This window comes from Staphylococcus sp. acrmy (assembly GCF_022690565.1).
GTDB classification, from domain to species: Bacteria; Bacillota; Bacilli; order Staphylococcales; family Staphylococcaceae; genus Staphylococcus; species Staphylococcus caledonicus.
The window spans coordinates 230,685-288,355 of sequence record NZ_JALCVE010000003.1; the positions used below are offsets into that span (position 1 = coordinate 230,685).

Annotated in this window: 48 protein-coding genes, 1 pseudogene, 1 riboswitch and 1 other annotated feature; of the genes and pseudogenes, 5 read left to right on the forward strand and 44 right to left on the reverse strand. The window is 32.7% G+C overall.

All coding sequences use genetic code 11. The features are described from left to right. Window positions 1–254 precede the first annotated feature (254 nt). Complete coding sequence (locus FH144_RS04650; RefSeq protein ID WP_242314005.1) at window positions 255–398, reverse strand: hypothetical protein; 144 nt, start codon at window positions 396–398, stop codon at window positions 255–257. Between the two features lie 91 nt (window positions 399–489). Beyond that, window positions 490–963 (reverse strand): DUF4930 family protein, encoded by a 474-nt coding sequence (locus FH144_RS04655; RefSeq protein ID WP_242314007.1) that lies wholly within the window; start codon window positions 961–963, stop codon window positions 490–492. Window positions 964–1,131: 168 nt separating this feature from the next. Between FH144_RS04655 and FH144_RS04660 the strand changes: the two genes are divergently transcribed. Continuing rightward, window positions 1,132–1,311: a hypothetical protein gene (locus tag FH144_RS04660; RefSeq protein WP_107508063.1), complete on the forward strand. Its 180-nt coding sequence runs from the start codon at window positions 1,132–1,134 to the stop codon at window positions 1,309–1,311. 61 nt (window positions 1,312–1,372) lie between these two features. On the opposite strand, the gene FH144_RS04665 is transcribed toward FH144_RS04660, so the two are convergent. The 5 genes and pseudogenes from FH144_RS04665 to FH144_RS04680 form a co-directional block, all read right to left on the reverse strand. After that, the gene (locus FH144_RS04665) at window positions 1,373–1,654 is read right to left on the reverse strand and encodes a hypothetical protein (RefSeq protein WP_107508064.1); all 282 of its coding nucleotides are present in this window, start codon (window positions 1,652–1,654) and stop codon (window positions 1,373–1,375) included. A 79-nt stretch (window positions 1,655–1,733) separates the two neighbouring features. Continuing rightward, a pseudogene (radC, locus tag FH144_RS04670) lies at window positions 1,734–2,413 on the reverse strand (RadC family protein). 14 nt (window positions 2,414–2,427) lie between these two features. Next, window positions 2,428–3,117 (reverse strand): prepilin peptidase, encoded by a 690-nt coding sequence (locus tag FH144_RS12100; RefSeq protein ID WP_198611538.1) that lies wholly within the window; start codon window positions 3,115–3,117, stop codon window positions 2,428–2,430. 203 nt (window positions 3,118–3,320) lie between these two features. Continuing rightward, a complete protein-coding gene (locus tag FH144_RS04675; protein WP_242314009.1) occupies window positions 3,321–4,583 on the reverse strand; it encodes a bifunctional folylpolyglutamate synthase/dihydrofolate synthase in 1,263 nt (420 codons plus the stop codon). 11 nt (window positions 4,584–4,594) lie between these two features. Continuing rightward, a complete protein-coding gene (locus FH144_RS04680; RefSeq protein WP_242314011.1) occupies window positions 4,595–7,225 on the reverse strand; it encodes a valine--tRNA ligase in 2,631 nt (876 codons plus the stop codon). Between the two features lie 516 nt (window positions 7,226–7,741). Between FH144_RS04680 and FH144_RS04685 the strand changes: the two genes are divergently transcribed. Continuing rightward, on the forward strand, window positions 7,742–8,299 hold the full coding sequence (locus tag FH144_RS04685) for a DNA-3-methyladenine glycosylase I (protein WP_242314013.1): 558 nt from the start codon (window positions 7,742–7,744) through the stop codon (window positions 8,297–8,299). Window positions 8,300–8,311: 12 nt separating this feature from the next. Here FH144_RS04685 and FH144_RS04690 read toward each other — a convergent pair whose 3' ends face one another. The 28 genes from FH144_RS04690 to FH144_RS04825 form a co-directional block, all read right to left on the reverse strand. Continuing rightward, window positions 8,312–9,385 (reverse strand): AbrB family transcriptional regulator, encoded by a 1,074-nt coding sequence (locus FH144_RS04690; protein WP_242314015.1) that lies wholly within the window; start codon window positions 9,383–9,385, stop codon window positions 8,312–8,314. Window positions 9,386–9,848: 463 nt separating this feature from the next. Then, the gene (gene hemL / locus FH144_RS04695) at window positions 9,849–11,132 is read right to left on the reverse strand and encodes a glutamate-1-semialdehyde 2,1-aminomutase (protein WP_242314017.1); all 1,284 of its coding nucleotides are present in this window, start codon (window positions 11,130–11,132) and stop codon (window positions 9,849–9,851) included. Between the two features lie 27 nt (window positions 11,133–11,159). Next, window positions 11,160–12,134, reverse strand: coding sequence for a porphobilinogen synthase (hemB, locus tag FH144_RS04700; protein ID WP_107508072.1), 975 nt, complete (start codon window positions 12,132–12,134; stop codon window positions 11,160–11,162). After that, window positions 12,134–12,805: a uroporphyrinogen-III synthase gene (locus tag FH144_RS04705; protein WP_242314019.1), complete on the reverse strand. Its 672-nt coding sequence runs from the start codon at window positions 12,803–12,805 to the stop codon at window positions 12,134–12,136. The genes hemB and FH144_RS04705 overlap by 1 nt, the downstream gene beginning before the upstream one ends. 28 nt (window positions 12,806–12,833) lie before the next feature. Then, window positions 12,834–13,766: a hydroxymethylbilane synthase gene (gene hemC, locus FH144_RS04710; protein ID WP_242314022.1), complete on the reverse strand. Its 933-nt coding sequence runs from the start codon at window positions 13,764–13,766 to the stop codon at window positions 12,834–12,836. Between the two features lie 30 nt (window positions 13,767–13,796). Next, the gene (locus FH144_RS04715; protein ID WP_242314024.1) at window positions 13,797–14,609 is read right to left on the reverse strand and encodes a cytochrome C assembly family protein; all 813 of its coding nucleotides are present in this window, start codon (window positions 14,607–14,609) and stop codon (window positions 13,797–13,799) included. A 21-nt stretch (window positions 14,610–14,630) separates the two neighbouring features. Then, window positions 14,631–15,977, reverse strand: coding sequence for a glutamyl-tRNA reductase (hemA, locus tag FH144_RS04720; protein ID WP_242314026.1), 1,347 nt, complete (start codon window positions 15,975–15,977; stop codon window positions 14,631–14,633). A gap of 170 nt (window positions 15,978–16,147) precedes the next feature. Beyond that, window positions 16,148–16,735 carry a ribosome biogenesis GTP-binding protein YihA/YsxC gene (gene yihA / locus FH144_RS04725; protein ID WP_242314029.1) on the reverse strand — a complete coding sequence of 196 codons (588 nt, stop codon included), beginning with the start codon at window positions 16,733–16,735 and terminating at the stop codon, window positions 16,148–16,150. 166 nt (window positions 16,736–16,901) lie between these two features. Further along, the gene (clpX, locus tag FH144_RS04730) at window positions 16,902–18,164 is read right to left on the reverse strand and encodes an ATP-dependent Clp protease ATP-binding subunit ClpX (RefSeq protein WP_242314031.1); all 1,263 of its coding nucleotides are present in this window, start codon (window positions 18,162–18,164) and stop codon (window positions 16,902–16,904) included. 154 nt (window positions 18,165–18,318) lie between these two features. Then, on the reverse strand, window positions 18,319–19,623 hold the full coding sequence (gene tig / locus FH144_RS04735) for a trigger factor (protein ID WP_242314034.1): 1,305 nt from the start codon (window positions 19,621–19,623) through the stop codon (window positions 18,319–18,321). A gap of 163 nt (window positions 19,624–19,786) precedes the next feature. Continuing rightward, the gene (locus FH144_RS04740; RefSeq protein WP_242314036.1) at window positions 19,787–20,710 is read right to left on the reverse strand and encodes a hypothetical protein; all 924 of its coding nucleotides are present in this window, start codon (window positions 20,708–20,710) and stop codon (window positions 19,787–19,789) included. A gap of 15 nt (window positions 20,711–20,725) precedes the next feature. Continuing rightward, on the reverse strand, window positions 20,726–21,334 hold the full coding sequence (locus FH144_RS04745) for an NUDIX domain-containing protein (protein WP_107508081.1): 609 nt from the start codon (window positions 21,332–21,334) through the stop codon (window positions 20,726–20,728). A 156-nt stretch (window positions 21,335–21,490) separates the two neighbouring features. Next, the gene (rplT, locus tag FH144_RS04750; RefSeq protein ID WP_242314038.1) at window positions 21,491–21,847 is read right to left on the reverse strand and encodes a 50S ribosomal protein L20; all 357 of its coding nucleotides are present in this window, start codon (window positions 21,845–21,847) and stop codon (window positions 21,491–21,493) included. Between the two features lie 55 nt (window positions 21,848–21,902). Next, window positions 21,903–22,103, reverse strand: a complete 201-nt coding sequence (gene rpmI / locus FH144_RS04755; RefSeq protein WP_002448990.1) for a 50S ribosomal protein L35 — start codon at window positions 22,101–22,103, stop codon at window positions 21,903–21,905. A 27-nt stretch (window positions 22,104–22,130) separates the two neighbouring features. Beyond that, a complete protein-coding gene (infC, locus tag FH144_RS04760; protein WP_107508095.1) occupies window positions 22,131–22,658 on the reverse strand; it encodes a translation initiation factor IF-3 in 528 nt (175 codons plus the stop codon). Window positions 22,659–22,681: 23 nt separating this feature from the next. Then, window positions 22,682–22,808, reverse strand: a sequence feature (ribosomal protein L20 leader region). Between the two features lie 63 nt (window positions 22,809–22,871). Continuing rightward, complete coding sequence (locus FH144_RS04765; protein WP_242314040.1) at window positions 22,872–24,365, reverse strand: amino acid permease; 1,494 nt, start codon at window positions 24,363–24,365, stop codon at window positions 22,872–22,874. Window positions 24,366–24,517: 152 nt separating this feature from the next. Then, window positions 24,518–24,692: riboswitch (Lysine riboswitch) on the reverse strand. 54 nt (window positions 24,693–24,746) lie between these two features. Then, window positions 24,747–26,684: a threonine--tRNA ligase gene (gene thrS, locus FH144_RS04770; protein ID WP_242314042.1), complete on the reverse strand. Its 1,938-nt coding sequence runs from the start codon at window positions 26,682–26,684 to the stop codon at window positions 24,747–24,749. Window positions 26,685–26,988: 304 nt separating this feature from the next. Further along, window positions 26,989–27,909 (reverse strand): primosomal protein DnaI, encoded by a 921-nt coding sequence (dnaI, locus tag FH144_RS04775; RefSeq protein WP_242314044.1) that lies wholly within the window; start codon window positions 27,907–27,909, stop codon window positions 26,989–26,991. After that, entirely contained in the window at window positions 27,910–29,298 is a 1,389-nt protein-coding gene (locus tag FH144_RS04780) for a replicative helicase loading/DNA remodeling protein DnaB (protein ID WP_242314046.1), read from the reverse strand. Then, complete coding sequence (gene nrdR, locus FH144_RS04785) at window positions 29,299–29,769, reverse strand: transcriptional regulator NrdR (protein WP_242314049.1); 471 nt, start codon at window positions 29,767–29,769, stop codon at window positions 29,299–29,301. Window positions 29,770–30,080: 311 nt separating this feature from the next. Then, the gene (gap, locus tag FH144_RS04790) at window positions 30,081–31,106 is read right to left on the reverse strand and encodes a type I glyceraldehyde-3-phosphate dehydrogenase (RefSeq protein WP_242314051.1); all 1,026 of its coding nucleotides are present in this window, start codon (window positions 31,104–31,106) and stop codon (window positions 30,081–30,083) included. A 220-nt stretch (window positions 31,107–31,326) separates the two neighbouring features. Beyond that, a complete protein-coding gene (gene coaE / locus FH144_RS04795; protein ID WP_242314053.1) occupies window positions 31,327–31,932 on the reverse strand; it encodes a dephospho-CoA kinase in 606 nt (201 codons plus the stop codon). 18 nt (window positions 31,933–31,950) lie between these two features. Beyond that, entirely contained in the window at window positions 31,951–32,823 is an 873-nt protein-coding gene (mutM, locus tag FH144_RS04800; RefSeq protein ID WP_242314055.1) for a bifunctional DNA-formamidopyrimidine glycosylase/DNA-(apurinic or apyrimidinic site) lyase, read from the reverse strand. Between the two features lie 15 nt (window positions 32,824–32,838). Beyond that, a complete protein-coding gene (polA, locus tag FH144_RS04805; RefSeq protein WP_242314057.1) occupies window positions 32,839–35,472 on the reverse strand; it encodes a DNA polymerase I in 2,634 nt (877 codons plus the stop codon). Between the two features lie 307 nt (window positions 35,473–35,779). Then, window positions 35,780–37,477, reverse strand: a complete 1,698-nt coding sequence (gene pnpS, locus FH144_RS04810) for a two-component system histidine kinase PnpS (RefSeq protein WP_242314059.1) — start codon at window positions 37,475–37,477, stop codon at window positions 35,780–35,782. Beyond that, a complete protein-coding gene (locus FH144_RS04815) occupies window positions 37,477–38,187 on the reverse strand; it encodes a response regulator transcription factor (protein WP_242314061.1) in 711 nt (236 codons plus the stop codon). Before FH144_RS04815 ends, pnpS begins: the two co-directional genes overlap by 1 nt. Before the next feature lie 452 nt (window positions 38,188–38,639). Then, entirely contained in the window at window positions 38,640–39,908 is a 1,269-nt protein-coding gene (icd, locus tag FH144_RS04820) for an NADP-dependent isocitrate dehydrogenase (RefSeq protein WP_242314062.1), read from the reverse strand. Window positions 39,909–39,961: 53 nt separating this feature from the next. Further along, entirely contained in the window at window positions 39,962–41,080 is a 1,119-nt protein-coding gene (locus FH144_RS04825) for a citrate synthase (RefSeq protein WP_242314064.1), read from the reverse strand. Window positions 41,081–41,430: 350 nt separating this feature from the next. Between FH144_RS04825 and FH144_RS04830 the strand changes: the two genes are divergently transcribed. Further along, window positions 41,431–42,792, forward strand: coding sequence for an amino acid permease (locus FH144_RS04830; RefSeq protein WP_242314066.1), 1,362 nt, complete (start codon window positions 41,431–41,433; stop codon window positions 42,790–42,792). 290 nt (window positions 42,793–43,082) lie between these two features. Here FH144_RS04830 and pyk read toward each other — a convergent pair whose 3' ends face one another. From pyk to FH144_RS04870, 8 genes are all read right to left on the reverse strand, one after another. After that, on the reverse strand, window positions 43,083–44,843 hold the full coding sequence (gene pyk, locus FH144_RS04835) for a pyruvate kinase (RefSeq protein ID WP_242314068.1): 1,761 nt from the start codon (window positions 44,841–44,843) through the stop codon (window positions 43,083–43,085). Between the two features lie 18 nt (window positions 44,844–44,861). Further along, window positions 44,862–45,830 carry a 6-phosphofructokinase gene (gene pfkA / locus FH144_RS04840; RefSeq protein ID WP_242314070.1) on the reverse strand — a complete coding sequence of 323 codons (969 nt, stop codon included), beginning with the start codon at window positions 45,828–45,830 and terminating at the stop codon, window positions 44,862–44,864. Window positions 45,831–46,001: 171 nt separating this feature from the next. Next, window positions 46,002–46,949 carry an acetyl-CoA carboxylase carboxyltransferase subunit alpha gene (locus tag FH144_RS04845; RefSeq protein WP_242314072.1) on the reverse strand — a complete coding sequence of 316 codons (948 nt, stop codon included), beginning with the start codon at window positions 46,947–46,949 and terminating at the stop codon, window positions 46,002–46,004. After that, on the reverse strand, window positions 46,942–47,808 hold the full coding sequence (gene accD / locus FH144_RS04850) for an acetyl-CoA carboxylase, carboxyltransferase subunit beta (protein ID WP_242314075.1): 867 nt from the start codon (window positions 47,806–47,808) through the stop codon (window positions 46,942–46,944). Before accD ends, FH144_RS04845 begins: the two co-directional genes overlap by 8 nt. Before the next feature lie 270 nt (window positions 47,809–48,078). Further along, window positions 48,079–49,308, reverse strand: coding sequence for an NADP-dependent malic enzyme (gene ystJ, locus FH144_RS04855; RefSeq protein ID WP_242314077.1), 1,230 nt, complete (start codon window positions 49,306–49,308; stop codon window positions 48,079–48,081). Between the two features lie 156 nt (window positions 49,309–49,464). Beyond that, window positions 49,465–52,665 carry a DNA polymerase III subunit alpha gene (locus tag FH144_RS04860; RefSeq protein WP_242314078.1) on the reverse strand — a complete coding sequence of 1,067 codons (3,201 nt, stop codon included), beginning with the start codon at window positions 52,663–52,665 and terminating at the stop codon, window positions 49,465–49,467. Between the two features lie 19 nt (window positions 52,666–52,684). Then, window positions 52,685–53,623, reverse strand: coding sequence for a DHH family phosphoesterase (locus FH144_RS04865; protein WP_242314079.1), 939 nt, complete (start codon window positions 53,621–53,623; stop codon window positions 52,685–52,687). 59 nt (window positions 53,624–53,682) lie between these two features. Next, the gene (locus FH144_RS04870) at window positions 53,683–54,981 is read right to left on the reverse strand and encodes a DRTGG domain-containing protein (RefSeq protein WP_198611565.1); all 1,299 of its coding nucleotides are present in this window, start codon (window positions 54,979–54,981) and stop codon (window positions 53,683–53,685) included. 229 nt (window positions 54,982–55,210) lie between these two features. Between FH144_RS04870 and FH144_RS04875 the strand changes: the two genes are divergently transcribed. After that, complete coding sequence (locus tag FH144_RS04875; protein ID WP_242314081.1) at window positions 55,211–55,624, forward strand: universal stress protein; 414 nt, start codon at window positions 55,211–55,213, stop codon at window positions 55,622–55,624. A 134-nt stretch (window positions 55,625–55,758) separates the two neighbouring features. On the opposite strand, the gene FH144_RS04880 is transcribed toward FH144_RS04875, so the two are convergent. Beyond that, window positions 55,759–56,451, reverse strand: coding sequence for a metal-dependent hydrolase (locus FH144_RS04880; RefSeq protein ID WP_242314131.1), 693 nt, complete (start codon window positions 56,449–56,451; stop codon window positions 55,759–55,761). A gap of 156 nt (window positions 56,452–56,607) precedes the next feature. Here FH144_RS04880 and FH144_RS04885 point away from each other — a divergent pair, with 156 nt between their 5' ends. After that, window positions 56,608–57,663: a M24 family metallopeptidase gene (locus FH144_RS04885; protein ID WP_242314082.1), complete on the forward strand. Its 1,056-nt coding sequence runs from the start codon at window positions 56,608–56,610 to the stop codon at window positions 57,661–57,663. Window positions 57,664–57,671: the final 8 nt, after the last annotated feature.

Here is a 57,671-nt window from a genome sequence, read left to right on the forward strand (position 1 = left end):
TAAATTGTCCTTTTCTATTTTATATTACTCTTCCGGTTAAATAAAGCACTAAGTTTGAAGCATGAACAAAAGCTTTAAGTACTAGTTACATAAACGAAGCGGTATACGAATAAAGTCAATCGTTCGCTTTGGCATAACATACCTATTTTTAATATTTTGGTCTCTATCACAAAAAAAGAGATTAGGTTCTAAGTTCATTATCACTTTAAATTACAAGTGTAAATAAACTTTATTACCTAATCTCTTTAACAATTCTATTCTTCATTTTTATTGTTATTATCTTGTTTGTTCTTTTTTTCATCTTCGCTATATAGCGTTTCTTTTTTACGCCATTTGGCAAATAAGTTTGTAGCTTTAGCTTGCTCATTGGCTTGTTTTTCTTTAGATTGTTCAGACATTATTCACACCAACCTTTGAATTATTATCATATCTAAAACTCTAACGTAAAAACTAGTTCTTTTCAAATACTACAATTTAAATAATAGTATTCTAATATGAGCCTTGTGGTTTAAGTTCAATACTTTGGCCTAGCGCATTTAAATCTTGCTCCATTTCAATTTCGGTACTATATACTCTCATGGAATCACTTCCAAATTTATAGATGATAAATTCGTCATCCCGCTGACCGGCTATGTAGTTTTCATTGTAGCCCATTCTACCCAATCCAGAAACTGCCATAAATTCATTTTTATCAAGGAGCTTAAATACATTTTTCACCTGACTATGAGGAATATTTTGGATAATATCATTTTCCTCTAACATATAATGTTTACCATTCGTTGGAACTTGTTCATTATTCATCATATTTTGAGGCGCACCTACTTGCGTACTATTAGGCGTATGATTCACTGGGTTCCATTCTTGTTCTCTCAAAAAGGGAGCATATTTTAATGCAAAATATACAACACATATAATAGCCATTACTGCAATGATATTTTTAAAGATACTGAGAATAAATCGCATTAGCTCTCCTCCTATTTCAATCTTGGCTATTATAAAGTAAATGTTATTATTTTTCATCAGTCCAAAGTACGATGTAACTAGATAACTAAAGTATGATACCCAATTTTGAAAAAATGATTTACAATATTACTATACTATATTTATTAGAGTTCACGAGGAGTGTATAAAATGAGTATATTAAGTATCATTTTAATAGCATTACTTGTGATTTTACTATTCAGAGTGGGCCTTGCTATTTTAAGATTTATAATTTCAGCAGCTATAGTGTTGTTAGGATTATATTTAGCTTATCAAGGTATACTATGGATTTTTGAAAATTATCAAGTAATTACCGCTTATTTACCATAAAATTTAAAATGCTAGTTAGGCTATTACATATTAATTCGTAAAATAGCCTAACTAGCAATTTTTATTTTCTAAATGTATGAGATAAATAGTTATAAAGTTTGTAAACTCCTGCTAATAATAATCCCCAAATTATTCCAACTACTATAGACGCAACAATTAACGATAGTATATTGACTTGTTGATGGCTTACTAATACACCTAATAATGAAAATATCGTGATTCCTACTACCGATAGACCTATAGTAATGAGCGTTTCTTTAATTCTAATAGTGTGTTGTTTTATATTTAATCTCAACACATAGATAATAGGTATCAAAATACCCACAATTAAAAAAATTGTCATAAAGCACCTCGAACATTAATTTAAGTTTTATTATACAAGAAGTTAACTTTATAAACTATGGTAAATATTATAGACATGCTTATTCAAAATACCCTTCTTCGACTAAACTTGTAAATTTTTGATCCCCAATAATAATGTGATCTAACAAATCAATCCCTAGAATATGACCACATTCTTTTAGCCTCTAATTGTCGTAGCGATATCCTCATTCGAAGGGGTAACGTCCCCTGAAGGATGATTATGAACGACGATTATAGAATTGCTAGAAGCCCTAATGGCTGCATTAAACACCTCACGAGGATGAATTACAGATGAATTCAACGTCCCTTTATATATAGTTTCTTCTTTAATCACTACATTTTTAGAGTTTAAAAATAATGCTACAAAGTGTTCTTGAGTTAAATCTTTCATTTTTGACATCATCATGTCTGCAACATCTTGTGGAGATTTAATTTTAACTTTTTCTAAAGTACATCTAGCATTCATTCTTTCACCTAATTCGAATGCTGCTTTCAATGTTACAGCTTTATATACGCCAATACCCTTAATCTTAATTAAATCATCTATTGATAAATGTTTTAATTCTTTTAAACTACCATATTGATTCATAATATCGTTAGCTATATCGATACTAGAATATCCTTGTCTTCCTGTATTTATTAAGATAGCTAATAATTCACTATTAGATAAACTCTTTTCCCCTTGTTGTATCAAACGCTCTCTTGGCAACTCACTTGTAGCCATATCTTTAATGTTCAAAGAAATCTTCCTTCCTATAAATAAATGATAATATCGTGGTAAAAATAGCTGGTAATAACGTAGCTTACTAATATAAATGGAATAAGTGGAATATAATGTTGATGTTTAATTAATAACATTATGCTTGAAAAGATTAATGCAATTGTAAATGTAATAGTTAAAAAGATTGTAAAAAAGTTATATGGATAAAAGAGCGATAAAACAGTTAGAAGAAGAATATCTCCGTAGCCAATTTGATGGGGTTTAAATAAAAAGCATAGGTGGATTAAAGGGGCGAATAATAAAAATGTTTGAAAATGAAGCGGTGCTATAAAAATACATATTATTAAAAGTATAATGACTAAATTTAAATTAAGTGTCAAAGTTTGTATATCATATAAAGCCATTGTGAGTAAAAATAAAAAAGTAGTTAAAAATAATGGTGCGTACACATCGAAGTGATTAAATGAGATGAGTGGAATGATTACAAAAGCAAGAATTTCTCCGAGAATATAATTGAGGTTTAACTTCTTATGACAACATAAGGTTCGCCCTTTCAAATAGATAAAGTTTATGATTGGGAAGAGCTCTAACCAGCTCAATCGTCGACTACAATAATCACATTTAGAATGCATTATGAAGTACTTAAGATTCAATTGATCAACCGTAGTTAAATGATATAAGTAACTAAAGATTACACTACATGCATAAGCTAATAAAAACATATAACAACTCCTTAGAGTTATTATACCTAATTCGATTTAAAAGTAAATTATATTTTGATGCGTTATATAATTTAGTTATCTATTTTCAAAATTATCTTAGTATTTTAATTTAGATTTTAAAGATTTGTTTGTTTTATGTATATTTAAAAATAAAGAGGCTAAGCCATTTTTATATCAATGGCTTAGCCTCTCCATAATTTAGTTTAAAATTGTGTTTTGGCTTTTACTTCACTAATGAAATATAAACTTCCAGTGATTAATAATCCATCACCTTCATAACGGTTTATAAAATCAAGATAGTCATCTATAAATTCAATGTTTTCCACGTTTACGTCCTCAGCTAATTCTTCTTTAGTTAAGGCTTTAGGAAAATCAAATTCAGTGAAATAAATTTTATTTGCGATTTCAGATAGTCTATTCAACATACCAGAAATCGGTTTACCTTTAATGGCAGAAAACAAGATATCCATTTTACTATTGTCATAATAATTTTTAATAGTATCAGTCAAAGCTTCTACACTCTCATTATTATGAGCCCCATCGATAATCATCAAAGGGTTCTCTTTAACTTGTTCGATTCTCCCTGTCCAGGTAACGCTTTCGATTGCATCAATCATTTTATTAAAATCTAAATCAATCACATCTACTTCATTTAGTTCAATAAGCGCTGTAATTGCTAATGAAGCATTCTCTTTTTGATGCTCACCAAGCATGTTTAAAATGATTGTTTCTAATTCATAATCTTTGTAACGATACGTAAACTCATCATCTTGAGACACTACTACGATTTCACGATCAAGTTCGATTGGCTTAGCGTCATTACTTTCTGCTAAATCACGAATATATTTTAATGCTTCTTCATTTTTTACTGCATAAATAACTGGTGTGTTTGGCTTAATAATCGCGCCTTTATCTTTAGCAATGTCTAAATACGTATTTCCTAAAATGTCAGTGTGATCTAAACCAATACTCGTCAAGATAGAGATAATTGGCTTAAAGACGTTTGTAGAGTCGTTTTTAATGCCTAGTCCCGCTTCAACTATAACGAAATCAACTGGATGGATTTCTCCGAAGTATAAAAACATCATTGTTGTTATAATTTCAAACTCAGTGGCAATGCCTAATTCAGTTTCTTGTTCTAGTGCTTCACTAACCGGCTTAACTCTCTCTACTAATTCTACTATTTCATCATTCGTAATAGGATAACCATTTAAACTAATTCTTTCATTAAAAGTTTCGATAAACGGTGAAGTAAAAGTACCTACTTCATATCCATTGTCAACTAAAGCGGCTCTTAAATAGGCTACCGTAGAGCCTTTACCATTTGTACCACCAACATGAATACCTCTAATATTTAATTGAGGGTTATTCAAACGATCTAGCATCCATTCCATTCTTTTTACACCAGGCTTGATACCAAATTTAGTTCGTTCATGTATCCAATACAAGCTATCTAGGTAATTCATCGGCGATTCTCCTATGCTTTTAATTGTTCGATTCTGTTTTTAACACCATCATATTTTTCTTGATAACGTTGTTGCTTATCTTTTTCTTCATCAATGACCTTTTTAGGTGCTTTATTTACAAAGTTATCATTAGATAGTTTTTTATCTACACGGTCTAGTTCATTTTGTAGTTTAGCTAATTCTTTTTCTAAACGTGCAATCTCTTTGTCCATATCAATTAATCCTTCTAATGGTAGGACTACTTTGCCGGCTACCACTACAGCTGTCATAGCTTTTTCAGGAATATCAATATTGGTATCAATTGTTAATTCACTTGGATTACAGAATTTATGAATGTAATCGGCATTTTCATTTAAAGTTGTTTTAATATCTTCGTCTTTAGCTTGAATGAAAATTGGTATCTCTTTTGAAAGTGGCGTATTTACTTCCACACGTGATTGTCGCACTGATTTAATAATTTCCACAAGTTGTTGCATTGTTTGTTTACTTTCTTCAAATACAAGTTCCTCTTTCACTGTTGGCCAAGACGCTTTAACAATTGTCTCGCCTTTATGTGGAAGACTTTGCCAAATTTTTTCTGTGACAAATGGCATAAATGGATGTAACATGCGCATGATTTGGTCGAGTGTATAACTTAATACTGAACGCGTAACTTGTTTTTGTGCTTCATCTTCACCGTTCATTGGTATTTTACTCATTTCAATATACCAATCACAGAATTCATCCCAAATGAAGTTATATAGTGCTCGTCCAACTTCACCAAACTCATATTTATCACTTAAGTTTGTTACGGTTTCAATTGTTTCATTTAAGCGTGTTAATATCCATTTATCTGCTAATGATAAATCACCAGTTAAATCAATATCTTCATACTTAAAGTCGTCTCCAATGTTCATTAAGCTGAAACGTGCACCGTTCCAGATTTTATTGATGAAGTTCCATACTGATTCTACTTTTTCAGTAGAATAACGTAAATCATGACCTGGAGATGAACCTGTAGCTAAGAAATATCTTAAGCTGTCTGCACCGTACTGTTCAATTACATCCATTGGGTCAACACCATTACCTAATGATTTACTCATTTTACGTCCATCTTCAGCACGTACTAAACCATGAAGTAGTACATCATTGAATGGACGACGATCAGTAAATTCTAATCCTTGGAAGATCATTCTCGCTACCCAGAAGAAGACGATGTCATAGCCAGTCACTAAGGCATTTGTAGGATAATAACGTTTGAAATCTTCAGCTGCCTCATTAGGCCAACCTAAAGTTGAAAATGGCCATAAAGCACTTGAGAACCAAGTATCTAAAACGTCTTCATCTTGTTCCCAATTTTCAATATCTTGAGGAGCTTCCTCACCAACGTATATTTCACCAGTTTCTTTATGATACCAAGCTGGAATTTGATGACCCCACCATAATTGACGTGAAATTGTCCAGTCTCTGATTTCTTCCATCCAACGGTTAAATGTATTTTCAAAACGTGGTGGATAAAAATCAATGCGATCATCCGTATTTTGGTTATCTAATGCACGTTGTGCTAAAGGTTTCATTTTCACAAACCATTGTGTAGATAAGTACGGTTCAACTACTGCACCTGTGCGTTCTGAATGACCAACTGAATGAACATGTTCTTCAATTTTGATGACCATATCTTGTTCTTTTAAATCTTCAACTAGTTGTTTACGGCACTCGAAGCGGTCTAAACCGGCATATTTATCGGCTTTATCATTCATTTTACCGTTCTCATCCATCACGATGATATTTTCTAAGTCGTGACGTTGACCAATTTCAAAGTCGTTAGGGTCATGTGCTGGTGTTACTTTCATAGCACCACTACCAAATTCAATATCTACATATTCATCAGCTAAAATTGGTAACTCACGACCAACGATAGGTAATATAACTTTTTTACCTATAACATCTTTATAACGATCATCGTTAGGGTTAACTACAATGGCTGTATCGCCTAACATTGTTTCAGGTCGTGTAGTAGCAATTTCAATATAACCGTCACCATCTGCGTAAGGATATTTAAAATGATAAAAATGTCCTTGTACATCTTCATGGATAACTTCTATATCTGAAAGTGCTGTACGCGCTTCAGGGTCCCAGTTAATGATACGTTCGCCACGGTAAATGATACCTTTGTTGTATAAATCAACGAAGACTTTTTTGACTGCTTGACTTAAACCATCATCTAGCGTAAAACGTTCTCTACTATAATCAAGTCCAAGACCTAGTTTAGCCCATTGTTTTCGTATAAATGAAGCATACTCTTCTTTCCAAGACCAAGCATGTTCTAAAAATTTCTCACGTCCCATATCATGACGAGAGATGTCTTGTTCTTTTAACTTAGCTTCAACCTTGGCTTGAGTAGCAATACCTGCATGGTCCATACCTGGTAGATATAAAGTATCGTAACCTTGCATACGTTTCATTCTTGTAATTATATCTTGCAACGTTGTATCCCAAGCATGCCCTAAATGTAATTTACCAGTGACATTTGGAGGGGGAATTACAATCGTATATGTTTCTTTACCTTGCTCTTCTGAGGGTTTGAAATACTCATTTCTTACCCATTCTTCATAACGCCCCGCTTCTACTTCGCGCGGATTGTATTTAGGCTCCATGTTCATAGAAAAAACCTCCTAATAATTAAAAAACACCCATCCTAAAAATATAGGACGGATGTTCCGTGGTACCACCTAAATTCAAGATTCTAGGACGTTAACGTTTAATACTTTAGATAAACCTGAGACATTAATGATTTATACTCTGGAAAACCGATATACGGTGTCCCAAAAGCAGGATACTCGGCAGATATTGTCACGATTCGATAAAATTTAAAAAAATTTTACTCATCGTTCGGTTCTGTCTAAATCCTAAACACTTTTGTCTCAAGCTCTTCTTAAAGTAAGATTTCGTCCTAACCTCTTGCACTTAATTATGATTAACGCTCAAACACGCTTTTACCTACATACTATTTCAATAAAAGTCAAGTGGGCTACCTTCAGTATGAACACTATACATATTTACACCGACCATATGCTCTCTGTGCTACCGTTCAAACTTACTCTTCCCATTAATATATTTAATTACCTAATTATAGTATAATGGAAATCGCTATAAGTCAATCTCTTGGAGGTATATTTATGAATGAATGTGCGTTCGGCACAAAAGATCCGATCTATTTGGATTACCATGATCACGTGTGGGGACAACCCCTATACGATAGTAAAGCTTTATTTAAATTAATCGCACTTGAGTCTCAACACGCTGGTCTATCATGGCTCACTATACTTAAAAAGAAAGCCTCTTATGAAGAAGCTTTTCATGAATTTGAACCTGAAAAAGTAGCTCAAATGACTGAAACAGATATCGATCGATTAATGGAGTTTCCTAATATTGTTCATAATCGTAAAAAATTAGAAGCTATCGTTTCTCAGGCACAAGGCTACTTGAAAATTGAACAAGAGTACGGTAGTTTTAGTGAATTTTTATGGTCCTATGTTGATGGGAAACCGATAGATATGCAATACCAACATGCATCAGAAAGAATCACAGTTGATGAACGTGCCACACGTTTGTCTAAGGATTTAAAGTCGTACGGATTTAAATTTTTAGGGCCTGTAACCACATTTTCATTTTTAGAAGCTGCTGGTTTATATGATGCACATTTAAAAGATTGCCCTTCTAAACCGACTCACTAATCTATAAAATTTCTATTTTTTCCCGTATTTTTCTACACCCATTTTCAAGAAGAAACTAATTATTGGTGCCACAATGAATAAAATAAAGAAGATTCTAAAGATATGGAAACTTGAAATCATAGCTACATCGGCACCTGTGGCTATGGCAACTAACACGATTTGACTCATTCCACCTGGTGCGCCTCCTAAGAACAATTCATTGATAGAGCTATGCGTGAATAAATGGATTATATACACCATTACAAACGCACCAATGATTAAAAATACATTTTGATAAATAATCGCTACGGCTATTCTTCCTTTTAAATCACCCAATAAATTAGCAATTTGTAATCCAATTCTGATCATGTAGATGACTTGTGCGGACGCTAATACATAGTTATCAAGCGTAAAATTAATATGAGTAACTAAGTTCCATATAACTAACACGATAATAGGTGCAAGCAATTGTTTAGTTGGAAAATTTATTTTACTCATCACTATATAAACAAGCGCAATCATTATTCCGAGAAATAAAATTTGAGGAAGATTAAGCGCATTGGTTAAAGGCGTCACTTTAGCAACACTTTCAGTATTATTAGCGCTATTACTAAATAAAAATGAAATAAATGGAACTAAAATAACAACGAAAATAACACGTGAAGTTTGCGTTAAACTAACTACTAATATATTGGCTTTCTTGCTTTCTTCAGCCATAATTAACATTTGACTAAGTGCCCCTGGAATAACACTTAATATCGCTGTTTCAGTATTTACACGTGCAATTTTTTTGAAAAAGTAAGCAATTAAAAGTGATAGCATAATGAGTAAAACAGTTACAAGAATGATAATGAACCAATCATCTTTAATATCATTCATTACTTCTGTAGTAAACGTAGTCCCTATTTGAACCCCGAGTAAAATAAGTCCAATTTGACTAAGCCAAAATGGCCACACTACTTCTAATTTAAAAACCTTCACCACTAACAATGCAGCAATAATAGGCCCAAACATAAATGGTAAAAGTATGTGGGCAAAATAAAAGACTATACTCATGATAATCGCAGTTACTAACAAAATAAGTTGATTGAGTCGCATTTTATTCATTAACGACCACTTCTTTCCATAATATAATTACGTTATAAAATTATTTTAAAACCATTTCTTCACTCTACTGTAGCAAACTTTATTAGTATTATCATCCTAGTAGCTTTGTACTACTCAACCTAAATTAATGGAAAATAAAAACTAAGAGACAAGATAGCATTATTTTATGATTTTAAAAACTTTGACATTTCTTTTCGACGTGGTTGGCTAAAAATAAAGATAGTAAAATTTACCTATAATCATCCTTGCCTATAAAATACATAAAAAGAGGCTAAGCCATTAGTATTGAAATAGCTTAACCTCATAATTTTGGCAATCGTGATCTGAGATGAAGATGCGTTCGAGTCTCATTTTCTTCATCTTTAGTCAACTTTGTAAGAGCGGGACGACGTAATCTTTGAAATTACATTAAATCTCTGGCGCTATACCCTAGATTTCTGTTGTCGCTCTCTTTTAACTTATTTTATACTATGCGACTTAACGCATTATAAAAGGCTTGAATTGTTTTTTCGATATCTTCTTTAGTATGAGCAGTAGACAAGAAAGTACCTTCAAATTGAGATGGTGGTAAGAAAATGCCTTCTTTAGCCATTTCACGATACATATTACTAAAGAGCTCTAAATCACTTTTGTTAGCTTCATCAAAATTAGTTACTGGACCTTCATTTAAGAAATATCCAATCATTGAACCAGCTCTATTTACTGTAATTGGTACATTATGTTTACTAAACACTTCTTTAAGTCCTTTTTCTAGAAGGTCTCCTAATTCTTGGAAGTAATCATATGATTCAGGTGTCAATTGGCTTAATGTTTCATAACCACTTGTCATTGCCAATGGATTGCCTGATAAAGTACCAGCTTGATAAATATTACCTACTGGTGCTATTTTATCCATGATTTCTTTTTTACCACCAAAGGCGCCTACTGGTAAACCGCCACCAATAACTTTTCCTAAACAAGTAATATCAGGTGTTACACCAAAATAACCTTGAGCACAATTATATCCTACACGGAAACCTGTCATAACCTCATCAAAGATAAGTAAAGAACCGTAATCTGAAGTAATGTCACGTAATCCTTGTAAGAAGCCATCTTTAGGCGGAACAACGCCCATATTACCTGCTACAGGTTCAACTATGATAGCTGCAATGTCGTCTCCATAATGTTCAAATGCAAGTTTAATTGCATCCAAGTCATTATATGGTACAGTTATTGTATTTTTAGCAGTACCTTCAGGCACGCCAGGTGAGTCCGGTAAACCTAAAGTTGCTACACCAGATCCTGCTTTAATAAGTAAGGAATCACTGTGTCCATGATAACAACCTTCAAATTTAACTATTTTATTTCGTCCAGTATAACCACGTGCTAATCTAAGTGCAGCAAGTGTAGCTTCAGTACCAGAAGAAACCATACGAACTTTCTCTATTGAAGGCACACGCTCAATAACTAATTCAGCTAGTTTATTTTCTTCTAGTGTTGAGGCACCAAAACTTGTACCTTTATCAACCGCTTCATGTAATTTGTCTATTACTTGTTTATTTTTGTGACCTAAAATTAAAGGCCCCCAACTTAATACATAGTCAATATATTCATTACCATCGATATCATAAATTCTTGAACCTTCTGCATGGTCCATAAAAATCGCAGGTGTATCTACCGATTTAAATGCTCTAACTGGACTATTCACTCCGCCAGGCATAAGGTTTTCAGCAATACTCATTGCTTCTTGTGATTTCTTATAACTCATGTTAACGTCCTCCTATATATTGAATGTTTATTTATCTAGATAACGACAAATATCTTTAGCAAAATAAGTAATAATCATATCTGCACCTGCACGTTTCATTGAAACCATTTGTTCCATTACTACACGTTCTTCATCTATCCAACCATTTTGTGACGCAGCTTTAGTCATTGCGTATTCCCCACTTACATTGTAAGCAATTACTGGAATGTTGGTATTATTTTTAACATCACGTACAATATCTAAGTAACTTAATGCAGGTTTTACAATCATCATATCTGCGCCTTCGTTTAAGTCACTTTCTAATTCTCTTAATGCTTCTAAGCGATTAGCTGGATCCATTTGATATGTTTTTCTGTCACCAAATGATGGCGCTGAATCAGCTGCATCTCTAAATGGTCCAAAGAAACTTGAGGCATATTTAATACCATAGCTCATGATAGGAACATTATAATAACCTGCTTCATCTAAACCTTGACGGATTTCAGTAACAAAGCCATCCATCATATTACTTGGTGCAATAATATCAGCACCCGCTTCTACTTGAGAAATCGCTGTTTTAACTAATAATGGTAAGGATTTATCATTATCTACGTCTTTAGTACGGTGATCAATCACACCACAATGACCATGGTCTGTGTATTCACATAAGCATGTATCTGCGACAATTAATAAATCATCGTGTAAAGCTTTAGCCTTACGTGTAGCTTCTTGGATAATGCCGTTATGGTCATATGCCCCAGAGCCTACGCTATCTTTTTCATTTGGTACTCCGAAAAACATGATTGCTCTAATACCTAGTTCGTATGCTTCATTAATTTCTTCATCTAGTAAGTTTAAACTAATTTGATATACGCCTGGTAAAGATTTAATTTCACTTTTAACATCATCTTTTTCAACTACGAAGATTGGATAGATTAAATCCTCTTTTCTTACATGATTTTCTCTTACCATGTCACGCATTGATTTTGAAGAACGTAATCTTCTATGTCTATCAAATTTCATTATAAATTCCTACTTTCTACAATTTTGTTTATAAGTGCTTCTAACGTTTGTTGTTTTGCTATCTTAGGTGAATATCCATATTGTTTTATTGTATGAGCTGTTTGGGCTCCAATTGCATAATAATCATTGAAGTTGGACGGAATATTCTCATTAAAATAATAACGCACAGCCGATGAACTTGAAAATGTAAGTGCATCAACCTGGTTAGTTTTAATCAATTGAATGACATCTTGTATATTCTCATGATGTGCAATAGGCCGATATAAATCAATTTTGGTAACATCATTATTTTTGGCTAGCTCTTGTTGCAGTTTTGGTCGAGCTTTTGCACTACTCGGTATCAGTATAGTTTGTTGATTCACTTTTAATTCTTTTAAAAGTCCTTCTTGAGAGTAATCTGAAGGTATAAAATCTACGTTGATTCCTAACTCTTCACATAAACGAGCAGTTTTACTTCCTATTGCAGCAATAGATTTAACATTTATATGATCTAAATATTGATAAAATAACCGGACTGCATTTTTAGAAGAAAAAATAAGCCAGTCATAGTTATAATGCAAAAGCTGAGTATCAAATTCAAGTGACTGGATTTGAATAAATGGCTTATGCACTATTTCAACTAAATCACTTTGTATGTTACTCGTTTGCGTCATTACTACAACTGGCTTCATTAACCATTACACCTCTATAATTAAAATATTAATGTGGTTGTTCTTCATTAAGCTTTCTTATTATTTCATATGCGCCTTGTTCTTTCAAAACATTACTTACTTTTCGCCCTAATTCTACAGGGTCTTTTCCAATTTCAGTATGTTCATATCTTTCAGTACCATCAGGCGTCATAATTAAACCGGTGAATTCAATTTTTCCACCCGGTTGATTTGTAGCATAACCGCCGATAGGTACTTGGCAACTTCCATCCATTGCCGCAAGAAATGTTCTTTCAGCTGTGACACATTCGGCTACTTCTTTATTATGAACTTTTGCTAATAATTCAAGAAGTTCTGTGTCGTCACTTCGGCACTCAATCCCAAGTGCGCCTTGACCAATAGCTGGTAATAAAACGTACTTATCAAGGTAAGTGGTCACTATATCATCTGACCAACCCATACGTTTTAGACCTGCAGCAGCTAATATGATGGCATCGTAGTTTTCAGTCTCTAATTTTTTTAATCGTGTATCTATATTGCCGCGAATCCATTTAATTTCAAGCTCAGGATATTTAGCTAATATTTGAGCGCCACGTCTTAGCGAACTCGTGCCTACAATACTACCAGCTGGCAATTCTTCCAATGGCGTATGATTTTTTGAGATATATGCATCAAATGGTATTTCTCTATCAGGTATACATCCTAATGTTAAACCTTTAGGGATAATACTAGGCACATCTTTAAGAGAGTGTATCGCCATATCGATGTCTTTATTAAATAACTCATTTTGAATTTCTTTAACGAATAACCCTTTCCCACCAACTTTAGATAATTGTTTATCGACAATTTGATCACCTTTAGTGACAATTTCCTTTATTTCAATTTCTAAAGTAGGGTCTACTTCTTTTAGTTTATTTATAAATTGTTGGCTTTGCGTCAAAGCAAGCTTGCTTCTTCTCGAACCTACAACTAATTTGCGCATACTTGTGGCCTCCTATTGCCCTTTTGAAAATTAAGTAAAGTGCGTAGTAAAAAATAAGTTAACCATACATAAGCAAAATAACACAATGTTAAAATAAATTAAATGAATTGATTTAAGCCACTTATTCACACGACATAGCAAGAATATTGCGTAAAGTATTGTAATAATCGTCGATAAAATAACTTTTGAGTCAGCAAAAATACGATGACCTATCGTATAGACGCCCCATTGTGCTCCTAGTATGACACTTAACATAAGAATAATGAATCCAGCTAACGAAGAATAGAATATGATTTCTTCTAATGTCGCAACGCTTCCTATTCTAAAGTATTTCTGATCAAAATTCTTTTCTCTCAAATTACGATATTGAATGATATATAGTAAAGAATTCACAAATGCTAATGCAAAAAATGCATAACTTAACACGGCCAACCCAATATGTACGAGTAGTAATTCATTAATAATCGCTACTTGCTGCATGTTAGTCGCATAATGATTAGGCTGAAACGTATTCATCATTAATAAAATAAATCCTACTACATTTAGGAAAAAGACTGAGAAACTTAAAACTTTTATAACATTCAAAATCAAGGATATTGATATAATAATCCATGCTAAAAAGAAAAACACATCAAATAATGAATTCAACGGTATTGGATTGTGAGAGGTTATATAAATAGACAAAGAGATTGTTTGTAATATCCAAACAATCCCTAGTGTGTAAATTCCTAATTCTCTAATTTTATGACTTTTTTTAACGAAATCAATAAAATAACAGAGAATACTGATTAAATATATAATTAATACAATTTCATGAAATCTTATAAACAGGGTTTCTTGCATATTATCACCATATTAATATGCTTATTCAAAACTAAAGATATGTCGAACAGAAATCTCCTTTTCTTTTTGTGCTTTACGTGCTTTAACATCTTCATAAGGATCTTCAGCTTCGATATCAAATATGTTTTGAAATAGCTCTAATTTTTCATTACTATGTTTATCATTACTCAATTCTTTAGCCTGTTTAATTGGATCTTTCAACATTTGATTGATAATACTTTTAGTGTGTTTCGAAATAACCGTACGTTCTCTTTCTGATAAATTAGGAAGTTTTCTATCAATACTTTCCATAGTTTCAGATTGAATCGTCATCGCTTTTTCACGAAGTGCTCTAATAACAGGCACAACACCTAACATATTCACCCAATCATTATGATTTTGAATTTCATCAGGAATTTGTTGTGCTATTAAATCAGCTGCCATTTGACGTTCAAGTAAATTCGCATCAACTAAACCATTAAGGTCGTCTACGTCATAACTAAACACGTCTTCATTAACATCAATACCAGGTTCTATATCACGTGGAACCGCAATATCAATTAATAATAAAGATTTAGATTTTCTATAATTTAAAACATTATCAATCATAGATTTAGTAATAATAAAATCTCGTGAACTTGTTGAACTAATCACAATATCAGTATCAGCTAATAGATTAGGTAATGATTCTAGAGTACCATATTCTACGTTATGTTTTGTAGCTAATTCTTTTGCATTTATTTCAGTTCTATTAACCACTGTAATATGTGTTATGCCTGAACCTAATAAATTTAAAAGTGATAACTCACTCATTTCCCCTGCACCAATAATAACAGCATGTTTACTTTTTAGTTTACCGAATACCTTTTTCGCTAATTCAACTGCTGCATAAGACACACTGACCGCATTATCTGCTATATCTGTTTCGTTATGCGCTTTTTTAGCGAAAGTAATAGCTTGTTTAAATAGATGATTAAATATAGTTCCCATTGTATTAGTTTCTTGAGCTAAGAAAAAGGCATCTCTCATTTGGCCAAGAATTTGTGTTTCGCCTAATACAATTGAATCTAGTCCAGAAGTGACGCGCAATAAGTGTTCTACTGCTTCGTCCCCCACTTTAACTTCTGACATTGATTTAATATCATCTACTTCAAAACCAAATGAACGCGCTAAAAATCTTTGAATATAATAGCGACCTGTATGAATTTGGTCTACAACAGCATATACTTCTGTACGATTACATGTAGATAATATAACATTCTCTAGAATAGATTTAGTTTCAAATAAATCTTCATGGGCTAATCGTAAGGCATCATTTCTAAAAGCAACTTGCTCTCTAAGTGCTACATCGGCTGTACGATGATTTATACTTAAAGCAATAAAATGCATTTATAACGCCCTCCATATACTAACAATAACATTAGTATAACACATTCTATACTGAATTTAAGTCACTTGCTCAAATAAATTAGAAGGATTCTAATTTAGAGTCATAATTTTGACATTTATGCATCAGTTTTTATATTTAGAGATAATTTTAATTGCAAAATTTATAATGATTATAAATAAGAAGCAATTAAATCCCAAATTTGTTGTTGTTTCGTATTTTGAATCGATGAATAACTTATAATTTCATCGTCTGGATCTAAATCTAACTTTTCTTTAATATTTTTTAAATGTTTTTGTACTTTACCTTTAGCAATTTTATCTTCTTTGGTACAAATAACTAGTGTTGGTATCTCAAAATGTTTTAGATAATCATACATTAAAACATCGTCTTCTGTTGGATTATGACGTAAATCGACTAATTGAATCACAAGTTTTAAATTTTCTCTCTTTGTTAAATATTCTTCTATCATTTTACCGAATTTTTCACGTTGAGATTTACTTACTTTAGCATAACCGTACCCAGGCACATCGACGAACACTAGTTGTTCATCAATATTAAAAAAGTTTAAAGTTTGTGTTTTACCTGGTTGTTGAGATGTACGCGCCATATTTTTTCTACCAATCATACTATTGATAAATGATGATTTACCAACGTTAGAACGTCCACTTAACGCTACTTCAGACAGTTCTGTTTCTGGATATTGAGCTTCTTGTACTGCGCTGATGATAAGATCAATATTATTAGGATTAATATTCATAATTTATCCTCTTTCTTTTAATTTATGTTAACTGTTTTATTATAATATACTTTCTCTCTTTTCTAAAACTATTCTTAACTCCATATATAAAAAAGGCAATTTCTACCTAATGCGATAGAGATTGCCTTTGTTTACTTAATATTGTTTTTACTAAAAAATTTCATTATTAAGCTGAAGTTTTACTATCATTTAATAGATTACCTTCAGAATCATATAATTCTGGTTCTACTTCATCTTGAATTGTTTTAGCAGTAATTACAACTTTAGATACATTGTCAGATGAAGGTACATCATACATGATATCAATTAATGCTTCTTCAATAATTGATCTTAAACCACGAGCACCCGTTTTACGTTCAATTGCTTTTTCACTTACAGATGCTAATGCTTCTTCAGTGAATTCTAATTCTACATTATCTAGTTCAAGCATTTTAGTATATTGTTTAACTAACGCATTTTTAGGTTGAGTTAAGATATTTTTCAATGCATCAACATCTAATGTTTCTAAATTAGCTACAATTGGCACACGACCGATAAACTCAGGAATTAATCCGTAAGATTGTAAATCTTCAGGACGGATTTGTTCAAGTAAAGCTTCTTCATCGTATTTATCAGCTTCATTACTAGCAAAGCCAATCATTTTTTCGCCTAAACGACGTTTAATTACTTCATCAATTCCATCAAATGCCCCACCTAATATAAATAGGATATTTGTTGTATCGATTTGGATAAGTTCTTGGTTAGGATGTTTACGTCCACCTTGTGGAGGAACACTTGCTGTTGTTCCTTCTAAAATTTTAAGCAAGGCTTGTTGAACACCTTCACCAGACACATCACGTGTAATTGAAGTATTTTCAGATTTTCTAGCAATTTTATCAATTTCGTCTACATAGATAATACCTTTTTCAGCTTTATCAATATCGAAATCAGCTGCTTGAATCAATCTTAATAAGATATTTTCCACATCGTCACCCACGTAACCAGCTTCAGTTAAGCTAGTAGCATCCGCGATTGCAAATGGAACGTTAAGTGTTTTAGCTAGAGTCTGAGCAAGCAATGTTTTACCACTACCTGTAGGTCCAATTAAAGCGATGTTACTTTTTTGAAGTTCAACTTCGTCTTCATTAGGTCCTAATTGTTGAATACGTTTATAATGATTATAAACTGCAACTGCTAAAGATTTTTTAGCTTTTTCTTGTCCAATTACATACTCATTTAAATGGTCCATAATCTCTTTAGGTGTAGGTAGTTCAGTGAATTCTTCAGAAGTAGTTTGAGCTAACTCTTCTTCTACGATTTCTGAACATAATTCAATACACTCATTACAAATATATACGCCGCTTCCTGCGACTAATTTTTTAACTTGATCTTGATCCTTACCGCAGAAAGAACATTTTAAATTTTCTTCGTCTTCATTGAATTTAAACATTCATTTACACCTCTATTCTTAAACGACTCTACTAGATAGCATTCTACATCATAACTTAATAGTTAACAACTATAATGCTTAAAATATAGAGTAGCAGGATACATATAGTGATGCACCTGCTACTTCATATTTTAATTTATTAGTTTAATATTAATTATTTTTCTTCTTTAGTTGATTCAACGTATTTAGCATTATCTCTAATTAAGTCAATAACTTTTTGGATACGTACATCATTTTTAATGATATCAGTGTTACCTAAAGTTTGTTTGATATCTTCAACTGAAATGTTGAATTGTTTACTCATTTTTTCTAACTCTTTATCGATATCTTCGTCTGTAGCTTCGATATTTTCTTTATCAGCAATTGCAGATAAAGTTAAGTTAGTTTTGATGCGTTGTTCTGCATCATCTTTCATTTGTTCTCTTAATTGAGATTCATCTTGACCAGAAATTTGGAAATAAGTTTGTAAGTCTAATCCTTGTTGTTGGATTCTTTGACCAAACTCTTGAACCATACGATCTAATTCAGTATCAATCATTGCTTGAGGAATGTCGATAGTTACGTTGTCAGTAGCTTTATTAATTGCTTCTTCTTTTTCAACGTTTTCAGCTTCTTCAGCTTTTTGTTCAGATAAACGTTTACGTAAGTTCTCTTTATATTCATCAACTGAATTAGCGTCTGAATCTAATTCATTAGCAATTTCATCATCTAATTCTGGAACTTCTTTATATTTAATTTCATTTACTTTAGTTTTGAATGTAGCTTCTTTACCAGCTAATTCTTCAGCATGGTATTCTTCTGGGAATGTTACGACAACGTCTTTTTCTTCGCCAGTTTTCATTCCTACTAATTGATCTTCAAATCCTGGAATGAATGAACCTGAGCCAACTTCTAAGTCGTAACCTTCAGCTTGTCCACCTTCAAATTGTTCACCATCTACATAGCCGTCAAAGTCGATGTTTACTGTGTCGTTTTCTTCAACAGCACCGTCTTCTTTAACTACCATGTCAGCTAAATGACCTAGGCTATGGTCAATTGATTCTTGTAAATCTTCTTCAGTTAGTTCAGAATTTTGTTTTTCAATTTCTAAACCTTTGTAATCACCTAATTGAACTTCAGGTTCAACTGTAACAGTAGCTTCAAATTCGAAGTCTTTACCTTTTTCAATTTGTGTAACATTAATTTCTGGTTGAGCCACTGGGTTAATACCAGTTTCTTCAATTGCTTCACCATAAGCTTCAGGTAAAAGAATATCTACTGCATCTTGATATAAAGCTTCAACGCCAAAGCGTTGTTCAAAGATTGGGCGAGGCACTTTACCTTTACGGAAACCAGGCACATTAATTTGTTTAACTACTTTTTTAAATGCTTGATCTAATGCTTTATCTACTTTTTCTGCTGGAACTGTAACTTTTAATAATCCTTCGTTACCTTCCTTTTTTTCCCAAGTTGCTGTCATGTATAATACCTCCATGATTACATTTTTAATTTTTCAACTTCCCTATTATAGCACACGTCCTATATGGACACAAACAGTCTTTAACAGGGCTTTTATACTCATATTTTTTGAAAATCAATACTCTAACTTTAACGAATTTTACGTGTAATGGAAAATGATTTGCTCAAATTTGACCATCTAACACATAAATAAGATTTAATATATCTTCATTAACCTCACTAGTCTGTATACCAATCATTGATTTAAAATAAACATCGTACGTAGATATCCACTCATTTGGGTTATATATTTCAAATATATTTAATGGATATAATAATATCGAATGATTATTCATTACGTGTGTAGCTTCTTCTGAAATATGAAGTGCACCATCACTAAGCTTATCTAATACTTTTGGTATAACTTCCACCTTTAACTCAGTATGCTCAATACCTTTCAGTTGATTAGGAATGACTGTAATCGTGTAGCCGTACTTCTCAATGGTAACTGGATCACTATACTCAGCAAGGCGTAAGAATTCTAGCATAAGGCTTTTTAAATTGTTAGCTTTCACATCACGAGTTAATAAAAATGCCACAGTTTCTTTAAATTCATAATGTCCATTATCAATTAGTTTCATTATTAATCTAATTTGCTCATTCGTGTTTAAAGTACCAAACTTTGCTAATTGCTGACTCGTTATGTGTTTATCTTCATTTAATTGTGATTGCGCATAAGCTTTAATCGGAAATAGTTCCATGCGGGTTTTATGACTTTTAACTTCTTCAATGATTTGGTCAATAACTTCAACTGCTACATAATATTGTCCTAAACCATTTAATGATTTAACATAATACAACATCAATTCATCATAATATTGAAGACCTTTTTTCAAAAGAATAATAGTTTCTTCTCTTAATTCTAAGTAATAACCTTGATGATATAACATTTCACATTTAATAAACGATAGTTTATCATCAAGCTCAAATTGTGATTCATAGTCTTCGAATAATTGATACAATTGGTCGTAATCTTGTTTATGATCTACTTCAATAATATCGTTATATAATTTCTGTTGAAGTTTTGGAAAAGGGATGATATCTGACATCTTTATACCCCCTTTTTATAACTCTTTTAAAATTAACGCACTCCATGTTTCAAAATCATCATAGTTATCAATTTGCTCTTGCTCAAGCCATTGAATTTTAAGCGTATCTGTTTCACGGACTTCGATATCGTTTGAGTTAACTTTAACTTTAAATACAACGCCGATGTGTACTTTTCCCACTTCGTTTGTATCATCATTGATAAAGCCGATATAATTCATATTTTGCGAATCAGCCTCTGATAAACCTACTTCTTCTTCAAGTTCGCGTTGAGCATTTACACGTAATATTTCATTAATCGAGCTAGCGCCCACTACATCGTTCATATGACCACCTACACCAATAGAAGATTGGCCATGTAAGCGAGACTCGCCACCACCTGTTAAACGTTTGTAGACAAGGAGTTCGCCTTTTTCATTCTCTAATAAGCAATATGAAATAAGTTGTTTAAATGAATCGTCTTCCTCCATATCACCACGACGCTTAACTTCATATTCAGAAAATGTTTTAAAAACTGCTTCCCCTTGGGCGTCATTTTTAGGTAAAAAACCATTGAAGGCATTTACTTCATCTTCAAATAGTACGTTTCTTGGTACTACTATAATTTGTTCATCATATTTGGACATATTAAACTCCTTATTGAAAATATTCTTCTTATGTATTTTATCAGACAAATGTATTGAACTACAATTAAAAGCGAATGTGCGTTAATAAGCCCTTTATTCTAAAATAAAGGCTAAGACAATGTTTATAGCAATGTCTTAGCCTTTAATATATTGAACTTATTTTAAAGCGTCTTTAGCTTTAGAAACTAATTCAGCAAATGCTTTATCGTCTGAAATAGCTACTTCAGATAACATTTTACGGTTAATATTAATGCCAGCTTTTTTCAAGCCGTTCATTAATCTTGAATAGCTGATGTCGTGTTTACGAGCAGCTGCATTGATACGTGTAATCCATAATTTACGGAAGTCACGTTTACGTTGACGACGGTCACGGAAAGCGTATTGACCTGATTTCATTACTTGTTGTTTTGCTACTTTATATAATGTGTGTTTAGCACCGAAGTAACCTTTAGCTAATTTAATCGTTTTTTTACGACGTGCTCTTGTTACTGTTCCACCTTTAACTCGTGGCATATTAAATTCCTCCTTAGATATATCAGTTAATGATCGTCCATTTTAGATTGTTCAATTATTTTTTGTAAGCTAATAATTGTTTTACGCGTTTCATATCGCTTTTAGATACTAATTTAGCTTTACGTAATTTACGTTTTTGTTTAGTATTTTTGTTTGCGAATAAGTGAGATGTGAAAGCTCTTGAACGTTTTAATTGACCTGAACCAGTTCTTTTAACACGTTTAGCTGCTCCACGGTGAGTTTTCATTTTTGGCATGATTCATTTCCTCCTACTAATTATGAGTTATTTTTCGTTTATAGGCGATAACATGATAAACATTTGTCGCCCTTCCATTTTAGGTTTCTGTTCAACAGTGGCAATATCTTTACATTCTTCAGCAAATTTTTCTAAGACACGTTGACCAATTTCTTTATGTGTAATCGCACGACCTCTGAAACGAATTGAAACTTTACATTTATCGCCTTTATCTAAGAATTTACGGCCATTTTTCAACTTAGTTTGGAAATCATGTTCCTCGATAGTTGGGCTTAGACGTATTTCTTTAACATTGATAACTTTTTGTTTCTTCTTCATTTCTTTTTCTTTTTTCTGTTGTTCGAATTTGTATTTACCATAATCCATAATTCTTGCAACAGGTGGTTTTGCGTTTGGTGCGACTACTACTAAGTCTAATTCTACACGTTCAGCCATTTCTAAAGCTTCTCGTTTTGATTTAACACCGATTTGGTCACCATTTTGGCCAATTAAACGTAATTCTTTAGCGCGAATCTTTTCGTTAACTTGCGTTTGATCTTTTGCTATGGTTGACACCTCCCAAAATTTTACGAAATTTTCCCAAGCAAAAAGAGCGAGCATAGAATGCCCGCTCTCTTCTCATACACAATAATGTGTGACATGATTAACCTGCCAACTGCTTAATGCGTCGCTACAGGTGAGAAACGGGTGTTTCTACTTGGTTCGTTTCGTATTCAACGTCATTAATCATATCAACAATTAATATATAAGTCAACAATTATTTTTTAATTAGTGATGTTTAACTTCATCCATTGAAATATCTTGTCGTAAATCTACTTCGTCAAGTGGAATCATTTTAGTTTTATATCTTAGTTTATGATAGATAAAGAACACTAAAAATACTGGAATACCCATGTAAGTAATAATAAATCTATTTAAGTCAAAGTCCCCTGTTTTAATGAAGTCTACGTCTTGACCAAGAATTACTATTACACAAAGAAGTCCTGCAAAGATAGGACCGAATGGGAACCATTTTGCTTTGTATTTTAATTCTTTTTTATTATGATGTTGTCTTTCAAATGCTCTTCTAAATCTAAAATGACTTACCGCAATACCAACCCATGCAATAAATCCAGTCATACCACTTGCTGCTACAATATATTCATAGGCATCGCCACTTAATTTTTGTACTAAGAAAATGATGACTACTATTACGCCAGTAGCTATAAGTGATACATAAGGTACACCGTATTTATTTGTTTTACCAAATGAAGGAAAAGCTAATTTATCTTTACTCATTGAATATAACATACGTGTTGATGCATACATACCAGAGTTTCCGGCAGATAATACTGAAGTTAAGATAACCGCATTCATAAATGAAGCTGCAAAAGCTAATCCAGCATTTTTAAATACGAGTGTAAATGGTGATGTTGCAATACTATCACCGCCACCCATTAAGGCGCTACTATTATAAGGAATAAGCATTCCGATAATAAAGATAGCTAAAATATAGAATAATAATATTCTCCAGAATACTTGTTTAATGGCTTTTGGTACTGCACGTTCAGGATTTTCTGATTCACCTGCAGTGATACCGATAAGCTCAGTACCTTGGAAAGAGAACCCGGCAACTAGGAATACACCTAAAATTGATAATAAACTGCCACCTAAGTTACCGCCTAAAATAGGACCTTCTCCTTGGGTAAAGATATCAAAACCTACAAATTCGCCACCCATAATTCCTAAAATAGTTAATAAACCAATAATAATGAAGATGATAACTGTGACAACTTTAATTAGGGCGAACCAATACTCACTTTCACCATATACTCTAACTGATAAAGAGTTTAATGCGAAAATTATAACTAAAAAGATACAGCTCCATGCCCATGCCGGCATACCAGCCATTGGCGTCCAGTATTGAATAACTTGTGCTGCTATTGTTACGTCGGCAGCTACTGTGATTACCCAGTTGAACCAGTAGTTCCAACCTAAAGCAAATCCTAATGAAGGATCTACAAATCGAGTAGCATACGTACTAAATGAACCAGAAACTGGTAAGTACGTTGCCATTTCCCCTAATGATGTCATTAAGAAAAAGACCATTGCACCAATGATTGCATATGCTAATAATGCACCTAATGCACCAGCGTCATGAATTGCGCCACCAGATGTCATAAACAGTCCGGTACCAATACATCCTCCCATCGCAATCATAGATATGTGGCGATCTTTCAGACCACGTTTAATCTCGTCTTCTTGAGTTCCGTCTTGTTTCATAGAAGCTCCCTTTCTTTCGGTAGAGGCTTAAAGGTTATTTGTTTTGTGATGATAATTGAATTATCATATTTAAACTTTACATAGTTGTAAAATTAAAATCAAAGCATAAAAAATGGTTGCATACCTGAAAGATATGCAACCATGGCTTAATCTATATCGGTAGCACATCACAAACTGTGACAGTACAGTTTCTATTCGATAACTGTCCCAACAAATGATACATGTGGTTATCATTCATTTCGGCAACTTTACCTTTCACTCTTCAACATATGTTCCACAATAACTTCTGAAGAGTTAATCATTAAAGATGCAACCTCTAACTCATTTATATTTTTATTTTACTACTTTGTAATATACATTAAGCTATCGTTTTTAGCAAGACTATCTATGTTTTTTTAAACGAATTTCATCTACTAAATTCCAAATGAATTCATCTTTTTCTACAGTTTCTTGGTCTTGTGAACCATATTTACGTACATTGACTTCATTATTTTCAACTTCTTTATCACCTACAACGAGTTGATAAGGAATTTTTTGCATTTGAGCTTCACGTATTTTGTAACCCATTTTCTCATTACGATCATCGATTTCAACACGTACGCCTTGAGATTTAAGTTCATCTTGAAGATTTCTAGCATAATCATAATGTAAGTCAACATTTACAGGGATAATTTCAACTTGTTTAGGTGCTAACCAAGTTGGGAATGCCCCTTTAGTTTCTTCAGTTAAGAACGCTACGAAACGTTCCATAGTAGAAACAACACCACGGTGAATAACTACTGGACGATGGTTTTCGCCGTCACTGCCGATATAAGTTAATTCAAAACGTTCTGGTAATAAGAAGTCAATTTGTGCAGTAGATAGAGTTTCTTCTTTACCCATTGCAGTTTTAACTTGAACGTCTAATTTAGGGCCGTAGAATGCCGCTTCACCAATTGCTTCAACGTATGGTAAGCCCATTTCGTCGACAGCTTCTTTAAGCATTGATTCAGCTTTGTTCCACATTTCGTCATCATCCATATATTTTTCTTTATCTTCTGGATCTCTATAGCTTAATCTGAAAGTATACTTTTCAAAACCAAAGTCTTCATAAACTTCTTGAATCATATGAACAACACGTTTGAATTCATCTTTAATTTGGTCAGGTCTTACAAAGATATGAGAGTCATTTAAAGTCATACCTCTTACACGTTGTAATCCTGATACTGCACCACTTGCTTCATATCTATGCATTGTACCTAATTCTGCGATACGAATTGGTAACTCACGATAAGAATGTGGTTTATTATTATAAACCATCATATGGTGTGGACAGTTCATAGGACGCAATACCATCTCTTCAGTTTCGTCTAACTTCATTGGTGGGAACATATCGTCTCTATAGTGATCCCAGTGACCTGAAGTTTTATATAAATCAACGTTTGCTAATACTGGAGTATAAACATGGTCATAACCCATACTCACTTCTTTATCGACAATATAACGTTCAATTTCACGACGGATAGTAGCACCGTTTGGTAACCATAATGGTAAGCCAGCTCCCACAAGTTGACTATTAGTAAATAATTCTAAATCTTTACCGATTCGACGATGATCACGTTCACGACGTTCTTCTAACATTTGTAAATGTGCTTTTAAATCCTTTTTATCGAAGAATGCAGTACCATAAATACGTTGCAACATTTTATTATTGCTATCGCCACGCCAATATGCACCAGCAGTTGATAATAATTTAAATTCTTTAATTTTAGATGTTGAAGGAACGTGTACGCCACGACATAAATCAGTAAACTCACCTTGAGAATACAATGTCACGCTTTCTTCTTCAGGAATTGCTTCAATTAATTCTAATTTATATGGGTCATCTTTGAATAATAATTTAGCTTCTTCTCTTGCAACAACTTTACGTTCAATTTTGTGATTTTCATCCACAATTTGTTTCATTGTTTTTTCAATTTTTTCAAAATCATCTGAAGAAACTTTCTCATCCATATCAAAGTCATAATAGAAGCCACCCTCAATGACAGGACCTACACCAAACTTCACATCGCCATATAAACGTTTTAAAGCTTGAGCCATTAAGTGAGCAGTTGAATGACGTAATACTTCTAACGCTTCATCACTGCCAGGTGTAATAATTTCAATTGAGCCATCTTCCTCTAAAGGTCTTGTTAAATCGACCATTTGACCATTAAATTTACCTGCTACTGCTTTCTTTCTTAGACCAGGACTGATTGATTGTGCAATATCTTCTGTTGTAGTCCCTTTATCAAACGCTTTCGAATTACCATCTGGAAATTGAACATTAATTTGACTCATAATATAATCCTCCAATTTAAATTCTATTATCGTTGAAAATAAAAAACCCGCCCCCTAAACAGGGACGAGTTCGTCGTGGTACCACCCTAGTTATTTAGCGAATAGCTAAATATCTCTACTTAAGATAACGGTCTTGAGCCGGGTACTGATTACCAATACCTAAACACGAAGGAGTAATAACTTAATATATTAACCAAAATCTCATCAAACATTGGCTTTCTGTATAATATGGATTAAGCTATCGTATCTTCGTTTATTTCAACGATTAAGATTTAACTTCATTATACAACACTTATTTTAAAATTCAATTGTTTCGTAAATTTTCCCCATCTAAATAATATGCATTCGTTAAGCTTTTAATTCTTTCAATAATTCTAGCAGCTTTAGTTTCTTCTGCCCCTTCTCGAGTTATAGCTAAATGATGTTCTAACTCATCTAAATTTAAGTTAGATGACAGAAAAGTTGGTAATTCATGCACCATTCTGTAGTGAAGTAATGGACCGATAACTTCATCCCTTACCCAAGGCGTAACTTCTTCAGCACCAATATCGTCTAACATTAAAATATTAGCTTCTCTAATACGTTGTAACTTCGTTTCATAACTTCCATCTCTAAATCCACTTTTAAGTGTACGTATATATTCTGGTAAATAAACAATAGTTGAAGCGACGCGCTTAGATTTTAATTGGTTCGCAATTGCTCCTAGAATAAATGACTTACCCGTACCAAAAGGACCATGGATGTATAACCCTTTAACTTGTTCTTTATTAACTAACTTTTTACAAATATCATTAACTGCCATTGCAATTTCTAATTGATTACGTCCATTAGTATGAATATCTTTCACCTTAGCGTCTAAAGTGTCTCTTTGCATATGATGTGACGTAATAAGTTGAGAATTGAAACGCTCTTCATCATATTTAATTTTACAAGGACATAAGTTATAACGAATTTTAATTCTATTATTCTCAATGTACAATTCGGGTACATGTCCTTTTACGAAGTTGGGACAGTCTTCATAGTCATGGCCATCATAGTTCTTCTGTTGATCTTTATATTCTTGCAATACATTTAAATCATTATCAATGATTTCATTGGTCAATTCGGATTTATGTTCAATTAAAAACGCTTTAACATCTGGATCATTAATCACTTGTTGTTTAATTTTAGCAATTCTTTTTTCTAAGTCATTATTTGTCTTGAGAATGCTATTGATCGGTTTCATCTAATCCTCCTCCCAATCTTGGGCTAATTGTGCACGAAAGGCTTCTCTATCTTTTTCAAGTTGTTCATCATTTTCGTTATTTGTGGACGCTTTTTGTTGACCTCTATCTTTAAGCCATTTCGGCGTCTTCTCTCTCGAAACGATTTCTTGAGATTTTGAGTATCGTTTACGAGACTGTGTTTGATTAGAAGAATTGTAAGCAGGTTTATCTTCAGTCGTTTTCTTCGCTTGTTGATATGCTTGCTCAGCAGTTTTGATACCTAATTTTTTCCAATTTGAAGCAATTTCAAATATATATGTTTTAGGTAATTTCATTTCATTTTTCAACATTACAAATTGTAATAGTATATTTATTACGCCAAATGATAATTTTTCACGTTCGATTAGTTCTTCAATTATTCTTTTTTGTTGAAAAGTAGGTTCTGATTCTGACCAAGACGCTAACATATCAATCGGGCTTGTTTTATCAAGCAACTCCAACCACTCTTGATTTGACGATGGGGTATCAGTCGTAGTTTTCGCTTTTTCAGTTGACGCATGGTCATTATTATAAGTTGATTTAGTTTGTAATTCTGGCAATTGTTGGTTGTGTTCAATCAGATAAAACGACCGTGCATGCTTTCTCATTTCTTCAAAGGACAACTGTTGCCCGCTAGTGATAGAATTTAAAATGATTCGTTTCATTGAATCTGCCGTTAATCCATATAAAGTTGCCAATTGAATAATAAGTTGACGCGCTTCCTTCGTAATAATTTCGCTACTTATAAAATGATGTTGTAACATCTCTCTCAACATATCGAAATCAAAAGTTTCATTAGACAAATCAAAGCCGTTATAGGTAGCCTCTTTTCGAATCGTTGAAGAATCAATCGCAACATTTGTATGAGGCACTTTAAACACATCTGTAAACTTACGCGTTACTTGTTGAAATTGATTTAAATCTGGTTCATCCTTCTCGAAGTAGGCCTTTAAACTCTTATAGCGTTTATTATCAACTTCGCTATATAGATAAACAGATAACATTGGGTCATTAAAAAATTGATAGGCAGTTGGAGGTTGGACAAGTTCATAAATAAAAAATGATTGCTGTTCATCGTGTTTTACAAATGTCTTTACCAATCCAATTCCTTCTAATAAATCCATATATTTTCTAAATTCAATAAGGTTTAATTTTAGCTCATTCATTATCGTATAATGTGTATATACTTCATCAGTTTTATCATGTATAAATTGATTCATAAAATGGTATAAACCAATTGCCTGCGCACCTATTAAAGGCACATATAATCTGTTAAGTATATCTAGATGACTATGGTTTAAATAAAAATAACGGTACACTTGAAAACCGTCATGTGGACTTAAACCATATTCATAAGATTTCAAAGTCATTTATGAATCACTCCGTTTATTATCATTCAAAATTCCTTGCATTGAAGCTAATAATTGATCAACATCTTTAAACTCTTTATAAACAGAAGCGAAACGTACATATGACACTTGATCAACATGCATTAATAAATTCATCACATGTTCTCCTATTTCTCTAGAAGAAATTTCTGTTTGTCCACTATCACGCAACTGCCACTCTACTTTATTAGTAATATCTTCTAATTGTTGATATCTCACTGGTCTTTTTTCGCATGATCTGACTAATCCATTTAATATTTTTTCTCTTAAAAATTGCTCACGTGTCCCATCTTTTTTCACAACAATAAGAGGACTTACTTCAATATGTTCAAATGTTGTAAATCGCGTACCGCAATTTTCGCACTCTCGTCTTCGTCTAATTACATTGGCTTCATCAGCATGTCTTGAATCTACTACACGTGAATGTGTAGAACTGCATTTTGGGCATTTCATATCTATCACCCTCTTGAATAGATTATGCTTCATTATACTATAAAAGAGCATGAGACAAAAGCAGACTAAACTTGCCCAAATATGTTTGTTTTATATTATGTTCTTGCGTTTATTTGAATCTCGCCACATTGAGCTAGTGTATTTTTCAAACATAAGCTATATCTTTTGAATTTTAGAAAAATAATAAAGAAAGTATTTTAAGATAAAGTTAAACATAAATAAAAAAGAGACATGTAAAGAATTCATTAAGAACTCTTTGCATGTCTGGCATTTAAAGCTATATACCCATCTTACCTATGTTAAATTGTAATTTATTTTGAAGTTACAGTGCTTTCTGAAGCAATTAAATCACCTATTTGTTCAGCAACTTCAACTACTCTATTTGAATAACCCCACTCATTGTCATACCAAGCAATAACTTTAACTTTATTATCACCCATAACAATTGTATTCTGTGCATCAATGACAGCAGAGTTAGGGTTTGTATTAAAGTCTACTGAAACTAATGGCGCATCTTCAACATCTAAAACTCCATCTAAGCCAGCGTTTCTAAATGCATCATTTACTTCTTCAACAGTAACCGTTTTGTCTAAGTCAACAACTAAATCAACTAAAGATACATTTTTAGTTGGTACGCGTAAAGCAAGACCATGTAATTTACCTTCTAATTCTGGTAACACTTCTTTTAAGGCCTTAGCCGCACCTGTTGATGTAGGGATAATGCTTTCATTACAAGAACGTGCACGACGTAAATCTTTATGAGGATTATCGATATTATTTTGGTCATTTGTTATAGCGTGAACTGTTGTCATTAAACCATTTACGATGCCAAACTTATCATTTAATACTTTTGCAACTGGTCCGATACAGTTTGTTGTACATGATGCATTACTAAAAATGTCGAATTTTTCAACATCTAATTTATCATCATTTACACCTTTAACAACCATTTGTACTTTGCCACCTTTAGATGGTCCAGTTAATAGTACTTTCTTCGCTCCAGCATTAATATGGCTAATTGCTTTGTCACCATGATTAAACTTACCTGTAGCTTCAATTACGATATCAATATTTAATTCTTTCCAAGGTAAGTTTTCTGGATTACGATCTGAAACAAGTTTAATATCATGACCATCTACACGAATGCCATTTTCAATCGGCTCAACTTTTTTATCGTATCTTCCGTGAGTTGTATCATAATTAATTAGATGTGCAATTGTTTCTGGTGGGTAGCTTGCATTAATCGCTACTACATTCAAATTATCATTATGTAAGGCAATTCTTAACACCATTCTTCCAATTCTACCCATACCATTAATTGCTATATTCGTTGACATTTAAAGCACCCCTTGATTCTTTGTTTATATGTTATACTTTATAAAAATAGTGTAACATAATAAAAGATATTTGGAAGCGTTTTCTATTAATTTTAATAATAAATTTGCATTTAGGTTAAATTTTCTACATATAAAAAACTAGCAATAAGGAGACTAAGCATGAATTACTTCTACTTTAAGTCTCGTTATCGCTAGTTTTTATCATATCTATGAGTATTATTTATTCCTTTTCAAGAAAGCCTTGTTCTACCAACAAACGTTCAAGATTTTGTTTTAATTCGAGTTTATCTCCGAGATTATCTATTACATGGTCAGCCATCCTACTTTTCTTATCGATAGAAATTTGGCTATATACGCGCGCTTTAGCATCTTCTAATGATAGATCATTGCGCTCCATTAATCGATCTATTTGAATACTTTCAGACGTATAAACTAACCATACTTCGTCTACTGTATCTTGTAATTCATTTTCAAAAAGAAGCGGAATATCCATAATGACATTATATCCTTGTTGCAGATATGTCTGCTTTTCCTCTTCCATTATTTCTCGGACAATCGGATGAACAATAGCGTTAAGTTCAAGACGTTTTTCGGGTTGATTAAAAACTAAGTCTCCCATATATTTACGGTCCATCTCACCCTCTGAAGTAATAGCCTCATCACCGAATTGTTCTCTTACTTGTTCTAAACCTTTTGATCCTTTAGCTACTGCTTTTCTAGAAGCAATATCGGCATCTACTACTTTAAAGCCAAAAGCTGTTAATAATTCTGAAACTGTTGACTTTCCTGTAGCAATACCTCCTGTTAATCCAATAACTTTAGGCATTTTAATCACCGCTCTCTTTTAATTCTGACAGTGTGGACAGAAATGACTATTTCTAGATGCCACAACTTTTTGCTCTATGTCATGCCCACAAACTTTGCATACTTTTTGTTTGTAGACATTCAAATGTAATTGCATTTCACCTGTCTTACCATCAGCATGACGGTAATCCGAAATACTTGTTCCGCCGTTATTTATACCCTCTTTTAGCACTTCTTGAACGTAGTAGAAGAGTACACGACGTTCTTGATCGGATACATCTTTAACTTTGCGTGAAGGGTCGATGCCTGTTCTAAATAATGCTTCACATGCATAAATATTTCCACATCCGGCAATAATTTTATGATCCAATAACATTTGCTTAATAGGTTTATTTTGAACTTTTTTCTGTGCTAGATAAGTAGTGAAATGTTCAATAGCCTCTTCTTCAAACGGTTCAGGCGCTATTTCTAAAAATGCTGGATAATCATTAAAGGTACTTAGATTTCTAATTTCACCGAAACGTCGTATATCTGAAAACACAAGCATTTTTCCATTATCTAAATGAAACACAACATGCCAATGCTTTCGATAATTTGGCGTGCTAATCTCTGAAAGTTGATTAACAATAAAGAAACCGCCCGCCATTCCTAGATGACTTAATAAAATACGTTCTGCATTATTCTTCTTTAAATAAAAAACGATATATTTACTATGTCGTTCTATTTCATTAATTGTATAGCCTTCACTATTAAGACGAAAACCATCTAAATTGATTCCTTTTATAATGGTTTCTTTTCCATTATTCTTTCCTTCAATTACTTTTTTAGAAAAAGTAACACTTTGGATAGTAGTATTTTTAACAAAAGGTTCTATACCTCTTTTAACATGTTCAACTTCTGGCAATTCTGGCATTGATTATTCCTCTTTCTATTTTGCATCATACCAAGTAGAACCATAATTAGAGTCTACTTTTAGTGGTACAGTTAGTTCTAAAGCATGTTCCATTATTTCTTCAACAAATGAACTAAATTCTTCAACTTCGTTTTTAGGAACTTCAAAGATTAATTCATCATGTACTTGTAATAATAATTTAGCATGATAAGTTGTATTCTTTACTTGTTTATCAAATTCAACCATGGCTAGTTTAATAATGTCTGCTGCGCTACCTTGTATAGGGGTATTCATTGCAGTTCTTTCAGCAAAACTTCTTAAGTTAAAGTTACGGCTCGTGATATCTGGAATGTAACGACGACGATGCAATAGCGTTTCAACATAGCCATTCGCTTTCGCGTCGACAACAATATCTGACATATATTGTTTCACACCTGGGAAACTAGCTAAGTAATCATCTATAAAAACTTTAGCTTTTTTACGCGTAATCCCTAAACTTTGGCTTAAGCCATAATCACTTATACCATAAACGATACCAAAGTTAACTGCTTTTGCCTGTCTTCGCATTAAATCATCAACTTTATCCGCTTCTACTCCAAATACTTTCATTGCTGTTGCAGTATGAATATCATGGTTATTAATGAATGCATCAGTCATACTTTCATCTTTCGTAATATGAGCTAATACTCTTAATTCAATTTGTGAGTAATCTGCTGACAGAATCACACTGTCATTTGAAGTAGGTTTAAATGCTCTGCGTATTTTACGCCCTTCTTCCAAACGAACCGGTATATTTTGCAAGTTAGGATCCACTGATGATAAACGTCCAGTTTGAGCTAATGTTTGATTAAAACGAGTATGAATACGTTGGTCATCACTGATTACTTTTTGAAGACCTTCAACATAAGTAGATTGTAACTTCGATAGTTGTCGATATTCTAAAATATAATCAATAATAGGATGTTCACCTTGTAATTGTTCTAAAACGTCAACAGCAGTAGAATAGCCTGTCTTCGTTTTTTTAATAACAGGTAATTTTAACGTTTCAAATAATACGACGCCTAGTTGTTTTGGAGAATTAATATTAAACTCTTCTCCTGCTGCTTCATGTATATTACTAATGAGTAAATCTAATTTCTCTTGAATTTCTTGTTGCATTTGTTGCAAGTCACGAACATCAGTATAGACACCTATTTCTTCCATTTGTCCTAATATGCGTGCAAGTGGAAGTTCTAGCTCTAACAATAAGTCAACTTGATTATGCGCTTCTAATTCTTCATGCATTAAAGGTTGTACTGCATGAACTGATTCTGTAATAGATGCGATATGCTGATTTAAAACGTCATCTTGTGGAACTTGACGTTTTTTCCCTTTTCCATAGATAGAAATATCATCTTTAACATAATGTTGGTGATAGTTAGTCACTACAGAGCGTACATCATCAATTGTTCTTGACGGATCGATAATATAGCTAGCTAACATGGCATCAAAAGTAATGTTTTTAATATCAATATTTAATCTATGTGCACAGACATATGTCTTTTTAGCATCATAAACACTTTTCTGAGTAGTGTCATCTTCTAACCAACTTACTAATTCGGGATAATTGCTGATGTCATCACTATCGATAACGACATGATGCTCTCCACTGAAGAAACCAAATTTAAGAATTGAATCTTTAATGTAATTTGAACCATCCACTTCAAAGTGAATAACTGCTTCTTTTAGATTTTCAAAATCTATTTGTGTAAAATCAGTTTCGATCTCAAATTCCTTATTTACATCTTCTTGTGTTTGGCCTTCTCCACCATCAATATCAGCAAGTAATTGTTTAAATTCTAACTTTTTAAATAGCTCTATCTTCTGTTGATTGTCTTGTAAATCCTCTAACATTGTATCTTTTAACGATACTTCAATAGGGCTTTCAACATTAATCGTTGCTAAGTCTTTACTCATTAAGGCATCGTCTTGACTGTTTTCAAGTTTTTCTTTTAACTTTTTACCTGAAACATTATCTATATTTTCATAAACACCTTCGACGGTAGTATATTGTTTAAGTAACTTAATAGCAGTCTTTTCTCCTACGCCTGCTACGCCAGGGATATTATCAGAAGTATCGCCCATAAGTCCCTTCATATCAATGATTTGTTGAGGGCTTAAGCCATCATATTTTTCCGCTATAAACTCTGGAGTATAATGATCGACGTCTGTGACACCTTTTTTTGTGTAATAAATAGTGACATTATCGGTAGCAAGTTGAGTTAAATCTCGGTCACCAGTAACAATAATTGTTTCAAAGTCTTGTTTACTAGCTTCCTTACTTAATGTACCGATGATATCATCAGCTTCATAATTTTCTAATTCATAATGTTTGGTTTGATACGCATCTAATAATTGGCGAATATAAGGAAATTGTTCACTTAATTCAGGGGGTGTACTTTGTCTGCCACCTTTATATTGACTATATTTAGAATGTCTAAAAGTCGTTTTACCAGCATCAAATGCTACTAAAAAATGCGTTGGTTGTTCTTCTCTAATTATTTTCTCAAGCAACATAGCAAATCCATAAATTGCATTTGTATGAATACCAGCTTTATTAGATAGAAGTGGCAAAGCGTAAAAAGCTCTAAAGCTTAAACTGTTACCATCTATTAGGACTAATTTATTCAAAGCACAAACCTCCAGATTGAATTTAACTATATTTTAGCATATTCCTGACGTCAGAACGAATGAATGATTTTCACTCTATAGCAGCTCAAAATAAAAACAGCCTAGTAAGTTAGGACTTTCATCGTTTCTTACTTAAGTCACCAATTAATGGCATCCAAAAGCACAAACTAATTACGTCCGACTCTATGGCTGTATAGTTTATGAATAATTTCTTAGTATATGAAAATGTGAATTTCGATCAAAAAATATATTTAAGAAAATACGTATTCTTTAAAATTACTTCTAATTTCCGTTTCTTCTATACTTTCTATTTTTTCTCATCTAAAATAGAAACTCTAAATAGCGAACCTTCTCCAGGCACACTTTCAACATTAATAGTACCGTTATGAGCTTCCACAATATGTTTCGTTATGGATAAACCTAAACCTGTACCACCTGAGTCACGACTTCGTGCTTTGTCCACACGATAAAATCGTTCAAATATATGTTTTTGGCTTTCTTTATCAATACCTATGCCAAAATCTTCAATTTCTAAATTAACTTTTAACCCCTTACGATAAACCCTCACAATTACTTTATTATCTTCTAAGGAATAGTTGATAGCATTCGATAACAAGTTTGTTATAACTTGAGCCATTTTATTCTCATGTGCTTCAATAATTACATCATTTTCAATATCTGATTCAATCACAATATTTTTATATCGAGCCTGATTTTGAAGGTTATCAATTGTAGTATAAGCTAATTCTGAAAGATTGACATATGATGTTTCTAGTTCTGTTTGTTGTTCAATATGTGATAAATCCAATAAATCCATAACTAATGATTCAATACGATTTGATTCTTTTAAAATGATGTTCAAGAACATTTCGAGTGATTGTTCATCATTCTTAGCCCCTTCAATCAGTGTTTCAGCAAACCCTTTAATAGAAGTTATAGGCGTTTTGAGTTCATGTGACACATTTGCTACAAATTCTCGTCTTAAGTTTTCAAGTTTCTTAAGATTTGTAATATCATGCATCACGACAACCATGCCTTCTAAACGTTTTTTAGATTTACTTAATATAGGAACACATGAAACATCAAAGTACTTATGATGAACATCATTAATAAAGGTTTCAACTTGATCATACAAAGGTCTTTCAGTTCTAAAACTTTCTAAAATTAACTTTTGAATTTCATTATCTAAGTATGAAGTATAATCTTTATTTTCAATTTTGCGATCAGGTTGGAAAACTTCGTAATATGCATGATTGGCTACTACTATTTCTCCATGTTTATCAATCATCAAAACTGAACTTGGAATATTTTCCAACGTCGTTTTTAAACGATTAGATTGAATTTTTTGTTTGTTATTTAATTTTTGTAACCGTCTAGCTAAATCATTTGTAGTAACAAATAACGCTTTCGTTTCTTTAACATTGCTTTCAGGAACGCGTACATGATAGTACCCATCTGCAATTAAAGATGTCGCATATGTCACTTCATTAATAGGTCGGATATATGTTCTGTTAATACTTCTTACAGCTAAATAAATCGCTAGTAGTACAATGATGCCTATTAATGATAAATACTTCCACATGCTTTTTTGCAATTCTAGAATTTCGGTATTAATACCACTTATGTATATAGTTTTATTATTAATAGTAGTTTTGAAGGTATATCTTACTTGTCCATTTTCTTTATTATAAATAATATTGGACGGATTAGCTTCATTACTAATATTTTTATTAAGTTTTTCTTGTTTTCCAACTTTATAAATAGTATTTTTATCTTTGGTAATTTTAACGATTAAATTTTGATTAGTAGAAATATTTTTTATTTCAGCATAATCACGCTCTTTTTGAAGCGATAAAAACTTTTCCGAAATATGATTTAATTCCGCTACTTGAGTAGTAGATAAAATTTGATAAATTGTATGATGAATAATCGCGCCTAAACCAATAAAACTGATAAAGGTAATCGTGCTTAATAATAAGAGTAATCTATGGTGAAATTTGAGCATTAAGCCTTAGGTCTTTCTAGCTTATATCCTAGACCACGCACAGTTTTAATCAATTTAGGTTGTTTAGGATTCTCTTCTAATTTATCTCTTAAATGACTAATATGTACATCGACTATACGAGAATCTCCCGCAAACTCATAATTCCAAACAGAGTTAAGCATATGTTCTCTTGTTATTACACGTCCTTGTCTTTCAATTAAATAAAGTAATAACTCAAATTCTTTTGGAGTTAACTCTAACAATTCATCATTTTTATAGACTTCAAAGAATTCAGGTCGAATTCTAATGTTTTCAATAAAGATATCTTCCTCATCTACATCTTGTTTTTCAATTTCGCTTACAAATTTTGATCTTCTAAGTATCGCTTTCACTCTAGCGACAACTTCTCTAGGTGAAAATGGCTTAGTCATATAATCATCAGCACCTAGCTCTAATCCTAAGACACGGTCGAATTCATCATCTTTAGCCGTTAACATTAAAATTGGTACTAAATTTTTATCTAAGCGAATAGTCTTACAAACTTCTATTCCGTCTTTTTTCGGTAACATTACATCTAGAACAATAAGTTCTGGCTGTACTTCTTTTACTTTCTCTAAAGCTTCTTCCCCATCGTACGCAACTTCTACGATGTAACCAGCTGTTTCTAGGTTATATTTTAGTAAAGTTACTATTGATTGTTCGTCATCAACCACTAATACTTTTTGTGACATGATGTGCCTCCCTGATTAGAAATAACATTTTCAAATTCATTATAACTGATGTTAAAAGAAAAATAACATACCACATATTAAATTTACATAAACTTAACAATTAATATAATATTTAGTATTTATAAAGAAATTATTTTTGCTTTCTTAAAGTTATATTAACAAATTTTTAATATTATTTATAACTTTTTGTAAGCGCTTTTTAAAAATAAGATGATTTGTATGATATTTTTAAAGAAATTAGCGTAAAGTCCGATGATGATTAATTGTTATGATTTATCCTTTTAACACAAGAAATACAATAAGGGAGTGGTCTAAGCATTCATCTTATCGGTGTCCCAAAACACATATTATGAATGTATTAATCTCCTCAAAGACAGCTACTATCAAAATAAAAAGCTGAGCCATTCTTTGGCCCAGCCTTGTTATATCATCTATTAATATTTAACAAATGCTTATTTTAAATTTTTAATTAATTCATCAGCAAATTCAGAAGTTGAAACTTCTTTCGCATCTTCCATTAATCTTGCAAAATCATAAGTTACAATTTTAGATGCAATTGTTGCTTCTATAGATTCTGTAATTTTATCAGCCGCTTCTTGCCAACCTAAATGTTCTAACATTAATACTGAGCTTAATAATTCAGATGAAGGATTTACTTTATTTAATCCAGCATATTTAGGAGCAGTACCGTGTGTAGCTTCGAAAATAGCATGTCCAGTTTCATAGTTAATGTTTGCACCTGGAGCAATACCAATACCACCAACTTGAGCTGCTAAAGCGTCTGAGATGTAGTCACCGTTTAAGTTCATAGTAGCTACGACGTCGTGCTCATCAGGACGTGTTAAGATTTGTTGTAAGAAGATATCTGCAATTGAATCTTTGATAATAATTTTGCCGTCTTGTTCAGCTTTTTCTTGAGCTTTATTAGCTGCCTCTTTACCATCTTGCTCAACAATTTCATCATATTGTTGCCATGTAAATACTTGATCAGCAAATTCATTATGCGCAATATCGTAACCCCATTGTTTAAATGAACCTTCAGTGAATTTCATGATATTACCTTTATGCACTAAAGTGACAGATTTACGATTATTGTCTAATGCGTATTGAATAGCTGCTCTTACTAAACGCTCTGTTCCTTCTTTAGAAACTGGTTTAATACCAATTCCTGAAGTTTCAGGGAAGCGAATATTTGTAGCACCCATTTCATTTTGTAAGAAATCAATTACTTTTTTAACTTCATCTGTTCCTTCTTTAAATTCAATACCAGCATAGATATCTTCAGTATTTTCACGTAAGATAACCATATCAACGTCTTCGGGACGTTTAACTGGTGAAGGTACACCTTTAAACCAACGTACTGGACGTAAGCATGTAAATAAATCTAATTCTTGACGTAACGCAACGTTAAGAGAACGAATTCCTCCACCGATTGGAGTAGTTAAAGGTCCTTTAATAGCTATTAAGTACTCTTTAATTGTTTCTAACGTTTCTTTAGGTAGCCATTCACCTGTTTCGTCATAAGCTTTTTGTCCTGCTAATACTTCTTTCCATTCGATACGTTTCTTTCCATTATAAGCTTTTTCTACTGCCGCATCGATAACACGACTAGTCGCTTTCCAAATGTCAGGTCCGATTCCATCACCGATGATGAACGGAATAACAGGTTCGTTTGGTACATTTAAACCATCATTTACTCTAGTAATTTTTTCTGCTGACATATTATTAAACCTCCATAAATTATAAACTCTTATTTAAACTATTAATTAATATATTATCTTTCTTCAATAGGAAGATATTTACGTTCAGTTTCACCGATATATTTTGCACGTGGACGCATGATTCTGTTATCACGATATTGTTCTAAAATATGCGCTGTCCAACCAGATGTACGGCTTACCGCAAAAATTGGTGTAAATAAATCATGTGGAATATCCATACTATGGTAAACAGTTGCACTGAAGAAGTCTACGTTTGGAATTAACCCTTTTTCTTCATGCATACGTTTTTCAATAGCGATTGAGATATCATATAATTCACTTCTACCAGCTTCTTCAGTAATTTTACGGCTCATTTCACGTAAGTATTTCGCACGTGGGTCGCCATCTTTATATACACGATGTCCGAAGCCCATAATTTTTTCTTTATTTTTATTTTTTTTATCAAGATAAGCATCAACTTCATCAACTGATTTCACTTCAGCCAACATGTTCATTACTTGCTCATTTGCGCCACCATGTAATGGGCCTTTTAAAGAACCAACTGCTGCAACAATACCTGAATACATATCAGATAAAGAAGATACTGCACAACGAGCAGTAAAAGCTGAAGCATTAAGTTCATGATCAGCATGTAAGACTAAAGCTTTGTTGAACGCTTCTACTTGCGTATCTGTTGGTAATTCCCCTTTTAACATGTATAAGAAGTTTGCCGCATAACTTAATTCAGGATTAGGTTTAATTGGCTCTTTACCTTCACGTACACGAGCAAATGCAGTAACAAGTGAAGCAATTTTAGCTTGGATTCGTACTGCTCTCTCGATACGATTTTCTTCAGTTTCATTTTCAGCATCTGGATCAAAGTGCGCAATATAAGAAACTGAAGTACGTAATGCCGTCATAGGATGTACATTATCTGTCGCATATTCTTCAAAGTGGTTATAAACTCTAGGATTTAAAGTCATATAATAATTTAATTTATCCTTTAAAGCGTTTAATTCTTCTTGATTTGGTAGTCTATAATTCCATAATAAGAATATAACTTCTTCAAATAATGCATTTTCAGCTAAGTCATCAATATCATAGCCCGCATATGTTAATTGACTATCGACGATTGAGCTGATCTTTGTTTCTGCTGCAATTACCCCTTCTAAACCTTTTTGTAATTCTGCCATAAGCAATTCCCCTTTTCTTTTACTTAATGTAATGGCTTTCAATAACATTATAGCTAATTGAATTCGCTTTGTGAACGAATATATATTTTGATACAAGTACAACTAAGGTGTAATTTTATCTTTAAGTTTGATTGAAAATGCCTTCAAAGTAGCTATCTTAAAGCATTTTATTATAAAATAAATACCGTATTTTTATCATATATATTCAGAAATTCAAATTTTTTATCAATCATGATTACAAATTTTCAATCAAATATTAAGGGAATTTTTAGAAAAATTTTAAAAAATAATTGTCGAAATGAATATATAAGTGCATAATAAATATTAATTAAATGTAAGGGAGTTGTCTTATGGCTGAAGAAAAATTACAAAGAGGATTGAGTAATCGTCATGTGCAATTAATTGCAATTGGCGGCGCTATTGGTACTGGGTTATTCTTGGGAGCTGGGCAAACAATAGCAATGACTGGTCCATCTATTCTCCTAACTTATATTATTATAGGATTCATGTTGTTCATGTTTATGAGAGGACTCGGCGAGATTATCATTCAAAATACTCGCTTTAAATCTTTCGCAGACGTGACTAATGAATACATAGGACCATTTGCAGGGTTTGTGACAGGTTGGACTTATTGGTTATGTTGGATTATCACGGGTATGGCAGAAGTTACAGCAGTTGCTAAATATGTAAGCTTCTGGTTCCCTGCTATTCCAAACTGGATTAGCGCACTATTTTGTGTTTTAATTCTGATGTTATTTAACTTATTAAGTGCTAAGTTATTTGGTGAATTAGAATTCTGGTTTGCAATCATTAAAATCATTACAATTATCGCTCTTATAGTAGTTGGTGTAGTAATGGTATTATTCGCTTTCAAAACACAATTTGGTCATGCAAGCTTTACTAACCTATATAAACATGGCATTTTCGCTAACGGCGCTTCAGGATTCTTTATGTCATTCCAAATGGCACTGTTCTCATTCGTAGGTATCGAAATGATTGGTGTAACAGCCGGTGAAACGAAAGATCCTACAAAAACAATTCCAAAAGCAATCAACGCCGTGCCACTAAGAATATTAGTATTCTATGTAGGTGCATTAGCAGTTATCATGTCAATCATTCCATGGGATAAAGTTGATCCAACTGAAAGTCCATTCGTACGATTATTCTCATTAATCGGTATTCCTTTCGCAGCTGGATTAATTAACTTCGTAGTATTAACTGCTGCCGCTTCATCTTGTAATAGTGGTATTTTCTCTAATAGTCGTATGTTATTCGGTTTATCAGATAAAAAACAAGCTCCACCAATTTTCAGCAGTACTAACAAAAGTGGAGTGCCTCATATAGCTATTATTGTTTCATCAGCTCTATTACTTGTCACAGCGTTACTTAACTACATCTTCCCAGACGCGACATTAGTGTTCACATATGTAACAACAATTTCAACTGTATTATTTATTATAGTTTGGGCTTTAATTATTGTAGCCTATATCAACTATCACAGAAGAAATCCAGAGTTACATAAAACAGTATCTTACAAACTACCTGGTGGTAAATACATGGGATATGCAATCTTAGTATTCTTCATCTTCGTATTTTGTTTATTATTTGTAAACGAAACTACAAGAAATGCAATCTTTATCACACCAGTCTGGTTTATCTTCTTAGGATTAATGTATCTAAGATACAAACAAGTTACTAAGAATGAAAAATAAAATAAAAGTCTTTATACTTCCTTCTCTTAAATAAGAGTTGGAAGTATTTTTTTACGAAAAAATGAGATACGGTCAGAAATTCAATATAAATTCCAAATTTCTCTTACCCCTACCTTTCAAAGTTGATTAATAAGAGCCAATTAAAGTTGCGTATTCATACGTAATTACTTTAGCTAGCTTTTGGCATACAAAAAGCTAGGACACTTGTGATATAAGCGCCCTAGCTTCTACTTTGATAAATTATATTAAATTATCGAAATCTCTCTTTCTAATAAAACCCTTAAGGATTATTATAGTACGTTTGCATATCCTTCAAAGACTTTTCCATGAGCTGCATCAACTGTTACTAAGATATCATTTTTAAATTCTTTAGTAGCATGTTCAACGCCAATAATTGTTGGTATACCTTTTTCAAGACCAATAATAGCGCTAGGTGAAGTAATACCATTTTCTTCTGTAATTAAACCAACTGCTTTTTCAACATATGGTACTAATGTTTCATCAACAGAGTTAGTTACGATAATAGCATCGCTTAAATCTTTACCTTCTAAGTCACTAGCATTTTTTGCTACTACAACTTTACCAACAACTGAGCCACGTCCTACACCTTGGCCTTTAGCGATTTCATCACCAACTAAATGTAATTTCATCATATTAGTTGTACCTTTTTCACCAGTTGGTACACCAGCAGTAATAATAATTAAATCACCGTTGCTAACTCTTTCAGTTTCCACTGCTGTTGCAACAGCATTATTTAAAAGATCGTCAGTAGTTTTGCGACCTTTTTTAATTACTGGATAAACACCCCATACAAGTGCTAATTGACGTGCTGTATGTTCACTTGGAGTTACAGCAATAATGTCTGAATGTGGACGGTATTTAGAAATAGTAACTGCTGTTGAACCACTTTCTGTTGCAGCTACGATTGCTTTTACATTTAAATTTAAAGCTGTGTGAGCTACAGAAACACCGATAGCGTTAACTAATGATGTTTCTACAAGTTTAGTGCGGTCAGATAATAATTTTTTATAATCTTGAGCCGCTTCAGCAGAAATAGCAATGTTTCTCATTGTTTTAACTGCTTCTTCAGGATATAAACCTGCAGCTGTTTCACCTGATAACATAATAGCATCCGTACCATCATAGATTGCGTTAGCTACGTCACTTGCTTCTGCTCTAGTAGCACGTGGATTACGTTGCATAGAGTCTAACATTTGAGTAGCAGTAATAACTGGTTTACCAAGTTTATTACATTTTCTAATTAAGTCTTTTTGTACGATTGGTACTGATTCTGGTGGAATTTCAACACCCATATCACCACGAGCTACCATTAAACCGTCAGATACTTCTAAAATCTCTTCGATGTTATCGATACCTTCTTGGTTTTCAATTTTAGGGAAAATCGTAATATTGCGATTATTTTCTCTTTCTAAAATTTCACGAATATCTAAAACGTCACTAGGACGACGTACGAAACTAGCAGCGATATAATCGATATCTTCTTTAATACCAAACATGATATCGTCAGCATCTTTATCAGTTATACCTGGTAAATTAACTTTTACTCCTGGTAAGTTAACACCTTTTTTATTTTTCAATTCGCCAGTATTTAAGATGTCACATTTAACTTCGCCATTAGCTTTATCAATTTCTTTAACTTGAAGTTCAACTAAACCATCGTCTAATAGGATGTAAGAACCAACTTGTACATCATTAATTAAGTCTTGATAAGTAACAGAGAATTTCTCAGGTGTACCTTCAACTTGTGACATACTTACTGTAACTTCATTACCTTTTTCAAGCATGATAATGCCATCTTTCATGTCATGTGTACGAATTTCAGGTCCTTTAGTATCTAATAAAATACCAATTGTTTTACCTAATCTGTCAGCCACTTTACGAATTGTATCAATACGAGCTTTATGTTCTTCATGGCTACCATGTGAAAAGTTTAAACGCGCTACGTTCATACCAGCTTTCATTAATTTTTCTAACATTTCTTCAGATTCTGATGCTGGTCCTATTGTACATACAATTTTAGTCTTTCTCATTTTAAAAAGCCTCCTAAATTAAATAGATAACTCTTTCGCTAATTCATAGATATCAGTGTTAAATTTATGTTTATCGCTATTGAAAATTTCGTCAAACGGAGTAGCAGTAAGTTTGTTATTTTCAATACCAACGCCTTTACCGGTATGGCCTTGCATTAATAATTCTACAGCGTAACCACCTAAACGTGAAGCTAAAACTCTATCAGCTCCTGAAGGGCTTCCTCCACGTTGAATGTGACCTAAAACTGATACACGTGTATCTACGTTTATATATTTCATTAATTGATCTGCACATTCTTGGCCACTCATACTGCCTTCAGCTACCATAACGATAGAATGTTTCTTACCACGTTTGATACCTTTTTCAATCTTTTCAGCGATATCTTTAATATCCGTACTTGCTTCTGGAACTAGAATCGTTTCAGCGCCGACTGATAAACCTGCCCATAATGCTAGGTCTCCACAGTCTCTTCCCATTACTTCAACAATAAATGTTCTAGCGTGACTTGAAGCAGTGTCACGAATCTTGTCGACACTTTCAATAATAGTATTTAACGCTGTATCGAATCCAATGGTAAAATCAGTACCGTTAATATCATTATCGATAGTACCTGGAATACCAATAGTTTGAATATTCTTTGTTTCTTCACTAATGCGTTGAGCGCCACGATAACTTCCGTCTCCTCCAACAACTACTAGACCTTCAATACCGCGTTTTTGTAAATTCTCGATACCTTTTTGTCTAACGTCTGCCTCTTTGAATTGAGGACATCTAGCTGAGTAAAGGAACGTACCTCCCCGTTGAATCGTGTCTCCAACTGATCCCAACTCAAGTTTATGAATATTGTCATCTAACAATCCTTGATAGCCTTGATAGATTCCATAAACTTCAATATCGTTATAAATCGCTTTACGTACTACTGCTCTTACAGCAGCGTTCATACCTGGTGAATCTCCACCGCTTGTTAATACCGCAATTTTTTTCATGACGACATACCCTTCCTAACTAGAATTATCTTTAGTATTAAATTACCACAATTTTATTAGGTGTTCCATTAATATAGATAGAATATATTTATGTAAACGTTTTATATATTAAATTTAACTTATTCAATAGAAAAAAACTAGAAATCAAAGGTTAGATTTCTAGTCTCATAATTAAGATTCATTGAAAGAACCTATATTTCTAAATTTATTAAAACGAGTTTCTATAAGTTCATCACTACTTAAACGTTGTAACTCATTTAATTGTTTTACGAATGTAGCTTTAATATCTTTAGCTTGTTGTTCCACGTTATTATGTGCTCCACCTAATGGCTCATTAATAACTTCATCAATCACTTCTAGTTGGTATAAATCTTTGGCAGTAATTTTCATCGTTTCGGCAGCCATTTTAGCTAACGTACTATCTTTCCATAATAAAGCAGCGGCACCTTCAGGTGAAATAACTGAATACGTACTATTTTCAAGCATATTTATTTTATTAGAAATACCAATACCTAGTGCACCACCACTACCGCCTTCACCGATGACAATAGTAATGACTGGTACTTTTAGTGAGGCCATCTCAACTAAATTTTTAGCAATCGATTCACTTTGGCCACGTTCTTCAGCAGCTTTACCTGGATATGCACCTTTAGTATCGATGAAAGTAATGATAGGACGATTAAATTTTTCAGCTTGTTTCATCAATCTCAACGCTTTACGATAACCTTCAGGATGTGCCATACCAAAGTTACGATAAATATTATCTTTAGTATCTTTTCCGCGTTGTTGACCTATTACAGTTACAGGAGTGCCATCTAAATAAGCAATCCCTCCAATCATTGCTGGATCATCTCTAAAGTTACGATCTCCATGCAATTCAATAAATGAGTCAAAGATGAAAGGAATATAATCTAAAGTGGTTGGTCTTTCTTGAAGACGCGCAATCTGGACTCTATCCCATGGCTTTAAGTTAGTATAAATCTTCTTAGTTTCTCTTTCTAAAGAGGCTTCTAATAAATCAATCTCATCTTGCAAATCAACATCATTTTTTTCTTGTGATTCTTTTAGCGATTCAATTTTATTTTTTATTTCAAAAAGTGGTTTTTCAAAATCAAGCATTAGGTTTCACCTCTTGATGCATTTTTAGAATTTGAGCAAGTGTCGTTTTCATTTCTTTACGATGGGTAACTTTATCAAGTTGTCCATGCTCAAGTAAAAATTCTGCCGTTTGGAAATCATCTGGTAATTTTTCATTAATTGTTTGTTCAATAACTCTTCTTCCTGCAAAACCTATTAATGCTTTAGGTTCACTTAAGTTAATATCACCAACAGAAGCAAAACTAGCTGATACGCCTCCTGTAGTAGGATGAGTTAAATAAGAAATATATAATAGCCCGGCATCAGAATGACGTTTTAATGAAACACTTGTTTTTCCCATTTGCATTAAAGATATGATACCTTCTTGCATTCTAGCGCCACCACTAGCAGAGAATAAGATGAAAGGCAGACGATGTTCAGTACAATAATCAATAATTCGACAAATTTTTTCGCCAACAACTGACCCCATACTACCCATTCTGAAACGTGCGTCCATGACCGCAACACCATATTTCAAACCATCTAATTCAGCTGTACCAGTCACAACCGCTTCATTTAAATCTGTTTTCTTTTGATCTTTTTCGATTTTTTCTTGATATCCAGGAAAATCTAACGGATTAGCCGATGTCATACCTTTATCAAATTCTTTAAATGTATTTTCATCTGAAATAGCTTCAATTCTTTTATAAGCTGGTAAAGCAATGTGATGATCGCAATTAAAGCACACATTTAAATTTTCAGAGAGCTCTTTGGTGTACATAATTTTTTTACATTTAGGACATTTAGTCATAATACCTGCTGGTACTTCATTCTGCTTAGAATCTTGTACAGTCAAATATTTCTTTTTCTTACTACTTCTATTAAAAAAGTCTTTAAACATTCGTAAACCTCCACATAACCTTTCAACATTCTAACGCTCTCTATAATAAAAAATCATTTCTATCGTGTTTGAAAAATATGAGAGAGAAATTATGTAAGTCAATTGATGTTTAAGTCTAGCACATTCACAGTTTTTCGCTTTTTAAAACTATGAATAGTTTCTAACAACTAAATGGCTACACATCTATCAACCAACGCTTCATAATTTCTCTATAAATATCTCAAAAGTTATTCTAATATTTAGAATGGTAGCGTTGAAAAGAGTTATAGATTATTTCAAATCAGTTAATTTCATTGTGCGATCGTATACATCTTGAGGGTCAACTTCAATTCGTGCTACGCCAGATTCCATAGCTGCTCTCGCTACTTCACGTGCAACTGAAGGAGCCACTTTTTTATCGAAAGGCCCAGGGATACAATAGTCTGGATTTAATTCATCTTCTTGAATTAAATCTGCAATAGCTTCCACTGCTGCTTTCTTCATTTCTTCATTAATGTGAGTAGATTCAGTATCTAATGCACCTCTAAAGATACCTGGGAAGGCAAGAACATTATTGATTTGGTTAGGAAAATCAGAGCGGCCAGTTCCTACGACTTTAGCACCCGCTTCTTTAGCATCATCAGGCTTAATTTCAGGATCAGGGTTAGCCATAGCAAAGATAATTGCATCGTCAGCCATTGATTTTACCATCTCTTTAGATAATAAATCTGCAACTGAAACACCGATAAATACATCAGCGTCTTTAATTACATCATTTAAAGAACCTTCAATTTTATCTTTATTTGTAAATTTAGCTACATATTCTTTTGTATCATTCATACCATATGAACGACCTTCAAATATTGCTCCTTTAGAATCACACATAATCATATTTCTAACGCCATATGCGTCCAATAATTTAACGATAGCAATACCAGCAGCACCGGCACCGTTAAGTACGACTTTGATATCAGATAAATCTTTATCAACGATTCTTAAGGCGTTAATTAAACCTGCAGTTGTAACGATAGCAGTACCATGTTGATCATCATGGAATACTGGAATATTCGTTTCTTTTTTCAATCTATCTTCTATTTCAAAGCATCGTGGTGCTGAAATATCTTCTAAATTAATACCGCCATAATTAGGTGAGATTAATTTCACAGTGTTAATAATTTCTTCAGTATCTTTAGTATCAAGTGCTATCGGTACACCATTTATACCAGCGAAACTTTTGAAGAGAACTGCTTTCCCTTCCATTACTGGGATACTTGCTGCTGCCCCAATGTTACCTAAGCCTAACACTGCTGTTCCATCTGTAACGACTGCCACTGTATTTCTTTTAATAGTATAATCATATACTTTTCGAGGATCTTCATGTATTTCTTTACACGGTTCAGCTACACCTGGAGAATATGCTAAGCTTAATTCTTCTTTATTAGTTACTTTTACATTTGGTGTTACTTCTAATTTACCTTGATTTTCTTTATGCATTTGTAACGCATCATCTCTTAAAGACATCAAATCAACCCCTGATCATTTACTATTAGTTTTATAAGTATAAAAATATAATGGTTATTTTCTATTTTAAACTAAAATTTTTCTAATAAAATAAACTGATGACTTTATTTTATTAATCATCAGTTAACTATATCATAATTTTTTTACTTATAAAAGTTATAAAAGCCTAATATCACTTGGTTTAAATAGGTCAATAAAGCGATTAAGCGATTGTTCATCACGCTTAATAAATCCTAAATGAGAAGTAGTGTTAGTTTGTTGATTATATATATTTACTTCTAAACTATTCTCAAATTTTCGAGATGCAAGATGTTGTTTAATACTATCTAAATCCTCTACGTTTCTTAGGATAATTTGACGTGCTTGTTTTCTCTTGCTAGTTTCAAAATCTTCAATGGTTTCAACTTGATTAATAATGAGTTGAAGTTGTTGATTCCGTTTCTCGAATTTCCCTTGAACGATATAAATCTCATTTTCCTGTAAAAAGGTCTCGTAACGTTTGAATTTGTCTGGAAATAAGACGCCATCAATAGTGCGTCTTCCATCATTTAATACAACAAAAGCCATGTTTTGACCATTTTTAGTTCTAATTTGTTTTAACTGATCAAATTGGACAAGGATAGGCTTATAATTTGAAACATTAGCTAATGTAAAAATGCCTAGATATTGCTTACTAATAAATAATTTTTCTACAGGATGACTAGAAATATAGAATCCTAAATATTCTTTCTCATAGTTACTAATCATCTGATCGCTTAACTCTTCTTTATCTTCATACGTTTGTTTAGGTGTTAAAAGATTGAAAAGTAAATCATCTTGTTCAACATTTGAGACTTGATCTATCACTTGGTCAATTGCAGTTAACAATGTAGCTCTCGTTTTACCGAAGCCATCAAATGCGCCAACAAGTATTAATGCTTCTAATAATTTACGTGTTTTAATACGTTTTGGAATTCGTCGCGTAAAATCAAAAAAGTCTTTATATTTTCCATTCTGATAACGTTCATCCACAAATGATTTTACACTTTGGTAACCGACGCTCTTAATAGCTCCGAGAGATAGATATATATTGGATTCTGTTGCTTTATAGAACCAGTGACTCTCATTAATATTAGGTGGTAAAATACTAAGCTGTTGATGTTTGGCTTCATCAATAATTGTTGCTGTTTTCGTTTCATTACCTACAACGTTACTTAGTATATTGGCATAAAAGTAATTGGGGTAATGAACTTTTAAATAAGCCATAATATAAGCTATTTTTGAATAACTCACTGCATGTGCTCTTGGGAAACCATAATCAGCAAACTTTAAAATTAAATCAAAAATCTGTTTACTAATTGTTTCATCGTAGCCGTTCTTAGTAGCTCCAGCAATAAAGTTCTGACGTTCATTTTCTAATACTGCCCTAGTCTTTTTACTCATCGCACGTCTTAAGATATCTGCTTGTCCATAACTAAAGCTAGCAAATTTACTAGCGATTTGCATAATTTGTTCCTGATAGATGATAACGCCATACGTATTTTTGAGTATAGGCTCTAAATCAGGATGTAAATAATGTATCTCACTTTCTTTATGTCTACGAGTAATATATGTTGGTATCTCTTCCATAGGACCTGGTCTATATAAAGAAGTCACGGCTACAATATCTTCAAAGTGTTCAGGTTGTAAACGTGTTAGCACTTTACGTACACCTTCAGATTCCAATTGGAAAATGCCGGTCGTATCACCTTTAGATAATAATTCAAAAACATTTCTATCATCAAAAGGAATAGCTTCTATATCGATATCTATATTCAAATCTTTCTTCACTTGAGTAATAATTTGATGAATAATAGATAAATTCCTTAAACCTAAAAAGTCAATTTTAAGTAGTCCCAGTCTTTCCGCTTCTGTCATCGTCCATTGCGTGAGAAGACATGCATCTCCCACTGTTAAAGGAGCATAATTGTGAATAGGTTGGTTATTAATAATAATACCTGCAGCATGCGTAGATGTATGTCTTGGTAGACCCTCTAACTTTTTACTAATATTAAACCATCTTTCATGGCGATGATTACGATGAACAAATTGTTTAAATTTCTCCTCTTGATACGCCTGATCTAACGTAATGCCTAATTGGTGAGGAATTAATTTAGAAATTTCATTCAATGTAATATCATCAAAGCCCATTATTCGCCCTACGTCTCTAGCAACTGCTCTCGCTAATAAATGACCAAATGTAACGATTCCTGCCACGTGATGTTCTCCATACTTTTCTTGAACATATTGAATCACTTTTTCTCTGCGAGTATCTTCAAAGTCTATGTCGATATCTGGCATTGTGACACGTTCAGGATTTAAAAAACGCTCGAACAGTAAATTAAATTTTAGCGGATCGATAGTTGTGATTCCTAACAAATAACTTACTAATGAACCAGCTGAAGAACCACGCCCTGGACCTACCATTACATCATGAGTCTTAGCATAATGAATTAAGTCACTTACAATCAGGAAGTAATCTTCAAAGCCCATCTCAGTAATAATATTAAACTCATGATTTAACCGTTCAACATAACGTTCATTATTATTAAGTTGTAAGTCATTTAACTTTCCAGTCAATAACGTCCATAAATAATCTTTAGAACTTTGGTTTGAAGGCGATTCATATTTAGGCAACAAATTTTGGTGATATTCTATGTGAGCAGTACAGTTTTTGGCTAATTCTATAGTATTCGTCCAAATTTCTTTTGATAATTCAAGTTGTTGATAATCTTCTTTTGAAGGAAAATGTTCTCCAAGGTCTTGAATATCATGTACTAAGTCTAACTTGGTATTATTTTTAATTGCTTCTAAAGCTGGGATAGTATCTACATCGTCAGAATTAAGATATCTTGCATTTTGTAGCCATACTACTTTTAAATCAAAATAATTATAATCGCTAGTATGATTAAGATACACGTATGTTGAATTTGTAAATTCATTAATGATACCTTCATGTTCACGTTGTGCTTCTTTAAATATGATGGCTAAATTTGCAGAATAATGTTGTAACCACTCAATAGAAACAATATCTTTATTTTTCATATTAATAGCAGAAGATAGTTTATAAAGCGCAGTTAATCCATCATTATCACGAGCAAGAAGGACTGTTTCAATTGTATTTAGGCCATCAGATAATTGAATTGTCATTCCAAATATTGGTTTTATATTCGCCTCAACACATGCATCATAAAACTTAGGGAAGCCATATAGAACATTTGAATCAGTAATAGCTAAAAATTCATAACCATTGTGTTGTGCCTTTTTAACGACGTCATTTATTTTTAAGCTTGAATTTAATAAATCATAAGTTGTATGAATATTTAAATGCGCAACCATATATGACTTCCTTTCTAGATTATAATTTTTGGCGTAAAGCTTTAGCTAAGTCTTCAAATTCTTCCCAACTATATACTGAAACACCTGATGCGTTAGGATGGCCACCTCCACCAAATAGACTTGCAATATCGTTAATTACAATACCTTTTGAACGTACTCGACATCTAATTTGATCGCCCTCATCTACACCAAACATCCAAATTTTCAATCCATTAATATCTGCCACAGTATTTACAAATTGAGAGGCTTCGTTTGGTAGAATTTGATACTCTTCTAAAATATCTTTCGTAATTCTAACTTGGCAGTATTCATGATCTTCACTTAATTCAAAGTTTTGTAAGATATAGCCTTGGAATGGCATCACTTTCGGATCTTTCTCAGACATTTTATTTAACTCTGCGTTATGGTCAAATGGAAACTCTAATAATTGGCTAGCGACGTTCATCGTGTGAGGTGTCGTATTATTAAATAAGAAACGGCCTGTATCACCAACAATTCCTAGATAAAGTACACGCGCTACTTCTTTATCAATAATACTTACATCATTAAAGTAAGTGATAAAATCAAAGATGATTTCACTCGTAGAAGAGGCTTCTGTATTTACATAATTAATATCTCCATATTGATCTTCAGCTGGATGGTGATCGATTTTTATTAATTTTTGTCCATTCGAGAAACGTTCGTCATCTATACGTGGCGCATTAGCAGTGTCACAAACTATTACTAATGCTTCTTCGTATACACTATCCTCAACGTCATCTAAGCCACCAATAAATGCTAATGACTCTTCAGCCACTCCAGTCGCATAAATCGTCTTATGAGGAAACTTACGCTCTAAATATAGTTTAAGTCCTAATTGTGAACCATACGCATCTGGATCCGGACGAAGGTGTCTATGTATTACAATCGTGTCCTTTTCTTCTATTTCTTGCATTATTTTATTAAAGATTTCATTCATATTATAAGCTCCTATTTTTTAATTTTTTAAAATGCAGACCCCTACATTTAATCATGTATTTAAATATCTTCAAACATTTGGCAAATAATCATAGCATTTGCTACTCTATCATTTCCACTTAGCATCGTCACTTCTAATTTAGCAAAATTCCTACCGACATCAAACATGTCATATTGGACTTGAATTGAGCTTTCAATCGATACAGTTTTAATATAAATAATATTTAAACTTTCTATCATGACGTCTACTTTTTTATATTTACGTAATTCATGCTTAATTGTTTCTTCGATAATCGCCACAAACACAGCTTTACTTAATGTGCCATATTGATTTGTTAATAATGGAGACACTTCTACCGAAATATCATTTTGTGTAATCGTAATATGCTTGCCGATTTGATCATTGATGGTTTCACCGATTTGAGGTTGTCTACCAATGAGTTGCATCGCTTTCAAAACATCATCTCTTGTAATGACACCGATTGCTTTTTTATTCTTATTAGTTACTGGCAGTATTTCTATGCCTTCCCATATCATCATATGTGCGCAACTCGCAACGGTTGTAGTGAGTTCTACATTAATTGGGCGTTTAGTCATCACTTTATTTATAGAATCATTAGCTTGCATTTGTATGATTTCTTTACTTGTGACTATGCCGACTAATTTCCAATCTTTATCTACTACCGGAAATCGTGAATGTCCAGTTACTTTAGCACGTGATTTATAATCTTCAATTCCCATCTCATCAAAGATGACAGTCATATCATTAATAGGTTTAACTATATCATCAACTATTAGAATCTCTTTTCTAATCATTTGATTGTACATAGCCCGATTTATAATATTCGCTACTAGAAATGTATCATAATTAGACGATAATATTGGTAAATGATGCTGATCAGCGTAATCAATAATCTTTTGAGAGGTTTTAAAACCACCCGTAATTAAAACGCCACTTCCTCTTCTTAATGCCTCTAATTGCACATCAGGTCTATTACCAACGATTAATAATGTATGTTGGCTTAAATATTTAACCACATCTTTAAGTTCCATGGCGCCTATCGCAAATTTGGATACACTTTTGAACAGGCCATTTTTACCACCAATAACTTCTCCGTCAATTATTTTTAATATTTCATTGAACGTTAGATTTTCAATTTCTTCGCGCCGTTTTTTATCAATTCTCACGGTCCCTACTCTATCGATAGTTGTTACCATTCCTAGTTGTCCAGCATCTTTAATTGCTCTATATGCTGTACCTTCGGATACTTTCATCACCTTGGCTACTTTTCTAACTGAAATTTTCTGACCAACAGTTAATGATTCTATATATGCTATTATTTGTTCATGTTTTGTCATTCGACATACCTCTTCATAATGGACAGTGTTTTATATATTATAACTTTTTCATCTTAAAAAATCGATTTTGAAAAGCGTTAAAAATAATTAATCTATCAAACTTCGAACCATTTTATAATGTAATTTAATCAATAATCAAAATAAGTTGGAAAAATATTTAATCATTAAAAATACATTTGTTGGAAAATTAAAATATCTTATATATAATTGAAGTGAGGAGGGATGACCTATGTATAAAAATATTTTATTAGGTGTAGATACGCAATTAAAAAATGAAAAAGCTTTAAAAGAAGTTTCAAGATTAGCAGGACAAGGTACTGTGGTTACTATTATAAATGCTATTGGAGAACAAGATGCTCAAGCATCAATTAAAGCCGGTACACATATTGATAAATTAACAGAGAAACGTAGCCACGATCTTGAAAAAACACGTAGCACGTTAGAAGATTATGGTCTAGATTACGATCAAATCATTGTACGTGGTAATCCAAAAGAAGAATTAGTAAAACACGCAAACAGCGGAAAATATGACATCGTAGTACTAAGTAACCGTAAAGCAGAATCTCAGAAAAAATTCGTTCTCGGAAGCGTAAGTCATAAAGTAGCTAAACGTGCTGCCATCCCCGTATTAATTGTTAAATAAACATAACAATAGCTCCTATTAAGGTTTAGATTATCAAGTATTAACTACTTGACGTCTAATACATCTTAATAGGAGCTTTTTTAATTTATAAGGAATATTTAAAATTACATTTTAAGTCGTGTAACTTTATTATATTAGAAAGAAACCTCGCCGCCAGGTTCTAGAATTTGAACTTCCCCTTCTGTTACAGCATTTTTAAATTCTTCTGGGTTTTGTTCAATTAATGGGAAAGTATTGTAATGAATTGGTACAGAAATTTTAGGTTTAATAAATTCATTAATTGCGTAACTTGCATCATCTATACCCATTGTAAAGTTATCGCCAATTGGTACGAAACAAACATCAACTGGATGACGGTCAGCAATTAGTTTCATATCACTAAAAAGTCCTGAATCGCCAACATGATAGATTGTTTTACCTTCTGCTTCAATAATTAAGCCCATTGGCATACCTAAGTATACTGGGATACCATCTTCATGAGTAAAGCTTGAACTATGAAAGGCTTGAACATATTTAACCGTACCAAAATCAAATTTAGCTTTACCGCCAATATTCATACCATGAACGTTTTCCACACCATGATAAGTAGTTAAATAGCCTTGTAGTTCAGCAGAACCAATGACTGTAGCATGATTACGATTAGCAAGTTCAACTACATCGCCAAAATGATCGGCATGACCATGAGTTAAAATAATGTAGTCTACATCAAGTGTTTGTTCATCTAAATCACATTTATCATTCCCTGAAATAAATGGATCTACAATAACCTTTTTACCATTACCTTCAAAATAGATTGTTGATTGTCCGTGAAAAGAAAGTTTCGTAATAAAGCCTCCTAAATTCTTGGTTAATTCTAATATACCCTAGCGACGGGCAATTATAACACTAGCAATTATATAATTGAGTTATTTCATTCAATAGTTTTGAATTTATGGGTCATTAGACGTAAACTTAAGGTAACTCAATATTAGGAGGATTATTGTATGTCTAAGACTGAAGAAATTATAAAAACATTACAAAGTGAACAAGCGAATGCAGCGTGGATTACTACCCCGCTAAATGTTTTTTATTTTACTGGTTATAGAAGTGAACCTCACGAAAGATTATTCGCATTATTAATCACAGCTGAGGGTAATAAAACGCTATTCTGTCCGAAAATGGAAGTGGAAGAAGTTAAAGCATCACCATTTGAAGGTGACATTGTTGGCTATTTAGATACTGAAAATCCATTTGATATCGCACCTCATACATTCAATAAATTATTAATTGAAAGCGAACATTTAACTGTTAAACGTCAACGTGAATTAACACAAAACTTTAAAGTTCAAGAATACGGCGATATTGATCAAACTATTAAAAATTTAAGAAATATTAAAAGCGAATCGGAAATTGCTAATATTAGAAAAGCAGCTGAATTAGCTGATAAATGTATTGAAATTGGCGTGGATTTCCTAAAAGTTGGAGTTACTGAAAGAGAAGTTGTCAATCATATTGAGAACGAGATTAAAAAATATGGCGTCAGTGAAATGAGCTTTGACACTATGGTATTATTTGGCGACCATGCTGCTTCTCCTCATGGCACACCAAACGATCGACAACTCGAAGATAATGAATATGTCCTATTTGATTTAGGTGTCATTTATAATCACTATTGTAGCGATATGACTCGTACAGTTAAATTTGGCAATCCTTCAGAAAAAGCTCAAGAAATTTACAATATTGTGCTAGAAGCTGAAACAAGTGCTATCGCAGCAATTAAAGCCGGTGTGCCACTACAAGATATCGATAAAATAGCAAGAGATATTATAACAAACGCAGGTTATGGAGAGTACTTCCCTCACCGCCTTGGACATGGTCTAGGTCTTGAAGAACACGAATACCAAGATGTTTCTAGCTCTAATTCAAATCAACTTGAAGCGGGTATGGTCATCACAATTGAACCGGGTATCTACGTTCCAAACGTAGCTGGTGTGCGTATTGAAGATGATATTTTAGTCACTGAAGATGGTTATGAAATTTTAACGCACTATGAAAAATAAATAAGAGT

What these genes read in the sequence shown, in the direction of transcription:
- accD (WP_242314075.1), bottom strand. Translation starts at nt 47,808, where the DNA reads ATGTTTAAAGACTTTTTTAATAGAAGTAGTAAGAAAAAGAAATATTTG.
- FH144_RS04680 (WP_242314011.1), bottom strand. Translation starts at nt 7,225, where the DNA reads ATGAACATGGAGCCTAAATACAATCCGCGCGAAGTAGAAGCGGGGCGT.
- FH144_RS04825 (WP_242314064.1), bottom strand. Translation starts at nt 41,080, where the DNA reads ATGGCAGAATTACAAAAAGGTTTAGAAGGGGTAATTGCAGCAGAAACA.
- hemC (WP_242314022.1), bottom strand. Translation starts at nt 13,766, where the DNA reads ATGCGCAAATTAGTTGTAGGTTCGAGAAGAAGCAAGCTTGCTTTGACG.
- FH144_RS04885 (WP_242314082.1), top strand. Translation starts at nt 56,608, where the DNA reads ATGTCTAAGACTGAAGAAATTATAAAAACATTACAAAGTGAACAAGCG.
- FH144_RS04660 (WP_107508063.1), top strand. Translation starts at nt 1,132, where the DNA reads ATGAGTATATTAAGTATCATTTTAATAGCATTACTTGTGATTTTACTA.
- FH144_RS04705 (WP_242314019.1), bottom strand. Translation starts at nt 12,805, where the DNA reads ATGAAGCCAGTTGTAGTAATGACGCAAACGAGTAACATACAAAGTGAT.
- FH144_RS04740 (WP_242314036.1), bottom strand. Translation starts at nt 20,710, where the DNA reads ATGTCAGATATCATCCCTTTTCCAAAACTTCAACAGAAATTATATAAC.
- clpX (WP_242314031.1), bottom strand. Translation starts at nt 18,164, where the DNA reads ATGTTTAAATTCAATGAAGACGAAGAAAATTTAAAATGTTCTTTCTGC.
- tig (WP_242314034.1), bottom strand. Translation starts at nt 19,623, where the DNA reads ATGACAGCAACTTGGGAAAAAAAGGAAGGTAACGAAGGATTATTAAAA.
- gap (WP_242314051.1), bottom strand. Translation starts at nt 31,106, where the DNA reads ATGTCAACGAATATAGCAATTAATGGTATGGGTAGAATTGGAAGAATG.
- FH144_RS12100 (WP_198611538.1), bottom strand. Translation starts at nt 3,117, where the DNA reads ATGTTTTTATTAGCTTATGCATGTAGTGTAATCTTTAGTTACTTATAT.
- FH144_RS04665 (WP_107508064.1), bottom strand. Translation starts at nt 1,654, where the DNA reads ATGACAATTTTTTTAATTGTGGGTATTTTGATACCTATTATCTATGTG.
- rpmI (WP_002448990.1), bottom strand. Translation starts at nt 22,103, where the DNA reads ATGCCAAAAATGAAAACTCACCGTGGAGCAGCTAAACGTGTTAAAAGA.
- hemA (WP_242314026.1), bottom strand. Translation starts at nt 15,977, where the DNA reads ATGCATTTTATTGCTTTAAGTATAAATCATCGTACAGCCGATGTAGCA.
- icd (WP_242314062.1), bottom strand. Translation starts at nt 39,908, where the DNA reads ATGTCAGCAGAAAAAATTACTAGAGTAAATGATGGTTTAAATGTACCA.
- FH144_RS04685 (WP_242314013.1), top strand. Translation starts at nt 7,742, where the DNA reads ATGAATGAATGTGCGTTCGGCACAAAAGATCCGATCTATTTGGATTAC.
- yihA (WP_242314029.1), bottom strand. Translation starts at nt 16,735, where the DNA reads ATGAATATTAATCCTAATAATATTGATCTTATCATCAGCGCAGTACAA.
- pfkA (WP_242314070.1), bottom strand. Translation starts at nt 45,830, where the DNA reads ATGAAAAAAATTGCGGTATTAACAAGCGGTGGAGATTCACCAGGTATG.
- FH144_RS04655 (WP_242314007.1), bottom strand. Translation starts at nt 963, where the DNA reads ATGCGATTTATTCTCAGTATCTTTAAAAATATCATTGCAGTAATGGCT.
- FH144_RS04845 (WP_242314072.1), bottom strand. Translation starts at nt 46,949, where the DNA reads ATGCTTGATTTTGAAAAACCACTTTTTGAAATAAAAAATAAAATTGAA.
- FH144_RS04830 (WP_242314066.1), top strand. Translation starts at nt 41,431, where the DNA reads ATGGCTGAAGAAAAATTACAAAGAGGATTGAGTAATCGTCATGTGCAA.
- rplT (WP_242314038.1), bottom strand. Translation starts at nt 21,847, where the DNA reads ATGCCACGAGTTAAAGGTGGAACAGTAACAAGAGCACGTCGTAAAAAA.
- FH144_RS04875 (WP_242314081.1), top strand. Translation starts at nt 55,211, where the DNA reads ATGTATAAAAATATTTTATTAGGTGTAGATACGCAATTAAAAAATGAA.
- FH144_RS04690 (WP_242314015.1), bottom strand. Translation starts at nt 9,385, where the DNA reads ATGAATAAAATGCGACTCAATCAACTTATTTTGTTAGTAACTGCGATT.
- FH144_RS04815 (WP_242314061.1), bottom strand. Translation starts at nt 38,187, where the DNA reads ATGTCACAAAAAGTATTAGTGGTTGATGACGAACAATCAATAGTAACT.
- nrdR (WP_242314049.1), bottom strand. Translation starts at nt 29,769, where the DNA reads ATGAAATGCCCAAAATGCAGTTCTACACATTCACGTGTAGTAGATTCA.
- FH144_RS04675 (WP_242314009.1), bottom strand. Translation starts at nt 4,583, where the DNA reads ATGAATTACCTAGATAGCTTGTATTGGATACATGAACGAACTAAATTT.
- FH144_RS04745 (WP_107508081.1), bottom strand. Translation starts at nt 21,334, where the DNA reads ATGTCCAAATATGATGAACAAATTATAGTAGTACCAAGAAACGTACTA.
- FH144_RS04870 (WP_198611565.1), bottom strand. Translation starts at nt 54,981, where the DNA reads ATGACAAAACATGAACAAATAATAGCATATATAGAATCATTAACTGTT.
- thrS (WP_242314042.1), bottom strand. Translation starts at nt 26,684, where the DNA reads ATGAGTCAAATTAATGTTCAATTTCCAGATGGTAATTCGAAAGCGTTT.
- FH144_RS04865 (WP_242314079.1), bottom strand. Translation starts at nt 53,623, where the DNA reads ATGAATGAAATCTTTAATAAAATAATGCAAGAAATAGAAGAAAAGGAC.
- FH144_RS04715 (WP_242314024.1), bottom strand. Translation starts at nt 14,609, where the DNA reads ATGCAAGAAACCCTGTTTATAAGATTTCATGAAATTGTATTAATTATA.
- dnaI (WP_242314044.1), bottom strand. Translation starts at nt 27,909, where the DNA reads ATGAAACCGATCAATAGCATTCTCAAGACAAATAATGACTTAGAAAAA.
- hemB (WP_107508072.1), bottom strand. Translation starts at nt 12,134, where the DNA reads ATGAAATTTGATAGACATAGAAGATTACGTTCTTCAAAATCAATGCGT.
- pnpS (WP_242314059.1), bottom strand. Translation starts at nt 37,477, where the DNA reads ATGCTCAAATTTCACCATAGATTACTCTTATTATTAAGCACGATTACC.
- hemL (WP_242314017.1), bottom strand. Translation starts at nt 11,132, where the DNA reads ATGAGTTATAAGAAATCACAAGAAGCAATGAGTATTGCTGAAAACCTT.
- FH144_RS04860 (WP_242314078.1), bottom strand. Translation starts at nt 52,665, where the DNA reads ATGGTTGCGCATTTAAATATTCATACAACTTATGATTTATTAAATTCA.
- mutM (WP_242314055.1), bottom strand. Translation starts at nt 32,823, where the DNA reads ATGCCAGAATTGCCAGAAGTTGAACATGTTAAAAGAGGTATAGAACCT.
- pyk (WP_242314068.1), bottom strand. Translation starts at nt 44,843, where the DNA reads ATGAGAAAGACTAAAATTGTATGTACAATAGGACCAGCATCAGAATCT.
- coaE (WP_242314053.1), bottom strand. Translation starts at nt 31,932, where the DNA reads ATGCCTAAAGTTATTGGATTAACAGGAGGTATTGCTACAGGAAAGTCA.
- FH144_RS04650 (WP_242314005.1), bottom strand. Translation starts at nt 398, where the DNA reads ATGTCTGAACAATCTAAAGAAAAACAAGCCAATGAGCAAGCTAAAGCT.
- ystJ (WP_242314077.1), bottom strand. Translation starts at nt 49,308, where the DNA reads ATGTCTTTAAGAGATGATGCGTTACAAATGCATAAAGAAAATCAAGGT.
- FH144_RS04780 (WP_242314046.1), bottom strand. Translation starts at nt 29,298, where the DNA reads ATGACTTTGAAATCTTATGAATATGGTTTAAGTCCACATGACGGTTTT.
- FH144_RS04765 (WP_242314040.1), bottom strand. Translation starts at nt 24,365, where the DNA reads ATGAAACAAGACGGAACTCAAGAAGACGAGATTAAACGTGGTCTGAAA.